Below are 47,944 nucleotides of genomic sequence, written 5' to 3'. Positions count from 1 at the left end.
AGGACTTGATTTATTGTGGATTTTAGTTATGATGTTGATTTGCGCCTTCATCTTTCCCGTTTTCCCCTAGTTTTCTTAGCTTGATGCTCGACTAGGTTTTCTCACCTGAATGGATAGTAAGTTGTCAGCGATAGGGGATTAAAGTGCGAACTCTAACCCAGATGGGTTTACCCTATTGCTGCTAGTCATCCCCCCTTTCGGGTTTCGACTAAACGAATCGCACCTACTCATTTACTGCAATTAAAAACCCCGGTTTATAGGCGTCGGAGTGCGATCGCGAACTGTAGGAAAAAATCGTGGCTTTAGTAAGGAGAAATACCCTAACAGGACTTACGCAAAAAACCCGGTTTATTCCACTACTCGTCGCTTTTTCGATAAATATTGACGAAGCAACCGGGTTTTTGGTCTTTGAGTGCGTCCAGGACTGACTCAGAAACGGGGTTGCACTAGGGTCAGGTGTCCAACGTTCTAGTTTACTTCGTAAATCATAGGGATTTGTGAGTCGATCGGTAGATAAATAAGCAAGTTAACTTCTCAGGACTTACGCACAGGGATTAAAAAACTCAGGTGGTTTAAACAAATATCCTTCGTGCTTAACCCCGGATTTTGGTAAAAGAAACCCGGTTTCTGCGTCCTGGATGACTTCTCTTTTTTACTGCTAAAAATCGCTATGTTTAATTTTTTCGTATTAAGCTTTCTATTGTCGATACCTGCCTTCTTTCTGGGTATTGTTAATCCGAAATGGGTGGGCGCACCAACCCGCAAGCGATCGGCCGCGATGTACGGCGGGTTGATGGCGGCTTCGTTTGTACTTGTTGGCGTCACCGCACCCAATCCGTCTCAGGAAGTTTCAGTGGCGCTTCCGGCCCCAAGCGATCCGCTAGTATCCTCTCAAACCGCTAAGCCGTCACCGCTTTCGGCAGCGCCGACACTGAAGCCGGAGACTGTGAAAATGCCGACACCAACACCGAAACCTGCAATTTCTGCTCCCACACCTACACTTGCCAAACCAGAACCCGATCGCAAATTGCCATCTTCAGTCAAATCTGTTGAACGAACCGCAGAGATTGCTCTTGATGCACAGCAACCAAAGAAAGACACCAAGAAAGTTATTGACGAGTCTTCTAAAGCGAAGGTTAAAAGTGCCGATTTTCCGAGTTGCGTTAACTCGGATTGCAACTGTTCTGACTTTGCGACTCAGGCCGAAGCGCAGCGAGTTTTAGAAGCATATCCGGGCGATCCTTTTAAGCTCGATCGAGATCGAGACTCTATCGCTTGCGAAACGCTAGGTTAGATTTGCTCTGCCAACAGCCTCGGTTAAGGATGAAGGCTTTTTTGGGTGATTGTACGAATTGAAGAACGCAAATCGATCGGCTAAAATTGTCTAATTGTTGAGCTTGCGGTGCGGGTGCAGCTATGACTTACAGCTTGAGAATTGTCGATTTGCCAACGAGTGAACGGCCACGGGAACGGTTGATGGCGGGTGGCCCGAAAAGTTTGGCGACTGCAGAATTGATTGCGATTCTCCTGGGTACTGGTCAGGGACCCGGCAAACTTTCCGCCGTCGGGCTCGGACAGTATATTTTAAATCAGTTGAGTTTGCACCACCGCGATCCTCTGGCTGTGCTACGCAGTATTAGCGTTCAGGAGTTGACGCAGATTCACGGGATTGGCCCTGCTAAGGCGACTTCGATTTTGGCGGCGGTGGAGTTGGGGAAGCGGGTGTTTCAGTCGCGGCCGCCGGAAATGGCTGTGGTTGACTCTCCGCAAGCGGCGGCGGATGCCCTGAGTCAGGATTTGATGTGGCAGTCTCAGGAACGTTTTGCTGTGGTGTTGCTGGATGTGAAAAATCGGCTGCTGGGTACTCAGGTAATTACGATCGGCACAGCAACGGAAACTTTGGCTCACCCACGGGATATTTTTCGCGAGGTGATCCGCCAGGGGGCGACGCGGGCGATTATCTCGCACAATCACCCATCGGGGATTGTGGAACCCAGCCCGGAGGATATTGCTTTGACGCGACAGTTGCTGGCGGGAGCGCAGTTTTTGTCGATTCCGCTACTGGATCACTTGATTTTGGGGAATGGCGATTTTCGGAGCTTGCGGCAGACGACGACGCTTTGGGACGAGTACCCGCAGGGTGATTGAACTCTTATACTTAACTAATTTCATTACTATCATTAGTTATTTGTATCTTTGGGCTCTCCGACGGCTGAATCACCCGTGACAGCAGGCAAATTTTCCGGCTGGAGTACCCCGCTAGAGCCTGTTTTGGCTGAATGTCGCTGCTGATACTTCGTTTCGATCACAACTCGGTTAATCTAGTATAGGTAGGCTGAAGAGGTCGCTAATCCGATTTTTTTTGAGCATACTAAACGTATACTGAGCCAGCACCTAAATACCCACTTATTAAGAAATTATTAAATGGGATGTAAAATACACGGTGTGGTGATAGGAGGAGAACTGTGTTTCTGAGACTTGCAGAACAACACCGTAAATTCGTTCAAGATTTGGTAATGAACCTTCAAGCTTTAGCGATCGTGCTAGAGCATCGGGGTTATCTGGCCTCCTGCTACACTTGCGGGGGTCAGATGAACAGTGCCTCATTTATGGTCAGTTTGACGGACAACCATCTGATTCGATTTTTAGTGTCAGATTACGGTATCACTTGGACTGAGATGCGGGACGACCGCGAACTGATGAAACTAGAAGGTGCAGAAGCGATTAATCAGTTACAAGAACTGGCAAATCTCGTAAAGTATCAAATCCAACCTTCGGAAGCTACTTTAGCGACGGCGCAGTGAGTGTAGCGATTGCACGGTTCCGAGGAAGACGACGCAAGAAAGTCAGTGCTTGTCTGCTAAAACCGAATCCCCAGCGAGTTAGTTGAGAGGGTTCATTTAGGTACACAGCGATGGCTGCTCAACAGCCAAGGGGTGCTATCAGGGTGCCTTGAGACTGTTTAGCGCTCAGTCGCTCGAAGTGAGCCTGGGCAGACTGCATACTTTATGCCAGAAGTCTCAAACTTGGAACCTCTAGTTTTTTTTCAGTTGTTAATTTTCTCTTGAGAGCGATTAGCAAAATGTAGAAGTGGGAGTGCTCGTCCGCTGCGATGTTAATTTCTAACTTTGGCATTCAAAAGTCAAGGAATTGAAATTAACTTTGAGCAGGCAGGTAGGATTTAACATCCAGAGTGAGAATGAGGCTGTGAAGATTGGGTGAAGCGCAGACCCAGGGCTATGGCATACGGGCGATTCAGCAGTCAAGTGCAAAGCCAGTAAGGCTTAATTCGAGCCATTCGTCTGTGCTTGGTTGAAAACATCTTCATTTGTCTAAAATTCCCTGTTTGTATAGTCGCGCATTCCATGAGACTGTTGGCGAATCAATACTTTGTTTCTTTGGGGGGTTTAATAATGAACCGCCAAGACGCCAACTACGCCAAAAAGGAAGAAGAAAGAGGAAGAAGGATAGAAAAATTAATTGCGGGCAATTATCCGGACACGCTCTAAGAGGGGTGCGACGGGAGCAAATGTGAGGTGTCACCCTTCACGGATTCGCCAACAGCATCACGGCGCGGAGCTTAAATTGATACCAATGCCCTTGTGGTTGCCCCACCAAATGTTGCCAACCCCCTACACTCGTCCTAATTCCGGTTGCATCCGCAGTTGGGCCGACAGCGGCAGATGCTCTGAACCAATTGGCGGTAAAACCTTGGCTGATTTCGCCCCCCAGTGGTGAGAATACCAAACATAGTCAAGCCTCACCAGGGGAAAAGTTAATTTCCAGTTTAACTGTTTAACCAGTAAACTCAGATCCCACCCGTGAGGAAAAGTAAAGCCAAAACCTACTCCTGCTGTTCGGAAAGCATCTTGCATAACGGCTCTTAAATAATAGTAGTCTTGAGATTGGTCAGTCAGATTAAAGTCCCCGGCAGCAATAGTCGGCAGCGTTTCTTTCTGGAGTCGCCGCACTAAATCTTGAATTTGTGCCGGTCGGTCGCCGTACTCGTAAACTGGGATTTTGAGGAAAGGCAAAATTTTATGCTGGCGAAACCACGGTGGGGTGGTTGAAATGTTATAAAGAACTACATCTTGCTGGTTCATTGCGATAATAGCTCGTTCCTGTGGTTCGTTCCCACCGGCTAGCTTTAACTTTTGGAAAGAGCGAATGGGATATCTGCTGAGAATCACATGGTATCCGCGCCCCAGGTTGTGCGGGTATAATGCTGCCAACTTAGAGAATACTTCTTTGGCGTAATCCTCCTTAATTTCTTGCAAACAAATGAGGTCTGGTTTTTCTTCCTCAATTAGGTTGACCAAAGCTTGTGGGGATTTGTGATGCCAGCCGAGGTTGAGAGAAAAAATCTTGAGGGTTGGCTGGGAGTCACTGATGTTCGCCGACTGGGGAGAAAAGTAGGTGACGTGTAGCCAACCCAGCAAACAGATACCAGCGACAGAGGAAACAATCGCGAACCAGCGTTTCTTTATGATAAAAAACCCTAGAATTGGCAGCAGGAAGATTGGCAAGAAAATCCAAGGAACAAAATCCCCCATCAAGGCAACCGGCCACAGCCTGTCCCAAAAGATCAGTCTCAGAATCAGATAGCCGACAATCAGTGCTGAGTAGGCGTAGGCGAGCAGTTGAGCAATTCGCTGCAAAAATCGGTAAGGCTTAATCATAGCGCCGTCTGCAATAGCATCCTCTTACGGATGTGGGGACAAAAAACTGGATACTGCTCAGCTCAAATTAACTGAAATGGCCGCTCCCCTGCTGAGGCTAGGGAATACACTTCTCCTGTGTCCGGCTCTTTTATTTTATACAGACTTCTGGCTGGAAACAGTGATTGAAAATCGCGATCGATATATTGCTATTTAGAGTAAGTTGTTGGTTAAATCAAAATTAGCGATCGCAAAGTTAGGAATCTCAAGCAAATGATCAATCTCAGCGAACTACTAGAACCCATCGCCAGTCAATTTCGCAGTCTGGGAATTCCCGAACCAATTACCCATTGGGGACACCCTGTAATGATGGGGATCGTGGTGGTGGCGATGGGCAGTTTTGTCGGGTATACGGGATGGCAGGGACGTTTGGCCACCGATAAAGATGTCGCACTCAAAAGTCGCTCGGATCACCGCAAGCTTGCACCATGGATGTTTCTATTTCTAGCTTTGGGTTATACAGGCGGCTTGCTATCGCTGGTGATGCAGCACCAGCCAGTCATGGAAAGCCCGCATTTTTGGACAGGTTCGACAGTGCTGGTTTTGCTGGCTATGGGCAGCTTGATTTCGCTGACGGGTTTTGGGGGCAATAAGCTAGCACTGCGCGCGGTTCACGCTTATTTAGGCACGACGGCTCTTGCACTTATGGTGCTGCACGCGGCTTTCGGTTTAAAATTGGGGCTGTCTATTTAGAAGAGGAAGAGGAAGGGGAACGGGAAGGGAAAGAATGTAAGGAAAGAAATTTTGCCATAACTTACGCATCGGTAGCAGAAACCAGGTTTTTTATCGAAATACACGGCGTTTAGTCATTTATCTCCGTTGAAAAACCCGCTTTCGTTGGTAAGGAGTGCATAATTTCGGCATAGGTTTCCATGAAAGATTCCCCCTCTAAATTGCTAATTAATGAATCAAGCAACGGGTGTCATCTTCTGTCTTGCCTACATTTTGGGATTGATTTCTACAGCGGTTCCTTGGGGTAGATACGCAATACTTGCTTTGGGAATAGCGGTAGCTATCGCCCTGCCAAAATTGTTGCAAAAATTTACTAAAAATTCTGTCAAAGTCACCAAGACAAGACGCAGCAGACAAAAAGAAAATGCTCTTGAAGAACCCTTAGATGCGAGGGAAGAGTTGAGTTTGTTGGAGAGGCTGCCGAGAGCGAAATGGGTGTGGGCAGTTGCGGGTTTGCTGGCATTTCTAGCTAGCGTTTATTTTGCAGTTCGATCGCCCCAACCGGCAATAGATGACATCAGCAAACTGATTCCGGCTGGCGGAAACACTCAAGAAGTGGCAGTGACAGTTCGCGGTAGAGTTGTTAGTACGCCTCGATTGACTCGATCGGGTCGATCGCAATTTTGGCTAGAAACCGATTTAGTTAGCCAAATCAACGGCGGCGAGGGAGGAGTAGTGGTCAACCGCCCAGTATCAGGCAAACTCTACGTTACAGTGCCCCTCCTGCAAGCAACAAGTTTGTACGCCGACAATACGATCGCAGTGGTGGGATCCTTGTACAAACCGCAGCCGCCGTCGAATCCGGGGGCTTTTGATTTTCAAGCATATTTAGCCAGAGAAGGAGCTTTTGCAGGGCTCAAAGGCCGTCAAATTGACTGGACGAGAGAAAAGGCGATCGCGGATGTAAATCGAGTTAACAACCAAGCGGATGCTTTCTGGGAGCCCAGCGGGATGCGGCCATCGAAACTTCAAGCGATGCGGCAGCGGATAGTGCGATCGCAACTATCGCAGTTAAAGGTTCCCGAAGGGCCTTTGATCAGTGCGATCGCCCTCGGCAAACAAGCAGTAGATTTACCTTACAACATCCGCGACTATTTTGTGCAGGCTGGATTAGCCCACGCGATCGCAGCTTCCGGCACTCAAGTTTCGATGGTTTTGGCTTTAGTTCTAGCTTTAACCAGGCGTTTTTCCAAACAATTGCAATTTAGCTTTGGCGTCGGTGCTTTATTTTTGCTCGTGGGGCTAACTGGCTTTGAACCATCAGTATGCCGCGCCGCTTTGATGGGATTTGGAACACTATTTGCTGTGGTTCTGAGCCGCCAAGTTAAGCCGCTGGGATTGCTGTTAATTGCTGCTACTATTTTACTGCTAGTTAACCCTTTGTGGATTTGGGATTTAGGTTTTCAACTGAGTTTTTTGGCCACTTTGGGGTTAATAGTGACAACGCCGCCACTGATGGCAAAGTTGGACTGGATACCGCCCGCGATCGCTTCGATTATTGTGGTTCCGATCGCCGCTTCAATTTGGGTGCTGCCGCTGCTACTTTACGTTTTTAGCGTGGTATCACCTTACAGCATTTTAGTTAATATTATTGCCGCTCCTTTGCTGTGGATTTTGAGTATTGGGGGGATGGTTAGCGCTTTAGCTGGATTGATTTTTCCGCCCGCTGGCAGTGTTTTAGCACAACTGCTGGACTATCCGGCAAAGGGGTTAATTGCGATCGCCGAATATTTCTCGCAATTACCCGGTAATTCGGTAGCTGTCGGTCAAGTATCGGTGTTTCAGCTAATAGCGCTTTACAGTTTAATTTGCTGGGTTTGGATCGGGGGAAGAAAGAAGAAGGAAGAAGGAAGAAGGAAGAAGGAAGAGGGAAGAAGGAAGAAGGAAGAAAGAAGAAAGAAGAAGGGTAAAAGTAGAGTTGTTTCGCTGCCGAGTTTTTCATCGGCTTGGATTTTGCCGCTGGCGCTTGTAGCGGGAATAAGTATCATAGTTTTGCCAGCTTGGCACGTTCAGTCATCTTTATTTCAAGTTACTTTGCTAGCGACATCTGGCGAGCCTGTTTTAGTAATTCAAGATCGGGGAAAAGTGGCGCTAATTAATAGCGGTGATGAAAATACCGTAAGGTTTACAGTGTTGCCTTTTTTGCAGCAGCAAGGAGTTAATTCTGTGAATTTTGCGATCGCCACTCACGGTCATTTAGGTTTGAGCAGTGGTTGGGGAAAATTACTAGAACGCTTGCCAATTAAAACATTTTATGATAATAAGGCTCCGAAACAAATTCACCGTGGCAACAATCAGGAATTTATGACGGCTGTGCAATCTCGCCAAGGCGTTTACTTTCCTTTAGAAACTAACAGTACAGTTGATCTGGGTTCGACGCGGTTGCAGTTGGTGAATGCGGAGATTCCGGTGGTAGAATTCCTGGTGGGAAATCGAACTTGGTTGCTCGTCGGTGAAATGACACCGGAAGCGCAAAAACAATTGGCAGCAACGGGAACCTTGAAGCCGGCTCAAGTGCTGTGGTGGTCAGGAAAAGCCCTGACGGCTGAGTTATTGGGCGCAGTTGGGCCGCAAGTGGCGATCGCATCTGCTGACGAAATCGACCCAGAAACCGCAGCCCAACTGCGCCAAAGCAAAACTCAGATATTCTGGACAGGGCGCGACGGAGCCCTCCAGTGGACTCCCACAGGGGGATTTAAGACGACTCTGGAATCGGAAGAAAATCAAACTTCTTTTTTATAAAGATTTACAATCTGGCGCACTGTGCGGTAAAATACTTTTAGCTCACATCTCAAATCACTTGGAGAGGTGGCAGAGCGGTTGAATGCGGTAGACTCGAAATCTACTTTAGGGGTAACTCTAACGTGGGTTCAAATCCCACCCTCTCCGTACATCTCAGCGTCAAGCGTCAAGCGCGCACCTTATTAACTTAGGGTGCGCGCGCCTTATCATATTATGAAATTTAACTCCACAATCTCAGTAGCATGATAGCTGCTTTCATTTCGGTAAGGTAGAGGCTTAAAATCTCAAGGAAACTCTTAAGTCAAAACAGGGCACAAAAAAAGGGAAGAGTGTTGGTAAAGCGGACGGTTCCAAACCGCTGTCTCAATCACGAATAAGGTGCGGGCGGATGATGGGGGAATTAGTCTAGATTCTTTGTTTCCCTAGTTTGTAGTCGCTAGTTCCTAGCAAGAGAATCCTTAACCTGTTGCTCGTTCCCCGCTCTCCATTCCCTCTTTCTTCTAATAAGGGGGCTTGATAATTGCGAGGCGGCGCTGCTAATTGCGCTAAAGACCTACTACGAACTGCTCACACCGGAATAGAAATCACAAACTCCGAACCCTGTCCCAAGGAAGAATTCACCACTAATGTACCTCCATGTTTTTCTACAACAATTTGGTGGGCTATAGACAATCCTAATCCAGTTCCTTGACCCACAGACTTAGTTGTGAATAAGTGGTTAAAGATGTTTTCCTTGACTTCGTTCGACATCCCCACTCCATTATCCTTAATGCGAATCAAAACCTGATTGTGATCTTCGCTCAGAGCAGTTTGAACCGTGATTTGATTAGGTCGGGCTTTAATTTCCTTAAAAGTGCGCTCCTTATTTGACTCCTCCAGAGCGTCAATGGCATTTGCCAGTACGTTCATAAATACCTGGTTTAACTGTCCGGGAAAGCATTTCACTAGGGGCAAGTTACCATACTCTTTCACAACTTCAATGGCAGGGCGGAACTCGCTGGCTTTTAAACGGTGCTTGAGAATCAGGAGAGTGCTTTCGATCCCGTCGTGAATATTGAAAGAAACTGGTCGATCGCTATCTGCCCTGGAAAACGTTCTCAGACTCGTACTGATATTGCGAATGCGCTCGACTCCTTCCTTCATCGAGCCAATTAACTTGGGCAAATCTTCTCGCAAATACTCCAAGTCTATGGTCTCGATTTTTTCTTCAACTTTAGCTCCTGGCTTGGGAAAACTATCTTGATATACATCGATTAGCTCGAACAAATCTTGTAGGTATTCTTGAGCAGGTTGCAAGTTGCCAGCGATAAAGCCTACGGGATTGTTAATTTCGTGGGCTACCCCTGCGACTAAATTGCCGAGAGCAGACATTTTCTCACCCTGCACCAATTGCAGTTGCATCTGTTTGAGATCGTGGATAGATTGCTCTAGTTTTTGGGCATATTCCTGAGATTGTTGATAGAGTCGGGCGTTCTGTAAGGAAATTGCTGCTTGGGAACACAGGATATTGAGGATGGCGACGCGATCGCCTGTGAATACCCCTGTTGCTAAATTATTTTCCAAATACAAAATCCCCATCATTTTCCCTCGCTCGCTGATTGGAGTGCAAAGCAGGCTCTGAGGTTGGTGTTGGATTATGTAGGGGTCAGATGCAAATCTTGGTTGATTGCTAGCATCATCAAAAATCAGGGTTTCTTTTGTACGCTTGACGTAGTTGAGCAGGCTCAGAGGAATCACTTCGCTCTCTTCAACCGGAATTGATTGCAGAAGGCAGTCTTGACGGTTTGTGCAGTGGACGTTGAGCCTCCAGTTTCCCTCTTCATTCAAAATTAATGCTCCGCTTTGTGCTCCGGCATTCTTCACCACCACTTGCAGGAGGGTAGTGAGCAATTGATCGAGTTTAATTTCGCTAGATAGAGCTTGAGAAGCTTTGATAACTGTCGGCAAATCTACTAAGCCCCAACTGCTGGTGCTACCGATAATTGTTCTATTCGTGTTAGATACGGATGATTCACTATGGGTGGATGTGTAAATTGTTTCGCTCGGATTCTGGCAAGTTCGCTCCTGTTGCAGGATCACAGCAAGCAATTGAGGATAGCGCTGTTCTAGATGGTCAATCTTTGCTTTTGCTCCCCAACGAGCGTAAGCATAGTAAGCATCAATTAAATATGGTTTGGCAATTTTTTCTTTGCCCCATGACAAATAAAATTTGGTGGCTAGTTCGTGAGCAAGTGCTTCCTCGTTGAGGTATCCGTTCTCTTTTGCGAGAGCAATAGCCTTGTCGTACATCTCAAGCGCTTCTATTTTTTCGCCTAACACCCGATGCCGTTCTGCCTCCACTAGATAGAATTTATGCAGATGATTCATGGGGGCATGATGTGCCCATTTCTGCATTTTTTCTTGATTAGCTTGTACTCGGTCGAGAAGTTCCTTTTTGTCTGAAAAGGGAGTATTCAAGTATACCGACAGCCGCACCAGAGAATCATAGAAATAGAAGATAGCCAAAGTTATCTGTCCTGTAGCTGCACCCAAATAACTTTCTACTCGATCGATGTTTTCCAGTGCTTCCGAGTAATGCTCAAATAAATAACAAAGTACAATCTTGTTCAAGTAGAGGTAATGAAGTGCTACTCCATGATTACTTTGCTGGTGTAGCGGCAGCATTTTATCTTCGTCGTAAACTTCACCCTTTAAGTGACAGGGATTTTCCACCCGTCCCATCATGTTTAAGGCACTTTGCCAAAATACTTCTACAAAATGAAGCGGTGTTTCTTGCTTAATTTTCAGAACTGCTTCCCAGTATATTGCCATTTCTCGTTCCAGTTGCGTTAATGGCTTACCACTAAAATACGAGTGATTAATATATACGCTAATACTATAGCCAGCAAATTCTAACTCTCCGGTTTCCAGGCCAATAAAGTATGCTGAAAGCAAAAGTTCTACTGTATTCTTGAGATGTTCTTTCCAATGTTGAACGCCACCAGCAACTATGTACTGCGTCTTGGCAGCGATTGCTTTAGCATTTAACTTCGGCACCAAAGATAAAGCTAATTGACCGAACTGATAGCCTGTATCTATATCTCCCATCGCACAGAGCAGATAAGCATACTGAGCATAAGCTGGGGGAGATACAGAAGCATTGCCATATAAGACAGATAAATCGACCTGTTTGCAAATTACTAAAGGCACTAGGGACGGCAGCGCTATGTAGGCAGAGGAAAATAGAGTTGACAGAATCCTAATAGTTGCTAGCTGATGCGGATCTGTCATTTGAGGGAGATCGATTAAATTCTCAATTTGCTTTCCGCTCAAAATTGAAGTGGTTTGGGTCAGCGCGTGTCCGATATCAGATTGATTTGGCGAGTTGGGAAACTCTATTCCGAGCAGCTTTAACACTTGTAGCCCCATACCTAGTGCTTCTTGTAGCTTATTCTGCCCCATATAAGCTTGCATTTGCACTTCGTACACCCTCACTTTGTCCAGCAGCGATATAGGTTGTTGCAACACTCTTATAGCTAATATCTCCATTTCTTCAAAATCGCCGTTCAGATAAGCGGCTTCTGCTGCTTCTTCATGCAGCGTCAAAGTTAGTTGATACTGACTCTCCCAGCTATTTGCTGTCAGTAATTCCCTTCCCGCGTTCAAATATTCAACCGCAGCAGAATAGGCTGTAGCAGCTTTGGCTTTCTTTCCAGCAACCAGATTCAACTGTGCTAATTGCTCTTGTTCTGCTTCCTGGGTAATTAGCTCAACTCCCACATTTAAGTGGTTGACAATATCAAAGATTCTTTCTTCTCGTTCGGCTTCTGGCGTATTATTTAATAACAGTTGACCAATTCTTAAATGAGTCGATCGCTTTTGGTCTTCAGGGATCAAAGAATAAGCAGCTTGTTGGACGCGATCGTGTAAGAATCTGTATTTGGGTAATTGGTCAGGGGTAATGGGTAATGGGATAGATTTGTCCCTAGTACCGTTTTCCCCGTTTTCATTCCCCTCTGTCTGGTAAAACTTATAAACCTCGCTAATGGGCAATATTAGCCCCTCTTGCAGAGCTTTCCACAGGTTAAGTGCAGTTTGCTCAAGTGATTTTTCATCCACAATCGCCAAGGTTGCTAGGTCAAATTGATTGCCAATACAGGCGGCCAACCTCAAAACTTCTTGAGTTGGGATGGGCAACTTCCGTAACTGAATTGCCACGAATTCTACTACATCATCTGTCAGCGCTAATGTTCGTACTTTGGCAATATCGCACTGCCAGTAACCGCTATCAAAATTAAACGAAATTAATCCATCTTCATGCAAGGATTTGAGAAATTGCGTGCTGAAAAACGGATTGCCTTTAGTTTTCTGATAAACCAGTTCGGTTAAAGGCTGTGCTAGTGCTTTTGAACAACCAAGAGTATCGGCGATTAAACGATTTATATCCGACTGCTGGAGCGGCGCTAGAGTAATGGTATTCACCGTTGCTGAGGCTTTGTCAAGGTCTGCCAAGGTCAGTATTAACGGATGTGCTGGAAAAACTTCGTTATCCCGATAAGCTCCAATTAAGAAAAGATAACGGCTCCCCACGTTGCTCATTAAAAGCTGTATCAACTTTAACGAGCCTGAGTCTGCCCATTGCAAATCATCCAAGAAAATAACTAGGGGATGTTCCTGGGTGGTAAAAACTTGAATGAATTTTTCAAACAGCAGATTGAAGCGATTCTGGGCGGCACTGCCGGAGAGTTCTGCTACGGGAGGTTGTTCTCCAATCAAAAACTTTAATTCGGGTACAACTTCCACAATTGCTCCCGCATTTTCGCCCAAAGTGGCTAAGATTTCTGACTTCCACTGCTCGATTTTTGCGTCTGGTTCCGATAGCAACTGCCCGAGTAAATCTCGAAAGGCTTGGACAAAAGCTGAGAAGGGAAGGTTGCGTTGAAATTGGTCGAATTTGCCTTTAATAAAGTAGCCGCGCTGCCGGACAATGGGTTTGTGAACTTCGTTGACGACAGCGGTTTTACCAATGCCAGAGAAACCAGAAACGAGCATCATTTCAGTGCTACCTGCACTCACGCGGTCAAAGGCAGCTAGCAGGGAGAATACTTCGCTTTCCCGACCGTACAATTTTTCCGGGATAAAGAAGCGATCGCACAAATCTCGCTGTCCTAATTTAAAGGATGCAATCTCTCCCGTCTCTCTCCACTGCTGCCAACAAGTTTCTAAGTCGTACTTGAGTCCTAGGGCGCTTTGATAGCGGTCTTCCGCATTCTTCGCCATCAGTTTGCTGACAATCTCCGACAGCACCAATGGAACGCTCTGGTTGACTATTGAGACTGCCAGTGGTTGCTTAGCAAGGTGGCAGTGTACCAAATCCATTGGGTCATCCGTTTGGAAGGGTAACTTTCCTGTTAGTAATTCGTAGAATGTTACTCCCAGCGAGTAGAAATCTGTGCGGTAATCAATGCCTCGGTTCATGCGCCCAGTTTGTTCGGGAGATATGTAAGGTAAGGTGCCTTCGAGGACGTTGGGAGTTTGAATTTCTTGGGTTTCGCGCGGCAGCAGGGAAGCGATGCTGAAGTCAATCAGCTTGACTTGTTTGCTGCTGGGGTTAATCAGAATGTTGGCAGGTTTGAGGTCTTTATGGATGACTCGGTAGCGATAAAGTCCGTCGAGGGAGTTGGCAATTTGAATCGCAATAGGCAGAAAGTCGCTAACGGGGAAGCCTTCTAGGGGTTCGTTGCTCTCGGATGCTAGACGAGCGAGGTAGCTACATAAGGAAATTCCGCCAAAGTCTTCCATCACCAGAGCATAGTGGTTCTGGTAAGTCTCCAGGCTGTATGCCTTGACACTGCCGGGGATCTCTAAGTTTTTAGCAATGACGTACTGGTTGCGGAAGTGAACGAGTTCGTTGAAGCTGGGAAAGTTATTTCGCAGCATTTTGATCACGACCGGCTGCCCATTTTCCGAGCGAAGACCGCGATAAACTAGAGTTCGATTGCCTGCGTATATTTGCTCGTTAATGTGATACCCTAGGAAAAGTTTTGTGATGTTAATCATATCTACGTATTCCTACTGCTTCTGTCAAGCTAGAAGCTTCTTAGAGTTACTATCTACTATTTTCGCTCGCTCTCCTGTGCTATTCAGTCAAGTACATTTTTCTTAATATACTTTGGGGTTCAAATTATGAAAACACGAGTTTAAAACAATACTTTAATTTTTTATGTAAGAGCTATTTATACTTGAGTTAAGACTAAGTAGAAAACGAAGGAGGCTAAGGCTGATTAAACGACAGCAGTTTATAGAAGAGGAATTTAAGAGGCTAATCAGGTACTTAAGATTATTTTTGAAACCAATGCTTGAATGTGATCGCCTATTAAATCTAATGTCAAGTTTAGCTCAGAATTTAATCTGATCAGTACAATTCGGGCGACTCTGCATTTAAAGCAGGAAGCAGAGGAAATCGAGTTTGTGCGGCAGATGGCGGATCGGTAGGGAGTCATAGGCTCCAAGCTAAATTATTTGTCCAGATGCAACAACAAGCTGCCCCACTCTAATAAGTGAATCAGGAATTAAAGGCCCAAGTTCAGAAGCAGACTCTGGAATTAGCCCAAGTCAATTATATTTTGCCACTCACATACTTACCAATTACAAATTACCAATTACCCCTTTGATTGTTTCACTTCCAATACCTGCGCCAGTGAAACACATTCTCCCACAAATTCTGCATAAAAATATTACTGCCCAAGCGCTGCGACTCCCAAACAGCAGCAGTTTGACCGTTAATTGCCGAAAAACTCGACCAAATATAAGGAAGTTGGGCGATCGCCTCAACCTTCATCCCGTGACGCACAGCCAAGGCGATCGCGTGAATCAACTCAGCAGCTTGCGGCCCCACAATACTCGCTCCCAAAATCTCCCCGTTGCGACGCCCGACAATCTTACAAAAACCAGTTGTATCCCCGGACATTTGAGCTCTTTCAACATTCTTGAAATATTCCCGACAAACAATCAGATCGTCTCCAAAACGCCGCCTTGCTTGCGCTTCAGTCAAGCCCACCCTCGCCAATTGCGGATCAGAAAAAATCGCCCAAGGAATCCCGCGATAATCTATTTGAAACAGTGGCAAAAACAAAGCATTTTTCACAGCAACTGCAGCTTCGTAATTAGCGATGTGAGGGAACGGATAACCCCCAGCAACATCGCCGATCGCGTAAATTCGGTGATTAGTTGTTTGCAGCTTTTCATTTAAAATCACCCCCCGATCGCTGAATTTAACCTTAGCCGCTTCGAGATTTAACGATGAAAAATTGTGTCCTCTACCGGCGGCCAGAAAAATCTCCTCAGCTTCGATCGCCCTTGGCCCAGCTTGAATCCACTTTTTACCCTCAATCACCATAGCTTGAGTCACCTCAGTAGCAGTCAGAATTCGCACTCCTTCAGCTTCCATTGCAGCTTGAACCAACCCAGCAGCCTCCCGGTCTTCTTTAGCCAAAATGTGCGAACTTTTCACTACCAAAGTGACAGCAACCCCCAACCGGGCAAAAGTCTGAGCCACTTCGACACCGCTGGGATCGGCGCCGATTACAGCCAAACTTTTAGGCAACTGGGGAAGTTTTGCTAATTCCCCAACAGTTTCCGAAGTAAAAAAGCCAGCCGACGAAAGTCCTTCAATATTGGGAATCGCCGGCAAAGTTGGACAAGCTAGCAAATAACAGAGCGATCGCAATGAACGCCCGCCGACAACAAAAGCCAAATCCGGTTTCGCCACAAACTCGCCGTTGCCCAAAATAACATCGACCCCGCGAGCAGCCAAAAGGCCGAGAGAATCAATTTCTGACAAATTAGAAACAACATCATCTGCCCACTTGAGAACCCCGTCAAACCGCAATTTGAGCGGCATGGAGGAATTCGCCACTTCCCAGCGAACCCCCAACTGCTGGCGGCTGATCTGCTGGGCAAAACGAGCAGCCTCCCTCAAAGTTTGGCTGTATCTCAAACCAAGGTCGATCGACTCTTTCCCCCCACTCGGCAAATCTTGGGAATTACTTAGCGGTTCCACCAAAGCAACGCGAGCCGGGAAATTAGTTGCAGTCAAAGCAGCATAACGTCCGGCCGGAGTTCCACCAATAATCACTAAATCATAGTCAAGCATAAATAAAGAAGTCAGTTGTTAGCTATTTGTTAGTTATTTGTGATTGATTTATGAGTTATTTGTGATTGATTTATGAGTTATTTGTGATTGATTGTAAAGAGTCAACTGACAACTGACAACTGACAACAGTCAACTGTCAACTGTCAACTGTCAACTGTCAGCTAACGAATAACTTCGGCAAGTCCAGCAATCAGCCGCAGATTGTCCGCCCTTGAGCGCACAGCCACCCGAAAAAACCGATCGCCCAACTCAGGAAAACTCAAACAATCCCGAATCAAAATCCGGTGTCGTTCCAACAGACTTTTTTGAATTGAAGAAACCGACATCGACGACTCAACCAACAAGAAATTAGCCGCCCCTGCAAAAGGCTGCAAACCCGGCAAATTAGCCAAACCCTCAAATAGCTCTCGGCGAGCAATAGGCAGCCAATCCCAAGTTTGCCGCTCAAAAACAGTATCTCGCACCACAGCAGCAGCAGCCGCAGCAGCCAAAGCATTTACAGGCCAAGGATCGCGCAGCAACTGCCAGCGTCGCAGAATATCGGGATGGGCGATCGCGCAGCCCAACCGCAGTCCCGGCAGAGAATAGAATTTAGTGAGCGATCGTAAAATCACCAAATTCGGAAACTCCTCAACAGCACCGATCAAAGTTTCCTGCTCAGAAGGCGGTAGAAAGTCCATAAATGCCTCATCCACCACCACCATACCTAACTGCTTCACATAAGGCAAAATCGCCTCCCTAGCAAACAGCAAACCCGTAGGATTGTGCGGGTTGTTCAGGAGCAAACCTCGTCGATGATCATCGGCATCGAGAGCAAGAGGAACCGGGAGACGGAGAGAAGGGGAGACAAGGGAACGGTTAGAAACCGAAAAATCATCCGTTACTAACTCGTTTTCTGCCCCAGCGCCCAACGATTTGAGATCCAACTGAGATGTTGCACCATGCTCAATTACTTGTTTAGGGACAGGCAAAATGCCTGTTCCACAAGACAATTCATCTCTTGTGGAATGGGCATCTTGCCCGTTTTTGACAATGGTGGAAGATTGGAGCTCCAAAGGAAATTTCAGCACCTGCGCGCCGAAAGCCGAAAGAGCTCGCCAGTAATCGCCAAAAGCCGGAGTCACCAAATAAGTCGCCTCCAGCTTCGACAAATCCCAAGCCGCCCAAGTCAACAATTCCGCCGAACCATTCCCCGGTAAAATCCAATCCGGGTCAACATTCAAAGCCTCACCTAAAGCAGTCCTGAGCTCTCCATAATCCGGATCTGGGTAAGCCGTCAGACTGCTCAAGTGTGATTGAATCGCAGCCAGGGCCGACTCAGGAGGACCCAAAGGACTGATACTCGCAGAAAAATCGAGAATAGCAGAGGGAGGGCAGCCTGCCAGTGCGGCTGCCCAAGCTAAATTCCCACCGTGTACAGGTCTAATCAAGACTCAGTTCGCCAGCTATTCCGCGTTTTTCGGCGGTGCAACTCTGTCCTTAAACAACTTCCCTGCAGAAAATGCAGGAACTCGGGTTGCTGGGATTTCCATCTTGTCGCCAGTTTTGGGATTGCGACCCTCGCGGGCCTTGCGTTCCCGTGACTCAAACGAGCCAAAACCGACCAGCGTCACTTTGTCGCCATCGGAGACAGCTTCCATGATTGCTTCAAGGGCGGCACTCAAAACAGCATCTGCCTGTTTTTTCGTCACGCTAGCCTTTTCCGCGACTGCATCAACCAATTCACCTTTGTTCATTGCGAACTCCTTCTGGATTTGCAAAATTACGTTAAACAGAGTTAGTTCAACTATTAGCCGTGAGTTATCAACTGGATTGAGGTGTGGATTGGGAGCTTTGGGTGGTTCCCGATTTCTCCCGTCCGCTTCCCCGAATCACAACTCCTGCTGAATACCAATTACCCTAGGGTAATTGGTCAGAAAAGGAATTTTTGTTTCTAACTGCTGAAAACCCCACAGCATCTAATTTTCACTGCATTATTCTAAAGTCTTGCCGACCGTTATGGATCGGTGGAACCTTTAATTTATATGGATTTGGACAATTTTTTTAATTAATCCCAAAATTTAGGTGAAAAAATACCACCTTGGAGAGAAGATTTCTCGCCTCGGTGGATTTAAAAGCAAAAAAAAGGAGAAATAGAAGGAATAAAATGTAATTTGTCAAGGGTTCAAGGAAAATTTTTTTCCTTCTTCCATCTTTCTTTCCCCTCTTTCTTTCCCCTCTTTCTTTCCCCCGTGGGGCAGGGCTGTTTCATTTTCCCGAAACCCGCCAGGGGTTGAAGCCCCTGGCTAATAGCGAAAGTCGTCTTCAGACGACTGAAAGAGTGATTTATAGTCCTCTTGCATAGGACTAATGAGTTCTTTAGTGCTCTTTTAGAGGACTTTAGCTTTGAGGCAGGGGTTTCAACCCCTGTAGGACTGTAGGACTGTCGGACTCAGGGGAAAGAGCGTGGAAAGTTGACAGCAAGGCATTTTTCCTTTGTTCCTACTGTCTCGGCTGGACGGGCTGACCGCGCTGCAACAGTTGACGGGCGTCAGGACTAATGTTGTTTTGGTAGCCAAAGTTCGATCGATCGCTATCATCCAAAATCTGCGGAGTCAGCAATACAATCAACTCCGCCCGCTGGTTGGCCTTACTGGTTCTCCTGAACAGCGAACCGATAATCGGCAAATCTCCCAAAATCGGAATCTTGTTCGCTGTAACCCGTTCTTCATCGCGGATAATCCCCGAAACAATCAAAGTCTGACCGTCCCGCAGGCGAATTAGCCCCGATTGCAACGAACGCTCGCCCAGGAGCCTGATAGTATTGGTGTTCGCGCCCGTGGCCAGTTCTTGCTCGCCGCCAGGTGTCCTGATAATCGGGTTCACCCGCAGAGAGACAAAGCCATTATCGTCAATCCGATCGATCGCCACCCCCAACTGCAAACCAGCCCTGTCTTTGACAGCCGTCACCGTTTGGGTACTTGTATTTCCGGTAGTCTGCGTTTGGGACGTGATGTTAGTGATCACCTCATCAGTGATATTCACATTCGCCGTTTCTCCTTCTTGAACCACTAGAGTCGGATCGGTCAGGATTTTGGCATTCTGGCTCTGAATAGTTGCCTGCAACGCCGACAGGAACCTCCTGGGATACTGGAACGCCGGGAACAGGGCGAACTCTGCATTTCCCGAAGTTGTCCTCGATCCAGGCTCGTAATCCGTAATTCCAACTCGCGTAGGGTCATTAGTAACTGGGGCTGTCGGCTGGAGGAACACACCTTTGGCGGGGCCTTCGAGACCTTGACCTGTAAACGGCACGATACGCCGGCCGTTCGCATCGTAGAAAGGCTCCAGGTCTGCTAAAGGGTTGCCGATGATCGGCCTACCCGTCAAGCTCCCATCGAGAGCGTTTGCATTGGGCGGATTGATGCCGCCAAAATTGAGAGTTGCCGCCCCATTGTCATTGACGAAGAAATTGTTATTAATTCCGAAAGAGAAGCTGCTGCTAGTTCTGTTGTCTCCCAACAAGTTGATATCGATCACCTTGACGTTGACAGCCACTTGACGGCGGCGCAAATCTAGCTGCGTCAAGAAAGCCACAGCCATGTCAACTTTGCGCGGGTCGCCCACCAAAGTGATGGAATTGAGCCTCGCATCCGCCAGCACCGACAGTCCCCTCAGCAATAGCGGCCCGGTACCTTGGGTAGCGCCGATCGCCTTAATGTCCGGTTCCCTAATTTCCACATCCCGCGCCGCATTTCCCTGGCCCACGCTTTGAATAGTCACCCGAGTAATCGGCAGTTGACTTTCTGCCCCTTGAGCGCTCAAAAAGTTAGCTGCATCCGTAGAGCGAACTTGATTGAGCCGCAAAGTCCGAATGATAATATTGCGTGAGTCGATCGGCAAGCTAGTCCCTACAAAAATCGTCCGCCCCTGGCGGTTAGCTTGCAACCCGCTGAGCCGCAGCACGTAATTAAAGACATCTTGCACCGACTCATTTTCGATGTCCAAAGAAATCTTTGGCCCTTCATCTGAACCGGTGGCTCCCGGCTGACCAGGCACTGCGGGCTGGCCCGGTTGAGCAGGGGCACCGCCACCTGTAAAAGCAATGTTCAATCCAGCAGCGCGGGCCAGCAGAGCCAAAACGTCCCGGACTGGGGCATCCCGCAGCACCAAGCGGGGGATGCGTTCTCCCGAACTCAGTTCAATATTTCCCGCGCCAGGGGCGATGTTAGACACTGCGATATCTCCCAAGGGCGGCGCCACGGCCCGCGGCTGGAAAGGCGCCGCCTGATTTGTCTGGGATTGTATTTCGCTGGGGAGGGGGGGGCGATCGTTTCTGGTAACAGTAACTTCGGGATTTTGCAGCAGCACACCTGGGTTCTGCGAGGTGCGGACTTGGGGAGTCGGCGGGGGAGCTGTTTGGCTCAGCGGCAGTCCCGGAGGCGGCGGGGGTGCAGTTTGGGCAGACTGTACTGTACCACCCTGTCCGGCAACGCTGAGGACGATGCTTTGGCCTTGTCCCGGCACAATTTGTCCGTTGGGAACTCCGTTGGTGCCGGCTACCACAACGCGGATGCTGTTAGCCTCTACCTGGCTGATTTCTACTGAAGAAATTCCCGGAGCGGGGTTATCTTGGCGGAAGCTGTTGCCTTGTGGCAAGCGGAGCTGGGTGTTGATAATTGTGGCTTGGTAAGTATTCCCGTTATTGATGGCGAAAACTTGCGGGCGATCGCCCTTTTCTGTCGCCATGACAATATTTACGCCATTATTACCTTGACTTACTTGCACTCCTGTGACTTGAGTCGGCACTGCCAAGACGGGGGCTTGGGCGATCAGAACTCCTGCAAGGCTGCATAAGAGTCCTCCACTTAACCGTAGATGCTGTTTCACGTTCTCTCCTCAACTACAATTTGTATTTGTTGTTCGCAGTCTTTTGTCGCTAGCTGCTAAACTGACTGAAAGATTCTCGCTTCGAGTCTATTTAAAAGCAGAAGTTATGCCCTTTTCGATTTTAGATTTTCGATGGGAATAACCGCTGACATAAGGGTTAAAAACTATCCTACAGTTCCCTTTTTGGGAAACTTGGTATTAGAAGAAAGTAGGTTCTAGAGCAAATTTTTGATTGCCATATAATTTTTTTTGTGGCATTCATATTTTTTTACTTCTACCTTCAATCTTCAAAATTAAACCTTCTGCCTTCTCCTTTTTTGTGAAAAAGCAAGTTGGGAACAATAGCTAATATCTATCCGCCCAACTACCGCTACTTAGCACCAGGACTCGGAGCCGGAGTTGGCGGTTTTTCTTCTTGCTTTAACGGCAGCAGCGCGTGCAAGTCAAAAGCAGTTTTAATTTTAGTTGGCGGCTGCTCCACAGGAACTATTTTCCCTTTCAAAAAGTCAACTTCAATTGGCTCATTTGATGCTAGCAATTCAGATTTCAAATTCCTAACTACCAACAGCGACTGCATCAACTCCAAGTTACGCATAAAATTGCGGGTTTGAGCGAAAGTGCCTTCAAACTCTACCTTAAATTTTTTGCGTCTGAGCTTGCCAGCCAGGGACGGTCCGAAGGAGGTATCTGCCAGAATATCAGGGTCTGGAGCTCCGGGCGCGGCGGTTGCTGCTGCTGGGGGCATATCCGGCTCAAATTTGGTAATTTTAGCCTTGAGGTCATCTCCTTGCACGCCGGCGTTGATTCTATTAACGAGTTGAGTCATGTCCAGCAAAAGCGTGTTGGCGCTGGCGTCGCTGGCAAACATTGCCGTCACGTTTGCCCGACGCTGTTTTGCTTCTTCTTGCTTGGCTTCTGCTTCTGCCTTTTTTTGAATTTGAGTTTGCAATTGCAGTTGCGTTTGCTCGCTTTCGCTAAGTTTTTGCTTGAATGCGTCTCTTTTTTGGAATTCAGGAAGTACGAACTGGTAGCCAAGGCCGCCGGCAATGACGAGGCCGAGAACCGCGATGCCGATTGCTTGGACTTGGGATGTCAGCTTAATGCCGAATATTTCCTGAGCCCCTGTCTCTTCTGCTTGTGCGCCGCTGGGAATAAACTGATTTGCTGTCATTGTTTTTTCACCTCTGGTTTTAGTGGTTCTAGCACTCCTTTTTCTTGAAGTGTTTCTATCCGTATTGCGAGCCCGTCTGCTTGCTTGCTTCGCAGCTCGGGGAGCAACTCGGACGCCCCCGTCGGGCTGAGCGTCGTTTCAATTTTATATTCCACCACCGGTCGCAGTTTGGGAAGTTCTGCTGGTGCTGCGTTTTCGTTACGCACTTGTAATTGTGCGGGGTTGTTTTTTAATGTGGCCGCTATCAGTTTGGTATCGGTGTTGAGGAAGAAAGGAGAGCGCTGGACTAGCAGCATAAAGTCGTTAACTTGGGCAAAGGTACTGGCTATCCCTGAAATTTGTACTTTTGCTGCCTGCTGCGGGACGACGGGGGGGGGAGGTGCTGCCGGGGTGGGGCTGGCTGCTGGAGACGGACTCGCCCCTGGGGAGGCTGCAGGAGTTGCAGCAGGGGGTGGGGGTGCTGCTGCAACGGGGGAGGGACTCGGGTCGATTTGCTCGATTTTGCCAATTTGCACTCCCGCCGGAGTACGGGCACTGAGGTCTTGCAGCATCGCCGACCAAGGCTTAATTTGGTCGAATACTCCGGCTAATGCTTTGTATTCCGCGGTAACTTGGTCGGTTTCGGCGTTGATGGCTTTGATGGTGTTGGCTTGAGTGTTTAACTTGGCCAGTTCTTGGTCGATGGCTTCTTGTTTTGTGGTCAAGTTTTTATTTTCGCTAATCGCCCACCACCCGGCGCCCAGGACTGCGGCGTTGACCCCGAAGGCAAACAGCACCGCCCCATATATGGGCAGTTGGTCTTTGGCTCCACCGGAACTTTTTTTAGCGGAGCTTTTGGCTGCTGCAACGGGTTTGTAGTCGGGACGGTCGTTGAGAAAATTAATATCTAGGCTGTACATGGCTTCACTCGATTTTATAGCAGAAGGTAGAAGGCAGAAGGCACAAGGTAAAAGGTAGAAGGCACGAGGTAGAAGGTAGAAGGTAGAAGGAAAAAGTGATCTAGCGCTTATGTTTCAGGAATTAAGAATGTCCTAACAGTCTTGGCTGTTGCTATAGATTTAAATTTGAAATTTGAGATTTTAGACAGAACCCAAGATTGCTGGTACAAGTGAAGGATTTATTTAGGGAAGAAAGAAACAACTTTCTGCCTTCTACTGAAGGAAGGGGCTGCTTCTACCTCAGATATATTCTACCTTCTATCTTCTACCTCCAATATTCTACCTTCTGCTTTCTGCCTTCTTATTTTGGAAGGGGTTTTTACCTAAAATTCTCAAATCTGTTTTTCTCTCATCTAAAACTGTTAGGTCACATAACCTCCCTTAGTCCTAAACCTAGGGCGACTCCTAAACCTGCTCGCTGTTCTGGGGTAATTTCTTGGCTGATTTCGAGTCCTAGGGTTTCGATGGGATCGACTTGAGATGCGGGCAAGCTTAATCTTTGCATAAAAAATTCGTCTAGTTTGCCGATCGCAGCTCCAGGACCTGCTAGCAGCAGTTGCGCTACTTCGAGTTCTTCGCTCTGGTTGAGGTAAAAGTCTACTGAGCGGCGCAGTTCGTCGGCTAGTTCTCCCAATACTTTAATCATCGCATTTGTGCCGGGATTGGCGTCTCCCGATGCGCCCATTGTATCTGTGACAGGCAGGGTCATGCCTTGCAGTTCGCTGGTGTCTCTGGTGGGCGGCAGGTTCATGGCTTGGTTGAGGGCGGTCTGGATTTGGTAGGTGCCGATCGGGATGGTACGGTTGAACTGAGGTATACCGTCCACTACTATAGCTAACTCGGTGCTGTCAAATTCTATGGCGGTGAGAACTGCTGCTTCTTGGGAGGAAAATTGTTGCAGTTGTTCTTTGAGGGTGCGGATTAGGGCAAAGCTGGTTACTTCTAATACGTCTATAATCAGTCCGGCTTCTTTGAATGTTTCGATGTATGTGTCGGTAACTTCTCTGCGGGTTGCTACTAACACGACTTGGACTTTTTCTACTCCGTCGTCATCTACAAAAAGGCCTATTTTTTGATAGTCTACGTCGGCGTCTTCTCTGGGAAACGGCAAGTACAGTCCTGCTTCTGCGTTCATGTAATCCCGCAGTTCTTCTTCGTTGAGCTCTGCTGGAACTGGAATGAGACGGATGACGGCTTCACGGCCAGGAATGGCTGTGGCTACTCGCTTGGCTTTGATTTTGTTGTCCGCGAGGACGGTACGTATTAGTTCTGCCATTCCCGGCGGATCGACTATTTGTCCTTCTTGTATATAGTCTTCTGGAACTTCTATGGAGGCTAGGATGCCTAATTTTAATGCCTGAGCTTTCTTTTCGAGCTGAATGATGTTGATGCGGTCTGGGGCTATTTCGATCCCGATTCCTGGCTGGCGTTGGGAAAGTAGACCTTTGAAAAAGTTAACCATGTGATTGGGTCGCCGATAATTGCTATTTTTTTCTTTTGTTGTTGGCCAGCCTGATTCAGCGTGCCCGGTGTTGGAGGGTTGGTTTCCAACTGCCGCAAGAGTGCTGTAATCTCGGTATCCCGCCGTAGCTACGCAGCTCCGTCTGTGTTGCGCGATCGCTAGTTCCGATTTTATGCTATCCAATTTACTTGACAATAGCTATTCTGCTGCGAATGTCAATAAATTCCAGCAGAATCGACCGAAAACCTGCCGATTCTGCACAAAAACCGACTATCTTGCTCCTGGGCCCAGGTACAAAACTCTGTTACTGACTCGATGGCGCTTGATTCGGGCGATTCCCTAGCCTACCCTACGGAAACCCCTACGGGGAACGGGAACCCCTGCGGGGAAAGGGATAGCTTCGCTTCACGCTTTTTTGTCTAACGGTTCCCATAACTCTCAAATTTTATTCTATGAAACGTAAATCTTGGCAACTGTTTGCTGTTTTTGGACTGGTGGGGCTGCTGCTGGCTGCGGTGGTGAGTTGCGGCAAGCCTGCTGTTAATTCCCAGGCAAATAATACGCAGGAAATCGAGTTCTGGACTATGCAGCTTCAACCTCAGTTTACTGAGTATTTCAACAAGACGATCGCGGGTTTTGAAGCGGAAAATCCGGGGGTGAAGGTGCGCTGGGTGGACGTTCCTTGGTCGGCGATGGAAAGCAAGATTTTGGGGGCGGTTTCGGCGAAAACTGCGCCGGATGTGGTTAACCTAAATCCCGATTTTGCTTCGCTGTTGGCGGGACGCAATGCTTGGCTAGATTTGGATTCTCGGATTCCGCAGCAAGTTCGATCGCTCTATCTCCCAAATATCTGGAAAGCTAGTATGCTCGACGGCAAGAGTTTTGGCATTCCTTGGTATCTCACGACTGGGGTGACAATTTACAATACGGAGTTGTTGAAAAAGGCTGGAATTGCTAAGCCTCCTGCTACTTATGCCGAGTTGGCAACTGTTGCCAAGCAGGTGAAGGATAAGACTGGTAAGTTTGCTTTTTTTGTGACTTTTGTGCCGGAAGATTCGGCGGAGGTTTTGCAATCTTTCGTGCAGATGGGTGTGCCTTTGGTTGACGCTAAAGGCAAGGCAGCTTTTAATACTGCTAAGGGGAAAGCTGTTTTTCAGTATTGGGTGGATTTGTACAAGGGCGGACTTTTGCCGCAGGATGTTTTGGTGCAGGGACATCGCAGAGCGATCGAGCTTTATCAAGCTGGGGAAACTACTTTTTTAGCTTCTGGGCCTCAGTTTTTGAAGGCGATTTCTGAAAATGCTCCGAGTATTGGTGCTGTTTCGGCTGCTGCGCCTCAAATTACGGGGGAAACAGGCAAGAAGACTGTGGCGGTGATGAATTTGGTTGTGCCTCGCGACAGCAAGCGCCCTGATGATGCTGTCAAGTTTGCTCTTTACGTCACTAATTCTCAAAATCAGTTGGCTTTTGCTAAGGCTGCTAATGTTTTGCCTTCTACGGTTGAGGCTTTGGAGGACGGTTATTTTAAGAACGTTCCGACTGATGCTCCCGCAGCCGATCGAGCTCGGGTTGTTAGTGCTTCTGGGTTGAGTTCCGCCGAGCTATTGATTCCGCCTCTCAAGGATGTTAAGAAGTTGCAAAAGGCGATTTATGACAATTTGCAGGCGGCAATGTTGGAAGAGAAATCGGTAGAACAGGCTGTGGCTGATGCGGCTAAGGCTTGGGATCAAAGGTAGTTTTTAATTGAAGCTGGGGCGGGATTTTTTTTCTCTCGCCTCTTGCTTTTTTCTGCAACTTGACGTATTATTAAATAATGGGAATCTGTGCCGCCATATATAAGCATATATAAGCTTTTAAGTTATTATCGAATGATGAAATTACCGCCTCTTCACAACGCCGAGTCGGAAGAGAACTAGGGATAAGAAAATCTAGAATATTTTAAAAGTAAATGTTGGTTGATAAGAAGGCTCGCTCATCCCAGAAACCGGGTTTATTTATCCCGTGCGATCCTCTTTCTCAATTCAGCTTGATTGAGGATTTGTAGGCAGATAGCCTGAATTCCTCAAATATTCAGAAATTTGACTCGTGTTAAAATCAAGGCTCAGATCGGAATAGGAGAGACTTCTTATGCCAGCGATGACACTCAAAGATTTAAACCAAGTTCAAACCCTTTTTTCCGAAGCGGGTTTAGATTACAAAATTGAACTAGAAGACGGGAAAATTTCAGTTATGGGGCCATCAGACATCGTATCGAGTGAAATCAGTAGCCGTCTCATCGCCTTTCTTTTCGCTTGGATAAATCCCCGTCGCTTGGGGAGAGTCTTTGACTCCGCAGGCGGTTTCATTATGCCGGATACGAATGTCAAAGCACCGGATGTTTCTTTTGTGCGCGCCGCCCGCTTGCGCCAAAGCCCGCGTTATTTTGGAGAACTTGTCCCCGATTTGGTGGTTGAGATTAAATCTCAGAGCGATCGCATTAAGCTTATAGAAACCAAGGTTTTGAAGTTTATAGAATTGGGTGCGATTGTCGGAATTCTGATCGATCCTGATGAAGAAACAGTGACTATTTATCGCTCTACAGGTGAACCGACAGTTTTAGGAAATGGCGATATCTTAACAGTAGCAGAACTTTTTCCCGGTTGGGAATTGCCCGTTTCGGAATTGTGGCCTCCTATCTTTACTGAGGAAGAAACACAATTCTGATGCGTTTAAGCTTGGGATTGTTGTTGTTGCAGAAAATAGCCGACGAGATAAAGAGAACCGCAAAGGATTGTTAGGTTGTCGCCTGTAACAGCAGCATCTAAGGCTGTGGTTAAGTCGGGGAAGGCTTGACAGAGAGTTAATTCGGGGCAGATAATTTGAGCTAGGGTGGCTAATTCTGCGGGGGATGATGAGTTTTGATCGGGTACGGGTACTAAGTAAAGTCGATCGCCCTTTTTGAGTAATGCTTTCAAAATATCATCGCAGTCTTTAGTCGCAAGAATGCCGATTACCCAGTTAATCGGTGACGCGCGATCGTTCAGGCGATCGACATATTCACGCAGGGCGATCGCTGCGGCTGGATTATGCGCGCCGTCAATTAATATATTGCGGTTTTTCCAAGTTGTCTGCTGGAGTCTTCCGGGCCATTGGGTTTTGGCGATACCGTTTTCGATGGCGGTTGGGGAAATTTGCCATCCTTGGTTTTGGAGAATTTGCAAAGTTGCGATCGCAATTGCTGAATTCATTAGTTGAATTTTTCCCAGCAGCGGCAATTGATATTTTATTTTAACCGCATTTTGATTTAACTGATATTCTGCGAATCCTTGTCCTAAATCTATTGCTGATTTTACCCAAGTTGCCGGACAGTCTAATTCTTGAATGCGTTTTTCTACTACTATTCTAGCTGATTCTGGCAATTCTCCGATAACTGCCGGACATTTTGCTTTAAGAATTCCCGCTTTTTCCCCAGCAATATCTGCGATAGTGGGGCCGAGTATTTGCCAGTGTTCAAGACTGATAGAAGTAATGACGCTAGCGAGAGGTGTTTCGCAAACGTTAGTCGCGTCTAATCTACCGCCCAATCCAGTTTCTATGACTGCGATGTCTGTTTTTTGTTCGGCGAAATACAGCCAAGCTGCTGCGGTGATTATTTCAAATTGAGTGGGAGTTTCAGTGTTGTTTTCGGTAGCGGCGACAACTCGTTGGAGACACTGCTGCAATTCTGTTGGGGAAATCGGTTTTTGGTTGATGCAAATTCTTTCTGTCCAATCGATTAGGTGCGGGGATGTGTAGCGTCCAACTCGATAGCCTGCTTCTGTTAGTACCGAAGACAGATAAGCGCAAACGGAACCTTTACCGTTTGTGCCGGCAATGTGGATAATGGGTACTTTTTGGTGGGGGTTGTCTAGTTTTTCTAGAAGTTGTTTGATTCTTTCTAGGCCGAGGTGGACGCCGAAATGTTGGTAAGATTGAAGGATGGATTCTGCATTCATTGAGAATTATTGGATTTTTTAAGGAACCGCGAAGGCGCAAATGGCGCGAAGGAAAAGAGGAGATAGATGTCAATAAGTATGAATATTATTTCTCTGTTTTCGGGTTGTGGCGGGTTGGATTTGGGTTTTCGCTTAGCTGGGTTTAATCCGGTTTGGGCGAATGAATATGATAAGTCTATTTGGGATACGTATAATTTCAATCACCCTGAAACTATTTTAGATCGCAGAGATATCAGAAAAATCAAATCTGATGAAATTCCCAACTGTATTGGGATAATTGGCGGGCCTCCTTGTCAAAGTTGGAGTGAAGCCGGCGCTAAACGCGGAATAGATGACAGTCGGGGTCAACTTTTCTGGGAGTATATCAGAATTGTGCGGGACAAGCAGCCTTTGTTTTTTTTAGCTGAGAATGTTAGCGGGATTTTGGCTCCCAGAAACAAGGATGCTTTCACTTATATATTATCGCAGTTTGAGGACATAGGGTATCGAGTTTCGTACCAGTTGTTGAATGCTAGAAATTTTGGTGTTCCGCAAGACAGACAAAGGGTGATTGTTGTGGGCTATCGGAAAAATCTGGGTTTTGGTTTGGAGTTTCCCGAACCTGGAACCGATGTTTTGACGCTGAAAGATGCGATTTTTGATTTGCAGGCGATCGCCCCTATGTCTGTTAAGGGTAAATTAGATAATTATCACGATTATGTCCCAAATCACGAATGTGCGGATTTGGGGTTTTCGAGCATTTATATGTCGCGGAATCGAGTGCGAAGTTGGTCGGAACCTTCTTTTACAATTCAGGCAAGCGGCAGACACGCACCTCTCCATCCTCAAGCTAGTAAAATGATTTTGGTTGGCAAAGACAAACGCATTTTTGATCCCAATTCGCCTCTGCCTTACCGTCGGCTTTCTGTGCGAGAGTGTGCGAGAGTTCAGACTTTCCCGGATGAGTTTATTTTTAAGTACAAGTATATTGCTGATGGATACAAAATGGTCGGCAATGCTGTTCCTGTGAATTTAGCAAGAGTTTTGGCAAGTAAGATTTTTGAGGATATTTCGACCTTCTGAAACAACACTTACGCCAAATCTCTATATGTTGATTTTTTACTCCGCGTGGGCGAAGCCAGCGCTTAGGTGGCCGAAAGTTTGTTTAGGATTAGTTTCAAGCACCGAGTTTTACTAAAAATTATCTGCGTTTATCTGCGGTTTCCCTATCAATCAAAGATTGATGCAATAAGTCTAGTTTGCTGTACAGATTCTCACAAAAATTTTGTTAACTCGCCGAGATTGTGCTGAATCGCATTTATTCCGCGCAGGTGAGAAATGGGTGAACCTCCGTACAAAAAGCTATTCAAGCTGACTTGATAATTTTGCTGAACTGCTAAATCTAGCCACAAATTGTTAATCGCATCTCCGGGCTTGTAGTCGGGAATGTTGTGCTGATAGTAAGGAAAACTGTCTATACAAGTATTGAAAAAGTTCTTGCGCCCGGAATGCTTTAAATACTGATATCGTGGTCTGAATTCTGTCAGATTTTCCAATACTGTATATATAGTATCGGCGAGAGATTCTGGGTTGAATTTAGCATAAAGCCCTGCACCTTCGGGGAAAACGGGCGAGTCTCCTCTGGCGTATTGATTGAATTCTTGGAAACAAATTACTGGTACGTTGCAACTCATGGCTTCCATAATGGCTCGGTTTTTTCCTTCGAGGAGAGAACCGAGTACAAATGCTTTTGCTCGCGAATAATAGGTGGGAATTTCCCTGTAGTAGTCAACTCTCGGCAATAAGTTGAGGTAATCGGAGGGATGGCCTAAAATGTCCTCTATTTGTTGCCATTCTTTTAAGGCGTACTCGTCGAGAGTTTTTAGGTTATTAACATCAAATTCGTGGCCGCTGAGAATAGTTAATTTTATCGGTTTTTGCGGATATTTTTGGCGGTAAACTTTTAAGGCTTTGGCAATCATGGGCAAATTCTTTTCTTCGGCAATTCTGGCGACGGTGAGGAGGTCGATGTCTTTGGTGGGGACGTTGCGGGGGGAAATCCAGTATTCGTTGATGAAGTCGCAGTCTTGCAGTGGTATATTTGGTTTGTGTGCGCGATCGGGATAAGTTTCGCGAAACCATTTATCCCGCTGCGGGTTTTTGTACAAGCTGGAGTAAGCATCGGCTATCGGTGCCCAAGAATATCCAATCCAGGGGTTATAGGTAAAGGAATGAAAGACTGATGATAATCCGGGAAAGAGTTTGTTGATTAGTTCGACTGCTTCGCTGAAGTAAATTCCTTTGATGAATTTTCCTTCGTACATCAATGGGGGAAGCAAAACGTAAAAACTGACGGTATCGAAGCGGTGGGGTTGATCCTCAAATATCTCCCAGCTAAAGGCGTCTAAGTCTGCATAGATTTCGGCGAGTGGTTTGTTGATGTGGGGGTTGCGTAAATATGGTTTGTGTCGCTCGTAGTTGCCGCGTGCCATAAGTTTTTATAGTATGATTGTAAGTATTACTTCAACTTCGGTCTTCTTTCTGACTACTGACTTGTGGTCAATAATTAATCCGTGTATGCGTGTCAAAATCTGTGTCGTGCATTCCTTCTATTATAATCATTAACTGTCGTCTAGTGTCAGGGCGAGTTGGTAGATTTGGCGACGGGGGAGGGATGTTTGTTGCGCTAGCTGGCGGCTGGCTTGGGAACGACTTATGCCTTCTGCAATTAATGTTTGCAATTCTGCTTTGATGGCGTCTTCGGAAAATATTGGTGCGGCTGTTTGGATGCCGGCAATTACGAGGGTAAATTCTCCCTGGGGTTCGCGATTGGTGTAAAGCTCGATCGCACTTTCTATACTACCACGCCAAAACTCTTCGTGCATTTTAGTTAACTCTCTCGCCAGCACAATCTGTCTGTCGCTTCCCAAACTATTTGCTAAATCTTGTAAAGTTTGTCGCAATCGGTGCGGAGATTCGTATAATACTATAGTGCGGGATTCTATTTGCAAAGCTTCTAAACTCTGTTGGCGTTCTTGACCTTTCACAGGTAAGAAACCTTCAAATACAAATCTCTCAGTCGGTAATCCTGATGCAGTTATGCCAACAATGCAGGCGGTCGGGCCGGGAATCGGAATAATGTTAATATTAGCATCCGCGCAAGCTTTGACCAATTCGGAACCGGGGTCAGAAATCCCAGGCATTCCGGCATCTGTGACGAGGGCGATATCTTTGCCTAAATGCAGTTTGTCGATGAGTTCGGGAAGTCGCTGGTGTTGGTTGTGTTCGTGATAGCTGATTTGGGGCGTTTGGATTTGAAAATGGTGCAAGAGTTTGCCTGTATGGCGGGTATCTTCGGCGGCGATGAAGTCTACTGTTTGCAAGATTCGGATGGCGCGAAAGGTCATGTCTTCCAGGTTGCCGATCGGGGTTCCGACGATGTAAAGTGTTCCTGTATTGGGATTTGGCTGCATTTGGATATTTTGAAGTTTTTAACCGCAGATAAACGCGGATTAACGCAGATATGAAAACGGGATTGTTTTTGGGATTGGCGACTTTAGATTTAGTTTATTTGGCCCAGAAGCCTCCGGGTGAAAATCAGAAAGTTGTTGCTTCTGATTGTACCATTGCTGCGGGCGGGCCAGCGGCGAATGCTGCGGTGACTTTTAGCTATTTGGGGAATGCGGCAATATGGGCTGGGGTTTTGGGTACTCACGCGATCGCCCAATTAATTCGTGCAGACTTAGCGGAGTATAATGTCAGAATAATCGATTTGGCATCAGGGCGATCGCACTCGCCGCCAGTTTCCTCGATTATTGTAAGTGAAGCAACGGGCGATCGATCGGTAATTTCCATCAATGCTACAAAATCGCAAGTTGACAGTCAAACAATTAACCAGGATATTTTAACATCAGTTAGTATTGTACTGCTTGACGGACATCAAATCGCAGCCAGCCAAGAAATTGCTCAACTTGCCAAGTCAAAAAACATTTCCATTGTCCTCGACGGTGGCAGTTGGAAACCCGGATTAGAGGAAATATTGCCTTTCGTTGAATGGGCGGTATGTTCCGAGAATTTTCATCCGCCCGACTGCGACAATTCAGAACAAGTCTTTGCTTACCTGTCAGCAGCCGGAATTCCCCATATTGCAATCACTCGCGGCGAAAAATCAATTTTATACCTCAGCAATGGCACTTACGGTCATATAGAAACACCTCAAATTCAAGCCACAGACACTTTAGGCGCGGGCGATATTTTTCACGGGGCTTTCTGTCACTACATTTTGCAAAATAACTTTACAGATACTCTCACCGCAGCAGCTAAAATCGCTTCCCATTCCTGCAAAAAGTTCGGAACCCGCGCCTGGATGAATAAGGGTTAATTTCCAATTAAAATTAACCAAACTATCCGGTTTAAACCGCTCTAAGCTAGAAAAGTTGAACTGGCAACACTTGTTGAGTTAAAATCCTGACAGCAACCTCGACAAAATTTGTGAACTTCCCTCTTCTTTTGCTTCGCGCCCTTAGCGCCTTCGCGGTTCCTTAGCAAAATTGCTATATTAGTAAGACAAGTTAAAGTCAAACAAAACACTCTCAAAACAACATATCCGAATCATGCCTGACACCCAACCTCTAAGTATCACCCTTCCCCCTTTGCGGATTACCCTAAGCGAGCAACAACAGGTTAATCTAGAATGGCTGACGCAAAACTTGCCCAATCTACTCGCAGCGCCAAGCAAACCAGAAGTCCCCGATAATATGAAACAGTGGGTGGCGGCTAACAAATTATTAAATCAACCCGACGCCGAAATCATTCAAGCGCTAATCAGTACCGGCATAGATGCGGAAACAGCCACCGCAGAAGTTAGGGAAATATCATCTCATCCCTACTTTCAAGCAGGTAGTCAGTACGTGCAGTTATTGCAGAAATTAGAATCGCATCTCAGGATTAGCAATCAATTAGCTGCATTGTCTTCCAAGTTTGGCACAATCGAACGCAAAAGCAGCCTTTCTAGAGAGTATTTTCTCGAAAATTACTACGCAAAAAATACTCCAGTAATTATTACCAATATTATGCACAACTGGAAAGCATTGCAGTTGTGGACGCCGGAGTATTTGCAGCAAAAATATGGCGACGCAGAGGTACAAATTCAAGCCAACCGCAACTCAGACCCGAATTACGAAATTAAAATAGAAAATCACAAAAAAATTGTTTTGTTCCGCAAATATGTAGAGATGGTGGTCAAGGGCGGGCCTAGCAACGACTACTACATGGTTGCTAATAACAAAACTCTGGAAAGAGAGGAATTTAAACCCCTATTCAACGACATTGAAATTTTCCCAGAATACCTAAATCCAACGGACACAAAAGGCAGAGTTTTCTTTTGGTTCGGTCCGAAAGGCACGATTACCCCGCTGCACCATGACCCAGTTAATTTAATTTTAGCTCAAGTGTCGGGTCGCAAACTAATTAAATTGATTTCTCCGCAACAAACACCTCTGCTTTATAATCACGTCGGAGTTTTCAGCAAGGTTGACGGCGAAAATCCCGATTATGACAAATACCCGCTTTATAGAGATGCGAAAATTATTGAAGTGATTTTGGAACCTGGAGAAGCTATCTTTATTCCTGTCGGTTGGTGGCATCATGTAAAATCCTTGGAAGTTAGTATTTCGGTTTCGTTTACTAATTTTGTGTTTCCCAATTATTATGAATGGAAATATCCTCATATTAATTGGTAATTGCTAATGTATGGTTCCCAGGGGCGGGCACGGGGGCACCGCCCCTACAGAAATTTGCGTTAATCGGCGTTTATCTGCGGTTCAAAAAAAAGAAATTCATGAAAACTCTCGAAGAAATCAGCGAAATTGCCCGATCGATCGCCTGGAGTGCATCAGATATCCTACAATCCTATTATCGGCAGGATTCCAACACTCCTAACCTCGACATCCAAGAAAAAAAAGATGGCCCCGTCACCGCCGCCGATATCGCTGTCAATTCTTACATTCTTGACGAATTGCAGTCGGCTTTAGGGAATGCAGAATTTGGCTATCTCAGCGAAGAAACTTACAAATCTTATTTGAAAACCAACGGTCAAGTTCCCTTACCTCAAAGTTGGGTTTGGATTATTGACCCTTTGGATGGAACGCGAGATTTTATTGACAGGACAGGTGAATTTGCAGTTCACATTGCTTTAGCTTTCGAGGGAAGACCAGTATTGGCAGTTGTGGCTTGGCCCCAACAGCAAAAGATTTATTACGCGGTGCAAAATGCTGGCGCTTTTATGGAAAGTCGCGAGGGTTCTGCGGTCAAATTGCAGGTTTCGGCGCGAAATATCGTGGCAGATTTACCTATAGTAACCAGTCGCAGTCACCGGGGCGATCGCTTTAATCAATTGTTACAAAAACTACCTTGTCAAAATCAAATAGCTGTCGGTAGTATCGGCTGTAAAATTGCGACTATTGTCGAACAAAAAGCTGATGTTTATATTGCGCTTTCGGGAAAGTCTGCACCGAAAGATTGGGATTTAGCGGCGCCGGAATTAATTTTGACTGAAGCGGGCGGTCTATTTACTCGTTTTGACGGTTCTACTTTGCAGTATAACCGGGGAGATGTGAGTCAGTGGGGGGGATTGTTGGCGAGTAATGGTTGCTGTCACGGGGCTATTTGCAGGGAAGCTGAGGAGATTTTAGCAGGGATAGATGGGGGTTTGAAGTAATCAAAAGTTTAGTAGGGTGCGTTAGAAGACCGTATTTTATGCACAACTAATTGCTGACGCACCCTAAAGTATGTATCAAAATTGCTGAGTTTGAAATTTCTGTACAAGTGCACTTACGTTTCATAAATATTTGTGGTAAATTAATCTCGCATTCGTTAAAGTAATAATACTTAAGTATTTTCCACATTTTTACCAAAAATTTAATTAACAAGGTATTTTTTAAGAAAAATTTACATAGTTTCTGTAAAAAAACTGTTATCCTTACGACAAAAGATGAGGACTCACCGGGTTTTTACGGATAAAGGGTGTGTCTGTATAAATAAAAATTGATAGATAGTTTCGGACGCCCGTCACGAAATAGGGGAATTTTTGTATTTTTTTGAAACCCCAGTCAGGTGGATTATGCCCAATTTAAATATTCCAGTTTCAGTAAGGTCGATCGCCTTTATCGACACTCAAGTTGAAGATTATCAAACTTTGATTGCGGGAGTAACACCGGGTACGGAAGTAGTCGTTTTGGATGTGAACCGGGAGGCGATCGACCAAATTACTCAAATTTTAGCTCTGCGTACCAATATTGACAGCATTCACATCATTTCTCACGCTGCTCCCGGCAGCTTGCAACTGGCCGACGTTCGCTTTAGTTTAGATGATATAGAGTGCGATCGGAATTCTCTACAGCAATGGTTTTCGCCACGAACCGACTCAATCCCCAACAATCGACCTCACATTCTTTTGTATGGGTGCAACGTAGCAGCAGGCGAGACAGGTAAAGCATTTATAAAACGCCTGAGTGAGTTAACCGGCGCGTCGGTTGCTGCTTCGCAAAACCTCACCGGAAGTGCAGCAAAAGGCGGCGACTGGTTCCTAGAAGTAACATCAGAGAAAATAGCAACACCTTTAGCATTTCGGCCAGAAGTGCTGGCGGCTTACAACCACGTTCTCTCCAGCTTCAGTACGGCTACTAACTTTAGTGCGGGGTTTTCGCCGACGGCAACTCCTTTTTCGATTGATACGGGCGACTTTAACGGCGACGGTTTCCCCGACTTAGCCGTGGCAAACTTGGGTTCGAGAGATATTTCCATATTGTTGGGAACAGGTACGGGCAGCTTTGGTACTGCTACCAACTTATTTAATCCCGGCAACGAGGTTCCTAATTCCATTGCAGTGCGCGACTTTAATGGAGACAGCAACCTCGATTTAGCTGTAGCGAATCCTATTAGTGGCACTAACGGCAATTTCATTTCCATCCGGCTGGGGACAGGTACTGGCACTTTTGGTAATCCTACCAACTTCGGTCAAGGGATAAATCCTCGATCAATCGCTGCGGGCGACTTTAATGGAGATAGCAGGTTAGATTTAGCCACAGCCCCTTTGAGTGGCAACAACCTTTCAATTCTTTTGGGAGACGGTACTGGTAGCTTTAGCGCTCCCGTTAGCATTAATGCAGGAGCATCTCTTACTATTGCCACAGCCGATTTTAACAGCGATGGCCAACTCGATTTAGTCACGTCGAATAATACCACCACTAACAATATCTCAGTTTTGTTAGGAGATGGTACGGGCAATTTTAGCGCCCCCGTTAACTTTAGTGCGGGGACGGGGAATCACTTTGTCGTTAGAGGCGACTTTAATGGCGACAGCAAACTCGATCTCGCTGCATCGAATAGCGGTTCTAACAACATTTCAGTTTTGTTGGGGGATGGTACGGGTAATTTTGGTACTGCTAGCAACTTTAGTGTCGCCTCATCTCCCGAATCTGTAATTGCGGGCGACTTTAATGGCGACGGCAAAACCGATTTAGCCGCGTCTAACGGCGGAGATAACAATGTCTCAGTCTTGTTGGGGGATGGTACTGGCAGTTTTGGTACAGCAGTTAATTTTAGTGTAGGAACTCTTCCCCGTGCGATCGCTGCGGCAGATTTTAATGCTGACGGCCAGTTGGATTTAGCGACGCCGAACTTTACCTCTAAAGATGTCTCAATTCTGCTGAATACACTCAATACAGTTAATTTCGGTGCGGCTGCTTACAGCGGTACAGAAGGAACAACAGACACAGTAGTTAATATTCCCGTTACTCTCAGCGGCGGCACTCCTTTTGCTGATGTAACAGTACCAATTGCGATCGACCCCAGCAGCACAGCCACCCAAAATTCAGACTACACCATTTCCCCTACCTCGATTACATTCCCCGCAGGTGCGACAGGTGTGGAACTCACCCAGAATGTTGCAGTTACTATCAAAGCTGACAATCTCCCTGAAAACGATGAAACCGCAATCCTCAACTTTGACACAATTACAGGTGGCATAGCCGATACAACGGCTCAAACCACATTAACTATTCCAGCCAACGGTACTATTTCAAGCCTGAGTCCGTACCAAATAGACCTCAAAACAGGCACAATTACTGGTGGGCAAAACCAGTTTATTTCTCTAGTAAATACCCCTACCGACTCAAACGCAGACAGTTGGTTAGAAGCCGTAGCCAAAATCAATTTTGGTGGCAACATCAAGAAAGCAAAATTCATCGTTGAATACGACAAAGCCCCGTCAGGATGGACGGTAAATCTCGGCGACTCTGGGTCAAACGACGGCTATGGAGGGGATGGCACCACTCAAAGCCGCGATGCCGAGACGCAGATTGTTAACGGGAGTATGAGCGTTTTCGGCAATGACTACAATACACCTCCTAGCGGAGAACTTACCGCAGGAAATGTGCCTAACTTTGTGACTAACGCTTCAAGTGTGGAGTTAGAAGTCAGCAACGAACAACTTGCGTGGGATAACAAAAGCGGACTAAAAAATAGCTTGACTTCGCCGTATCTTTACGCCCTCAACGGTCAAGCTGATGATGGCGGGCCAGTCAATTCCGAGATTTACGCCGGATTTAACAGGGTGATTTCCGCATATAGCGATCGCATTGGATCGGGTGCTAGCAAGGTGACAATTCTGCTTAATCCGATCGACTACGCGATTACTGCTGGTGTTGCAACCGTTACTGAAGGCAATGAAGGCAAAACTGCTGCCACTTTTACTGTTACCCGCAGCGGTTGCACTGACTTGGCGAGCACAGTAGATTATGCGAGCGCAGGTTCTGCTAGCAACGTCAGCGACTACACCCTCAGCGGTGGCACATCCGGTGCAACGGGCGCGACTGGTACGATTAATTTTGCAGCGGGCGAGACATCGAAAACCATTACTCTGGATGTTTTAGGCGATGCGGCGATCGAAGCCAATGAAACCCTTGAGGTTACGCTGTCAAATCCCTCGAAATTAGATTCTACACCGACAATTACCACTGCTACTGCCACCACAACTATTACTAATGATGATACTGCTGGTTTCACTGTCAGTCCAAAAGCAATATCAACAACAGAAGCTGGCGGCAAGGCTGATTTTACAGTCAAACTCGATTCTCAACCAACTGCTAACGTTACCATCGGTTTGAGGAGTGACAATGTTGCCGAAGGAACTGTTTCGACTGATAGCTTAACTTTCACTCCCGCTAACTACAATGAACCGCAAACAATAACGATAAGTGGTGTTGACGATTTAGTAGCTGATGGCCCTCAACCTTACAAAATAGTCACGGCTGCTGCTGTCAGCACCGATCCTAATTACAATAACCTCGATCCTGATGATGTCACCGTCACCAACAGTGACGATGACACTCCGGGAATTACAATTAATCCGACGGCGGGATTAATTACTGGGGAAGATGGCACCAAGGCTAACTTTTCTGTGGTTCTAAATACTCAACCGACTGCTGATGTGACTATCGGTTTGAACACGGATAATGTTGCCGAGGGAACAGTTTCGACAAATAGTTTAACATTCACTCCGGCTAACTGGAGTGTACCGCAACCGGTGACAGTAACAGGGGTTGAGGATAGCAGTGCTGACGGCGATATTGACTACAAAATAGTCACGGCGGCTGCTGTTAGTACAGATGTGAATTATAACAACCGAGATCTAGCGGATGTTACCATTACCAATAAGGACAATGATACGGCTGGTATTTCTGTTACTCCCACGCAAACAACTGCTACAGAAGGCGGTGCGAATGGCAGTTATGAGATCGAATTAATGTCGCAGCCGATCGCCCCAGTTACGATCACTCTCACAACAGGCGAGCAGATTCAGGCGATCGCGCCTGTGACTTTCACAGCAGATAATTGGAATCTAGCTCAAACCGTTACGGTGAAAGCTGTTGATGATACGGTTGTGGAAGGGGCGCACAGCGCTAATATCACTCACAGTGTGAGTAGCACTGATGCTAAGTATAATGTGGTTGTGGTTCCAGGGGTGACGGTGGCGATCGCTGATAACGACACTGCACCAATACCGCCAACACCGCCGACACCGCCGACACCGCCAGTAATAGTCGAGCCCCCGACACCGCCGACACCGCCAGTAATAGTCGAGCCGCCCACACCGCCGACACCGCCGACACCGCCAGTAATAGTCGAGCCGCCCACACCGCCGACACCGCCAGTAATAGTCGAGCCGCCGACACCGACGCCACCAGTGCCGACACCGACGCCACCAGTACCGACACCGACACCACCGACACCTGTTGGTACCATCGACACACAGAAGAATTGGTGCGGCGTAGAAGCTGGATTGGATAAACTTGAGAAAATTCTTGACGACCAATTACAGGCAGTTAACCTACCCATTGTCGGCCCCCTCAAGGACATTTCCCCAGATTTTATTGGCAACTTCAAGACTAAGCTAGTCGATACCATTAAAAATCAGGGAAATCAAACTCTGAGCCAGTTAGAAACTAGCCTCCGCACTGCACTCGGAGCTGACTTCAATGTTGCTCTAACTGAGAATTCTAGCGCTGATGAAAGTACCTTGCTAATTACTCTTAGCAAGCAATATCAGTTTCCCGACATCAATCTCTCGAAAAACTTAGGAGTACCGGCATTAAGCTTAGATGTAGATGGAAAAGCAAAATCAAAATACAACTACAACTTGTCCCTAGGAGTTGGTGTTAGTAAAGATTTGGGCTGCTACATAGATACTGACAAAACCAAGTTAACCGCCAACATTGACTTGAACCTAGATGACCAATTCAAGGCTAAAGGCAACTTAGGGTTTTTCCAAGTTGACCTGGCAAATGATACCAACAACCCTACTAAAGTCGATGCCGACCTTGAAGTCAAGCTCAATGACTTAGACAATCTCGGCAGCCCCAATGATGGCTCTCGCCTCACCTTGCCAGAACTGCAAGGCAACTATCAGTTGAAAGACTTATTCAATGCCACCTTAACGAGCAATGCCAATCTCGGTCTCACAGCAAAAACCAGTATCAACGGCAATGCTGCTTTCCCCTCCTATAACTTCGACTTAGCAGTGGATTGGCCGATCCTAAATTACGCTAACGGTCAATTAACCGAACCGCAAAAGCCCGCAGTTGCATTTAACAATATGCAACTAGATTTGGGAACATTTGTCAATAATTTTGCCAAACCAGTAATCGGTAAAGTTTCCGATGTCATTCAACCATTTCGACCAGTTATCAACTTCCTCAATGCTGACACCAAGTTACTGTCTACACTAGGGATAGCGGGGCCCTTTGATAAAAATGGGGATGGCAAAGTTAGCGTACTAGAACTGGCAGCAAAAATCTCTGGTCGCGATATCGATACTCGCTTTTTAGATGCGGTGGCCAAGGTTGATAAAGTTGTTGATTTGGCAAACCAAATAGCAAACTCTCCGGATAAAATCGATTTTGGTTCCTACACTCTGGGGAATATAGATGTTGCCGAGCCAAGTGCTAATCTTCAGAATGCTTCCCCGGTTGCCAAAACTGCTGTACAGCAAACCGCTAACCAACAAATCAACTCCAAAACAAGCGGCAAAGTCAAGGAATTCTTAAATGCTTTAAAAGATATTGATGGCTTTGACTTGCCACTCTTGACCAAACCGGAAACCGCGATTCAATTGCTGATAGGTAAACCCGATGTTTCGCTATTCACTTATCAGATGCCCAAACTGGGATTTGACTTTAATGTTGAGCAAAGTTTTCCGATATTTGGGCCGCTCAAGGGTTTACTGGAAGGCAAGTTTAGTGCTTCAGCTCATCTAGGATTTGGGTACGATACCTACGGATTAAACCAGTGGAAAAACTCGAATTTTGCTGCCGACTCTGCTGGCCAAGTTTTGAATGGATTTTATGTGAGCGATCGCGAAAATGCTGATGGCACTGGGCCAGATGTTGACGAACTCACACTTGACGCTAGCATTGCAGTCGGTGCAGGGTTGGATGTTGGCATTGCCGAGGGTTATGTCAAAGGTGGAATTCAAGGAAAGGTAGGCATTGATTTGATAGATATCGGAGAGTTCCAGCCCAAACAAGGGGGCGACGGAAAAATCCGAACATCGGAAATTACTTCCCGTATCAGCAAACCATCGGAACTGTTTGATGTAACAGGACAAGTTAATGCTTTCTTGGGCGCTCAAGTTAAAACAATTTCAGTCAAAATCTGTGAGAAAACTTTCAAAATATTTCGGAAGCGCTTCACCATACCTTATCCTTGCGGATTTGATTACAAAACTGTCTACGATAATAACTTTGCCACATTTGAGTTAGCTAGCTTTAGTTTGGGGCCGAGTTCTAGCACTAGGGGCAGAGCAATTAACGGTTACATGGCCGGGGCGACAGTCTTCTTCGATGCAAACTTTAATGGAGTAAAAGATGAAAACGAACCGTTCTCAATTACTAACGCGGATGGCAGCTTTGACTTAGATGTCTCTCTTGACAAATTCGACAAAAATAACAGTGGCGACCTCGAACCGGATGAAGGCAAAATTGTACTCATAGACGGCATCAATACCTCTACTTATTTGCCGCAGCAAACGCCCCTATTTGCCACACCCGATGCTACTGTCGTCACTCCGTTAACTACCCTATTGACCGAGTTGGTCAAGCAAGGTACTGACCAAAATCAGGCGCAAAATCAGGTTAAATCTGCACTAGGATTGTCGTCAGCAATTGACTTGACTAGCTACGATCCGCTACAGGGAATTACTCAAAACGACCCGAACGGCTTGGCGGTTTATGCAGCCCACGCTCAGGTACAAAATACCATTGTTTTAGTCACAGATTTAATTAGCGGTGCTTCAAATACCGCGAAAAATGAAATTGCCAATAGCGTAATTTCCGCCGTTGCCAATCAAATTAAATCTGGCACTCTCGACTTAAGCAATTCCACACAATTGCAGGCGATTATTGAGTCGGCGACAAGTCAACTGCAAGTACCGCAACTATCTAGTATTGCTTCGGATGCTGCCTCTATTATTGCCGAAGGAAATCAGCGAATAAAGACGATCGCCTCCAGCAATTCCTCGCCCTCAGATGCCGCGACAGAAATCGCCCGCATACAAAAAGTCGCACAAGGAGAAGTAGCCCAAGATTTACTGCAAGTCGCAGCCGGAAATAAAACGATTCAGTCGGCGATTTCCGAAAATACTGGTGCATCTCTAAATACCCAAATTCAGTGGGCGACAGCTAACAATCCCACAGTCCGCAATACCTTAGATACTGATGACTCCAGTACACCATCTACCTCCGATGAACCATTCCCAGAAAGCGGTATTGAATTCGTTAAAGATGGTTCAAATACCACCGAAAGTACAGATGGCGACGATACCATTACGGGCAGCGCTAGCGACGATGTATTGCGCGGTAAAAAAGGAAATGACTTGCTGTTTAGCCTAGATGGCAATGATTGGATGAATGGCAACCAGGGGAACGACTTAACAGATGGTGGAATTGGGGACGATACGCTTTACGGCGGAAAGGGTTTTGATACTTTGACTGGTGGTGCCAGCAGTGACTTCCTTTCTGGTAATCGAGGTGAAGACATCGTAATTGGTGAAAAAGCCGACGATACCCTCTACGGCGGTCAAGGCAATGATATTCTGCTAGGAGGTCAGGGTAACGATTTCCTCAGTGGCGATTTGGGCGATGATACCTTAGTAGGGGATGTAGGCAATGATAAATTCTTACTCTCTACCAATTCCGGTATTGATACTGTTGCTGACTTTGAAGTCGATCAAGACTTGTTAGTATTGGGTAACGGGTTGAATTTCTCGCAATTGACAATTGCCGAAGATAGCGGTTCAACTTTAATCCGGTTTGCCCAAACAGGGGAGATTTTAGCTTCTCTCAGTGGTGTTTCTGCTAGCAGTATCAGTGCCGTTAATTTCGGATTGATTTAAGAAAGATGTGGGTTCAAGCACTTGTTCTGTGAGAGTTTGAAGTAAGTCCGCGCGTGCGAAGCTATTCCGTAGGGAATCGCCCGTAAAGATGGTAATGAATAAGTTTTAGGGGCGGGTTTTACGAGAAATAATTGCCTAAAACCAATTATCTCGTAAACCCGCCCCCACCCTTGCCCGAAAGTCCGCCAGAGGTTGAAACGAAGGGCGAAACCGGATCGCAGATATGTATTAAAAATCCCCAGCTTAATATTTCAGTCTAATCCCACTTGCTATTGAACGGTTTTTGTGTTATGTGATCCACCTCGGGCTGGCTCATCCTTAATATTACTTAATAAATTTCCCTATCTTTATCTAAACTTTAATTAAACAGGTATTTATAAAGAAAAGTTTATATAGATTTTCTCAAAAAACCGTTATTGTTACTACAACCTTCAGAAAGAGTTTCCGATGCAAGTCGCGAAACAGGGGAATCATTGTCTTTTTTTAGTTATTAGTAGGTGCAGTATGCCAAATTTAAATAATCAAGTTTCCGTAAGGTCGATCGCCTTTATCGATCCTCTAGTAGAAAATTATCAAAGTTTAGTCGCTGGGGTAAAACCGGGTACGGAAGTAGTCGTTTTGGATGGGAACCGGGATGCGATCGCACAAATTACTGATATTTTAGCTCTTCGTACCAATATTGACAGCATTCACATTGTTTCTCACGGTGCTCCGGGCAGCTTGCAACTCGGCGACGGTAGCTTGAGTTTAGATGATATAGAGTGCGATCGGGATTCTCTACAGCAGTGGTTTTCGCCACAAACCGACTCAAGGAGCAAAAATCGACCTAATATCCTGCTGTACGGGTGCTCCGTAGCAGCAGGCGAGACAGGAAAAGCATTTGTCAAACGCTTGAGTGAGTTAACCGGGGCCTCAGTTGCAGCTTCCCAAAACCTCACCGGAAGTGTAGCAAAAGGCGGCGACTGGGAACTGGAAGTCAGAACCGGAAAAATTGAAACGCCGCTGGTATTTGAAGCCGAAGTGTTAGCGGGTTACGAGTATGTTTTGAATAGTTTTGGTGCTGCGACTAATTTTCCCATAACCAGCAGTCTCCGTAAAGTTGCGACTGGGGACTTTAACAAAGACGGCAACATTGACCTAGCCTTGGCCAGCACTGGACCCAACAGCGTTTCGATCGCACTGGGAGATGGCACAGGCAAATTTGGCACTGCCAGTTATTTTAACACCAACCCGCCGAGCTCTCTCAATACCTGGTCTGTCGCTGTAGAGGACTTTAACAAAGACGGCAATTCTGACTTGGTTACAGCTAATAATGCGACTAACAACGTTTCTCTCCTGTTAGGAAATGGCGATGGCACTTTTGGTACTGCCACCTACTTTGGTGTGGGGTCAAGGCCCTATACCGTCGCTGTGGGAGACTTCAACGGGGACGGCAATTCTGACTTAGCTACAGCCAATCAAACCTCTAACGACGTCTCCATCTTGTCCGGTAATGGTAATGGTACTTTTGGCGCAGCTAATAATTTGAGCGTGGGGTCAACTCCTTCTTTTGTGCTTGTCGGCGACTTTAACAAGGATGGCAAGTCTGACTTTGCGACAGCGAACTCGGGTTCTACCACCGTATCCATCGTGTTGCAGAATGCTGATGGCACTTTCGGTATCGCCACTAACTTTACCGTTGGAAATAGCCCTAATTACATTGCTTTAGGAGACTTTAATGGGGACACCATTCCTGACTTAGCAACCAGCAATGGAAGCTCAAACGTATCAATACTGTTAGGAACTGGCACGGGAAGCTTTAGTGCAGCTACCAACTTTGGCGTTGGAACAGAACCCCTTGCTATTGCTAGTGGAGACTTCAATGCAGATGGAAAAGTCGATTTAGCCACAGCAAACAATGGATCGGGCAATGTCTCCGTCTTGTTTGGAAGTGGCAATGGCAGCTTTGGCACAGCCACTAATCTTACTGTAGGAACGAATCCCCAAGGTATTGTTGTAGGTGATTTTAACAAAGATGGCTTATCTGATTTAGCTACGGCGAACTTTGGTTCATACAATGTCTCAGTTCTACTCAATACAAAACCTGTGGTGAATTTCGGTGCGGCAACCTACGCTGGCACTGAAGGAACGGCAGATACAGTTGTTAATATTCCCGTCACTCTCAGTGCCACTCCCTTGAGCGATGTAGTTGTACCAATTGTCATCGACCCCAGCAGCAGTGCCACCGAAAATTCTGACTACACCTTTTCGCCTCCAACTGTTACTTTCCCCGCCGGCACTACTACTCTCACCCAGGATGTTGCAGTTACTATCAAACCTGACAATCTCCCTGAAAACGCCGAAACCGCAATTCTCAACTTTGGCACAATCACTGGTGGCGTTGCAGGTACAACCGCTCAAACAACATTAACTATTGCAGCTAACGGTACTGTTTCTTACGCTGTAGCCGCCGATAGTGCCAGCATTCCCGAAGGTAATAGCGGCACAACTCCTCTGACTTTTACCGTGACTCGCAGCGACGGCACTGGTGCAGCAAGTAGCGTAAATTATGCAATTGGAGGAACTGCTACAAACGACAGCGATTACAACAACATCGGCGGCACTTCTGGGGCAACGGGTATTAGTGGCACAATCAATTTTGCGGTAGCGGAAACATCTAAAACTATTACCTTGGATGTGGTAGGCGACGGATTAGTAGAACCCGACGAAACAGTTGAAATTACGCTGTCGAATCCTGTTGCACCGGGGCCGACACCTACCTTTACTGCTGCAACTGCTACAACTACGATCGCAAATGATGACACTGCCGGTTTCAGCATTGCACCTACGAACATCACTGCTACAGAAGGCGGCGCAACTGGCAGTTACAAAGTCAAGTTAACTTCGCAACCGACGGCACCCGTTAACATTAGCTTTAATACTGGCAATGCAATTAGCCCGATCGCCCAAATTACATTTGACAGCACTGACTGGAATGTCGATCAGACTGTCACTGTCACTGCGATCGACGACAATGTAGCACAAGGAACCCACAGCGGCACGATCGCTCACACAGTTACCAGTACCGATGCCAGTTATAACGCCACAGTGATTCCCGATGTTACGGCATCGATTACTGATGACGATAGTCCCGGTGTTTCCATCGTGCAATCGGCAGGCAGTACAAATATTGCTGAAGGCAGTGCAGCAACGACTACCTACGGAGTGGTTTTGACTACCGCACCTGCTGCCAACGTTACGATTAATTTTGACACGGGCAGTCAAATTAGTGCGATCGCACCTCTGACTTTCACCCCAAATGATTGGAATAATGCTCAATATGTGACCGTTAGTGCGATCGAGGACAGCATAGCCGAAGGAACCCACAGCGGCACGATTGCTCACACTTCTGTCAGTAACGATACTTTGTATAATGGGCTGACGATTTCTCCTGTGACTGCCACGATTGCTGACAACGATACCGCAGGCGTGACTATTTCAGCGACGAGTACAACTGCTACCGAAGGATTGGCGAGCACGTACAGCGTTAAGTTAAAATCCCAGCCGATCGCGCCTGTGACAGTTAGTTTCGCTACAGGGGAGCCAATAAATGCGATCGCCCCAATTACTTTTGACAGCACTAACTGGAATGTGGATCAGACTGTCACTGTTAGTGCGATCGACGATAGCATAGCCCAAGGAACCCGCAGCGGCACGATTACTCACACTTCTGCCAGCAGCGATACTAAGTATAGCAACCTGACGATTTCTCCTGTGACTGCCACGATTGCTGACAACGATACCGCAGGTGTGACTATTTCACCGACGAACATAACTGCTACCGAAGGTGGTGCGAATGGCACTTACAGCGTTCAACTAACTTCTGTGCCCACGGCGCCTGTGACGATTAGTTTCGCCAATGGCGATGAAATTAATGCGATCGCACCGATTACCTTCGACTCTACTAACTGGAATGTCGCGAAAGCAGTGACTGTAACGGCGAAAGATGATGCGGTTGTTGAAGGAAATCATACAGGCAGTATTTCTCATACTGCCCAGAGTGCTGATAGTAAGTATAGTGCGCTCCCGATTCCGGGCGTGACAGTGGCGATCGCTGATAACGATGTAGCGCCACCTGTAGTTGTCGAGCCGCCTGTAGAGCCGGTAGTAGATCCGGTAGTAGTTGTCGAGCCGCCTGTAGAGCCGGTAGTAGATCCGGTAGTAGTTGTCGAGCCGCCTGTAGAGCCGGTAGTAGATCCGGTAGTAGTTGTCGAGCCGCCTGTAGAGCCGGTAGTA

26 protein-coding genes and 1 tRNA gene are annotated in these 47,944 nt (G+C 46.7%); 14 read left to right on the top strand and 13 right to left on the bottom strand.

Annotation, left to right across the window (positions count from 1 at the left end; genetic code table 11):
• Positions 1-670: 670 nt before the first annotated feature.
• Together QUA42_RS21720 and radC are read left to right on the top strand one after the other, a co-directional pair.
• Complete coding sequence (locus tag QUA42_RS21720; RefSeq protein ID WP_333139976.1) at positions 671-1,294, top strand: excalibur calcium-binding domain-containing protein; 624 nt, start codon at positions 671-673, stop codon at positions 1,292-1,294.
• 122 nt (positions 1,295-1,416) lie between these two features.
• Positions 1,417-2,148 carry a RadC family protein gene (gene radC, locus QUA42_RS21715; RefSeq protein WP_333127827.1) on the top strand — a complete coding sequence of 244 codons (732 nt, stop codon included), beginning with the start codon at positions 1,417-1,419 and terminating at the stop codon, positions 2,146-2,148.
• 32 nt (positions 2,149-2,180) lie between these two features.
• On the opposite strand, the gene QUA42_RS21710 is transcribed toward radC, so the two are convergent.
• A complete protein-coding gene (locus QUA42_RS21710) occupies positions 2,181-2,309 on the bottom strand; it encodes a hypothetical protein (protein ID WP_333041245.1) in 129 nt (42 codons plus the stop codon).
• 156 nt (positions 2,310-2,465) lie between these two features.
• Here QUA42_RS21710 and QUA42_RS21705 point away from each other — a divergent pair, with 156 nt between their 5' ends.
• Positions 2,466-2,804 (top strand): DUF1815 family protein, encoded by a 339-nt coding sequence (locus QUA42_RS21705; RefSeq protein ID WP_015176985.1) that lies wholly within the window; start codon positions 2,466-2,468, stop codon positions 2,802-2,804.
• A gap of 828 nt (positions 2,805-3,632) precedes the next feature.
• Here the strand turns inward: QUA42_RS21705 and QUA42_RS21700 are convergent.
• A complete protein-coding gene (locus QUA42_RS21700) occupies positions 3,633-4,679 on the bottom strand; it encodes an endonuclease/exonuclease/phosphatase family protein (protein WP_333139974.1) in 1,047 nt (348 codons plus the stop codon).
• Positions 4,680-4,931: 252 nt separating this feature from the next.
• On the opposite strand from QUA42_RS21700, the gene QUA42_RS21695 reads away from it, so the two are divergent.
• The 3 genes from QUA42_RS21695 to QUA42_RS21685 all read left to right on the top strand — a co-directional run bounded on the left by QUA42_RS21695 (position 4,932) and on the right by QUA42_RS21685 (position 8,339).
• Positions 4,932-5,411 carry a DUF4079 domain-containing protein gene (locus tag QUA42_RS21695; protein WP_333139972.1) on the top strand — a complete coding sequence of 160 codons (480 nt, stop codon included), beginning with the start codon at positions 4,932-4,934 and terminating at the stop codon, positions 5,409-5,411.
• Between the two features lie 210 nt (positions 5,412-5,621).
• Positions 5,622-8,192 (top strand): ComEC/Rec2 family competence protein, encoded by a 2,571-nt coding sequence (locus QUA42_RS21690; protein ID WP_333139970.1) that lies wholly within the window; start codon positions 5,622-5,624, stop codon positions 8,190-8,192.
• 60 nt (positions 8,193-8,252) lie between these two features.
• A tRNA-Ser gene (locus QUA42_RS21685) sits at positions 8,253-8,339 on the top strand.
• A gap of 420 nt (positions 8,340-8,759) precedes the next feature.
• On the opposite strand, the gene QUA42_RS21680 is transcribed toward QUA42_RS21685, so the two are convergent.
• The 8 genes from QUA42_RS21680 to pilM all read right to left on the bottom strand — a co-directional run bounded on the left by QUA42_RS21680 (position 8,760) and on the right by pilM (position 24,766).
• A complete protein-coding gene (locus tag QUA42_RS21680) occupies positions 8,760-14,231 on the bottom strand; it encodes an AAA family ATPase (RefSeq protein WP_333139968.1) in 5,472 nt (1,823 codons plus the stop codon).
• A gap of 619 nt (positions 14,232-14,850) precedes the next feature.
• On the bottom strand, positions 14,851-16,326 hold the full coding sequence (locus QUA42_RS21675; protein WP_333139966.1) for an NAD(P)/FAD-dependent oxidoreductase: 1,476 nt from the start codon (positions 16,324-16,326) through the stop codon (positions 14,851-14,853).
• Between the two features lie 161 nt (positions 16,327-16,487).
• Positions 16,488-17,756: a threonine-phosphate decarboxylase gene (locus tag QUA42_RS21670; RefSeq protein WP_333139964.1), complete on the bottom strand. Its 1,269-nt coding sequence runs from the start codon at positions 17,754-17,756 to the stop codon at positions 16,488-16,490.
• Positions 17,757-17,771: 15 nt separating this feature from the next.
• Positions 17,772-18,080 carry an HU family DNA-binding protein gene (locus tag QUA42_RS21665; RefSeq protein WP_278187376.1) on the bottom strand — a complete coding sequence of 103 codons (309 nt, stop codon included), beginning with the start codon at positions 18,078-18,080 and terminating at the stop codon, positions 17,772-17,774.
• Positions 18,081-18,807: 727 nt separating this feature from the next.
• Positions 18,808-21,195: an AMIN domain-containing protein gene (locus QUA42_RS21660; protein WP_333139962.1), complete on the bottom strand. Its 2,388-nt coding sequence runs from the start codon at positions 21,193-21,195 to the stop codon at positions 18,808-18,810.
• Between the two features lie 370 nt (positions 21,196-21,565).
• A complete protein-coding gene (locus QUA42_RS21655) occupies positions 21,566-22,366 on the bottom strand; it encodes a pilus assembly protein PilO (protein ID WP_333139960.1) in 801 nt (266 codons plus the stop codon).
• Entirely contained in the window at positions 22,363-23,265 is a 903-nt protein-coding gene (locus QUA42_RS21650) for a PilN domain-containing protein (protein WP_333139958.1), read from the bottom strand. Before QUA42_RS21650 ends, QUA42_RS21655 begins: the two co-directional genes overlap by 4 nt.
• Positions 23,266-23,671: 406 nt before the next feature.
• Positions 23,672-24,766 (bottom strand): type IV pilus assembly protein PilM, encoded by a 1,095-nt coding sequence (gene pilM, locus QUA42_RS21645; protein WP_333139956.1) that lies wholly within the window; start codon positions 24,764-24,766, stop codon positions 23,672-23,674.
• A gap of 452 nt (positions 24,767-25,218) precedes the next feature.
• Between pilM and QUA42_RS21640 the strand changes: the two genes are divergently transcribed.
• Both QUA42_RS21640 and QUA42_RS21635 read left to right on the top strand, forming a co-directional pair.
• A complete protein-coding gene (locus QUA42_RS21640; RefSeq protein WP_333139954.1) occupies positions 25,219-26,502 on the top strand; it encodes a sugar ABC transporter substrate-binding protein in 1,284 nt (427 codons plus the stop codon).
• 391 nt (positions 26,503-26,893) lie between these two features.
• A complete protein-coding gene (locus tag QUA42_RS21635; RefSeq protein ID WP_333139953.1) occupies positions 26,894-27,469 on the top strand; it encodes a Uma2 family endonuclease in 576 nt (191 codons plus the stop codon).
• A gap of 5 nt (positions 27,470-27,474) precedes the next feature.
• On the opposite strand, the gene QUA42_RS21630 is transcribed toward QUA42_RS21635, so the two are convergent.
• Positions 27,475-28,740, bottom strand: a complete 1,266-nt coding sequence (locus QUA42_RS21630; protein ID WP_333139951.1) for a folylpolyglutamate synthase/dihydrofolate synthase family protein — start codon at positions 28,738-28,740, stop codon at positions 27,475-27,477.
• Between the two features lie 78 nt (positions 28,741-28,818).
• On the opposite strand from QUA42_RS21630, the gene QUA42_RS21625 reads away from it, so the two are divergent.
• Positions 28,819-29,802 carry a DNA cytosine methyltransferase gene (locus QUA42_RS21625; RefSeq protein ID WP_333139949.1) on the top strand — a complete coding sequence of 328 codons (984 nt, stop codon included), beginning with the start codon at positions 28,819-28,821 and terminating at the stop codon, positions 29,800-29,802.
• Between the two features lie 191 nt (positions 29,803-29,993).
• Here the strand turns inward: QUA42_RS21625 and QUA42_RS21620 are convergent, their stop codons facing one another.
• Positions 29,994-31,211: a glycosyltransferase gene (locus QUA42_RS21620; protein ID WP_333139947.1), complete on the bottom strand. Its 1,218-nt coding sequence runs from the start codon at positions 31,209-31,211 to the stop codon at positions 29,994-29,996.
• A gap of 129 nt (positions 31,212-31,340) precedes the next feature.
• Positions 31,341-32,192, bottom strand: coding sequence for a 16S rRNA (cytidine(1402)-2'-O)-methyltransferase (rsmI, locus tag QUA42_RS21615; protein ID WP_333139945.1), 852 nt, complete (start codon positions 32,190-32,192; stop codon positions 31,341-31,343).
• Between the two features lie 50 nt (positions 32,193-32,242).
• Between rsmI and QUA42_RS21610 the strand changes: the two genes are divergently transcribed.
• The 5 genes from QUA42_RS21610 to QUA42_RS21590 form a co-directional block, all read left to right on the top strand.
• Positions 32,243-33,100: a sugar kinase gene (locus QUA42_RS21610; protein WP_333139943.1), complete on the top strand. Its 858-nt coding sequence runs from the start codon at positions 32,243-32,245 to the stop codon at positions 33,098-33,100.
• A 232-nt stretch (positions 33,101-33,332) separates the two neighbouring features.
• Entirely contained in the window at positions 33,333-34,460 is a 1,128-nt protein-coding gene (locus QUA42_RS21605) for a cupin-like domain-containing protein (protein WP_333139941.1), read from the top strand.
• Positions 34,461-34,558: 98 nt separating this feature from the next.
• Positions 34,559-35,437, top strand: coding sequence for an inositol monophosphatase family protein (locus QUA42_RS21600; RefSeq protein WP_333139939.1), 879 nt, complete (start codon positions 34,559-34,561; stop codon positions 35,435-35,437).
• A gap of 402 nt (positions 35,438-35,839) precedes the next feature.
• Entirely contained in the window at positions 35,840-43,669 is a 7,830-nt protein-coding gene (locus QUA42_RS21595; RefSeq protein WP_333139937.1) for a DUF4347 domain-containing protein, read from the top strand.
• Positions 43,670-44,173: 504 nt separating this feature from the next.
• Positions 44,174-47,944 (top strand): DUF4347 domain-containing protein (locus QUA42_RS21590; RefSeq protein WP_333139935.1); only part of this gene is annotated, 3,771 nt, incomplete at its 3' end.

The sequence above is a fragment of the Microcoleus sp. Pol11C2 genome (assembly GCF_036701505.1).
Taxonomy (GTDB): Bacteria; Cyanobacteriota; Cyanobacteriia; order Cyanobacteriales; family Microcoleaceae; genus Microcoleus.
Note: the sequence above shows the minus strand (reverse complement) of the source record. Positions and strands in the feature narration are given on the sequence as shown.

Bases quoted from the DNA above. Each gene is read 5' to 3' on its own strand.
- QUA42_RS21630 (WP_333139951.1), bottom strand. From the start codon at position 28,740: ATGAATGCAGAATCCATCCTTCAATCTTACCAACATTTCGGCGTCCAC.
- QUA42_RS21610 (WP_333139943.1), top strand. From the start codon at position 32,243: ATGAAAACGGGATTGTTTTTGGGATTGGCGACTTTAGATTTAGTTTAT.
- QUA42_RS21700 (WP_333139974.1), bottom strand. From the start codon at position 4,679: ATGATTAAGCCTTACCGATTTTTGCAGCGAATTGCTCAACTGCTCGCC.
- rsmI (WP_333139945.1), bottom strand. From the start codon at position 32,192: ATGCAGCCAAATCCCAATACAGGAACACTTTACATCGTCGGAACCCCG.
- QUA42_RS21595 (WP_333139937.1), top strand. From the start codon at position 35,840: ATGCCCAATTTAAATATTCCAGTTTCAGTAAGGTCGATCGCCTTTATC.
- QUA42_RS21605 (WP_333139941.1), top strand. From the start codon at position 33,333: ATGCCTGACACCCAACCTCTAAGTATCACCCTTCCCCCTTTGCGGATT.
- pilM (WP_333139956.1), bottom strand. From the start codon at position 24,766: ATGGTTAACTTTTTCAAAGGTCTACTTTCCCAACGCCAGCCAGGAATC.
- QUA42_RS21690 (WP_333139970.1), top strand. From the start codon at position 5,622: ATGAATCAAGCAACGGGTGTCATCTTCTGTCTTGCCTACATTTTGGGA.
- QUA42_RS21720 (WP_333139976.1), top strand. From the start codon at position 671: ATGTTTAATTTTTTCGTATTAAGCTTTCTATTGTCGATACCTGCCTTC.
- QUA42_RS21675 (WP_333139966.1), bottom strand. From the start codon at position 16,326: ATGCTTGACTATGATTTAGTGATTATTGGTGGAACTCCGGCCGGACGT.
- QUA42_RS21695 (WP_333139972.1), top strand. From the start codon at position 4,932: ATGATCAATCTCAGCGAACTACTAGAACCCATCGCCAGTCAATTTCGC.
- QUA42_RS21625 (WP_333139949.1), top strand. From the start codon at position 28,819: ATGAATATTATTTCTCTGTTTTCGGGTTGTGGCGGGTTGGATTTGGGT.
- QUA42_RS21635 (WP_333139953.1), top strand. From the start codon at position 26,894: ATGCCAGCGATGACACTCAAAGATTTAAACCAAGTTCAAACCCTTTTT.
- radC (WP_333127827.1), top strand. From the start codon at position 1,417: ATGACTTACAGCTTGAGAATTGTCGATTTGCCAACGAGTGAACGGCCA.
- QUA42_RS21650 (WP_333139958.1), bottom strand. From the start codon at position 23,265: ATGTACAGCCTAGATATTAATTTTCTCAACGACCGTCCCGACTACAAA.
- QUA42_RS21600 (WP_333139939.1), top strand. From the start codon at position 34,559: ATGAAAACTCTCGAAGAAATCAGCGAAATTGCCCGATCGATCGCCTGG.
- QUA42_RS21680 (WP_333139968.1), bottom strand. From the start codon at position 14,231: ATGATTAACATCACAAAACTTTTCCTAGGGTATCACATTAACGAGCAA.
- QUA42_RS21640 (WP_333139954.1), top strand. From the start codon at position 25,219: ATGAAACGTAAATCTTGGCAACTGTTTGCTGTTTTTGGACTGGTGGGG.
- QUA42_RS21620 (WP_333139947.1), bottom strand. From the start codon at position 31,211: ATGGCACGCGGCAACTACGAGCGACACAAACCATATTTACGCAACCCC.
- QUA42_RS21655 (WP_333139960.1), bottom strand. From the start codon at position 22,366: ATGACAGCAAATCAGTTTATTCCCAGCGGCGCACAAGCAGAAGAGACA.